At 33.8% G+C, this 57,671-nt stretch carries 54 protein-coding genes and 1 tRNA gene (1 of these 55 running past the window's edge); 51 read left to right on the top strand and 4 right to left on the bottom strand.

The window, feature by feature from the left end; all coding sequences use genetic code 11:
- The 26 genes from EDD60_RS04700 to EDD60_RS04570 form a co-directional block, all read left to right on the top strand.
- Nucleotides 1–528, top strand: partial view of a hypothetical protein gene (locus EDD60_RS04700; protein ID WP_132226257.1) — the 3' portion only. It extends 123 nt beyond the left edge of the window; 528 of the gene's 651 nt are visible here — the last part of the coding sequence; its start codon lies off the left edge, out of view; the stop codon is at nucleotides 526–528.
- Nucleotides 525–1,982, top strand: coding sequence for a phage tail spike protein (locus tag EDD60_RS04695; protein WP_132226256.1), 1,458 nt, complete (start codon nucleotides 525–527; stop codon nucleotides 1,980–1,982). The genes EDD60_RS04700 and EDD60_RS04695 overlap by 4 nt, the downstream gene beginning before the upstream one ends.
- Nucleotides 1,983–1,993: 11 nt before the next feature.
- On the top strand, nucleotides 1,994–3,808 hold the full coding sequence (locus tag EDD60_RS04690; RefSeq protein WP_132226255.1) for an autotransporter outer membrane beta-barrel domain-containing protein: 1,815 nt from the start codon (nucleotides 1,994–1,996) through the stop codon (nucleotides 3,806–3,808).
- A gap of 15 nt (nucleotides 3,809–3,823) precedes the next feature.
- Nucleotides 3,824–4,378, top strand: coding sequence for a hypothetical protein (locus tag EDD60_RS04685; RefSeq protein WP_132226254.1), 555 nt, complete (start codon nucleotides 3,824–3,826; stop codon nucleotides 4,376–4,378).
- Nucleotides 4,379–4,391: 13 nt separating this feature from the next.
- Complete coding sequence (locus EDD60_RS04680) at nucleotides 4,392–6,257, top strand: DUF859 family phage minor structural protein (RefSeq protein ID WP_132226253.1); 1,866 nt, start codon at nucleotides 4,392–4,394, stop codon at nucleotides 6,255–6,257.
- Nucleotides 6,258–6,328: 71 nt separating this feature from the next.
- Nucleotides 6,329–6,745 (top strand): phage holin family protein, encoded by a 417-nt coding sequence (locus EDD60_RS04675; protein ID WP_132226252.1) that lies wholly within the window; start codon nucleotides 6,329–6,331, stop codon nucleotides 6,743–6,745.
- A gap of 3 nt (nucleotides 6,746–6,748) precedes the next feature.
- Nucleotides 6,749–7,621: an N-acetylmuramoyl-L-alanine amidase gene (locus EDD60_RS16560; RefSeq protein ID WP_132226251.1), complete on the top strand. Its 873-nt coding sequence runs from the start codon at nucleotides 6,749–6,751 to the stop codon at nucleotides 7,619–7,621.
- Between the two features lie 228 nt (nucleotides 7,622–7,849).
- Nucleotides 7,850–8,044: a hypothetical protein gene (locus EDD60_RS04665; protein ID WP_165973123.1), complete on the top strand. Its 195-nt coding sequence runs from the start codon at nucleotides 7,850–7,852 to the stop codon at nucleotides 8,042–8,044.
- Nucleotides 8,041–8,409: an rRNA biogenesis protein rrp5 gene (locus tag EDD60_RS04660; protein WP_132226250.1), complete on the top strand. Its 369-nt coding sequence runs from the start codon at nucleotides 8,041–8,043 to the stop codon at nucleotides 8,407–8,409. The genes EDD60_RS04665 and EDD60_RS04660 overlap by 4 nt, the downstream gene beginning before the upstream one ends.
- On the top strand, nucleotides 8,402–9,532 hold the full coding sequence (locus EDD60_RS04655; RefSeq protein WP_132226249.1) for a DUF2800 domain-containing protein: 1,131 nt from the start codon (nucleotides 8,402–8,404) through the stop codon (nucleotides 9,530–9,532). Before EDD60_RS04660 ends, EDD60_RS04655 begins: the two co-directional genes overlap by 8 nt.
- 5 nt (nucleotides 9,533–9,537) lie before the next feature.
- A complete protein-coding gene (locus tag EDD60_RS04650) occupies nucleotides 9,538–10,086 on the top strand; it encodes a DUF2815 family protein (RefSeq protein WP_132226248.1) in 549 nt (182 codons plus the stop codon).
- A gap of 81 nt (nucleotides 10,087–10,167) precedes the next feature.
- Nucleotides 10,168–10,347 carry a hypothetical protein gene (locus EDD60_RS04645; RefSeq protein WP_132226247.1) on the top strand — a complete coding sequence of 60 codons (180 nt, stop codon included), beginning with the start codon at nucleotides 10,168–10,170 and terminating at the stop codon, nucleotides 10,345–10,347.
- Between the two features lie 63 nt (nucleotides 10,348–10,410).
- On the top strand, nucleotides 10,411–12,363 hold the full coding sequence (locus EDD60_RS04640) for a DNA polymerase (RefSeq protein WP_132226246.1): 1,953 nt from the start codon (nucleotides 10,411–10,413) through the stop codon (nucleotides 12,361–12,363).
- A 56-nt stretch (nucleotides 12,364–12,419) separates the two neighbouring features.
- Entirely contained in the window at nucleotides 12,420–12,638 is a 219-nt protein-coding gene (locus tag EDD60_RS04635) for an SHOCT domain-containing protein (protein WP_132226245.1), read from the top strand.
- A 60-nt stretch (nucleotides 12,639–12,698) separates the two neighbouring features.
- Nucleotides 12,699–14,261, top strand: a complete 1,563-nt coding sequence (locus tag EDD60_RS04630) for a recombinase family protein (RefSeq protein WP_132226244.1) — start codon at nucleotides 12,699–12,701, stop codon at nucleotides 14,259–14,261.
- Nucleotide 14,262: 1 nt separating this feature from the next.
- Nucleotides 14,263–14,676, top strand: coding sequence for a recombinase (locus EDD60_RS04625; RefSeq protein WP_132226243.1), 414 nt, complete (start codon nucleotides 14,263–14,265; stop codon nucleotides 14,674–14,676).
- 3 nt (nucleotides 14,677–14,679) lie between these two features.
- Nucleotides 14,680–16,254, top strand: a complete 1,575-nt coding sequence (locus EDD60_RS04620) for a recombinase family protein (protein WP_132226242.1) — start codon at nucleotides 14,680–14,682, stop codon at nucleotides 16,252–16,254.
- Between the two features lie 158 nt (nucleotides 16,255–16,412).
- Nucleotides 16,413–16,637, top strand: coding sequence for a helix-turn-helix domain-containing protein (locus EDD60_RS04610; RefSeq protein WP_132226241.1), 225 nt, complete (start codon nucleotides 16,413–16,415; stop codon nucleotides 16,635–16,637).
- 8 nt (nucleotides 16,638–16,645) lie between these two features.
- Complete coding sequence (locus EDD60_RS04605; RefSeq protein WP_132226240.1) at nucleotides 16,646–18,364, top strand: DUF262 domain-containing protein; 1,719 nt, start codon at nucleotides 16,646–16,648, stop codon at nucleotides 18,362–18,364.
- Between the two features lie 368 nt (nucleotides 18,365–18,732).
- A complete protein-coding gene (locus EDD60_RS04600; RefSeq protein ID WP_066449549.1) occupies nucleotides 18,733–19,746 on the top strand; it encodes a hypothetical protein in 1,014 nt (337 codons plus the stop codon).
- Between the two features lie 177 nt (nucleotides 19,747–19,923).
- Nucleotides 19,924–22,383 carry an HD domain-containing phosphohydrolase gene (locus EDD60_RS04595; RefSeq protein WP_066449551.1) on the top strand — a complete coding sequence of 820 codons (2,460 nt, stop codon included), beginning with the start codon at nucleotides 19,924–19,926 and terminating at the stop codon, nucleotides 22,381–22,383.
- 88 nt (nucleotides 22,384–22,471) lie between these two features.
- Complete coding sequence (locus tag EDD60_RS04590; protein WP_066449554.1) at nucleotides 22,472–23,323, top strand: undecaprenyl-diphosphate phosphatase; 852 nt, start codon at nucleotides 22,472–22,474, stop codon at nucleotides 23,321–23,323.
- A 209-nt stretch (nucleotides 23,324–23,532) separates the two neighbouring features.
- Nucleotides 23,533–24,036 (top strand): GNAT family N-acetyltransferase, encoded by a 504-nt coding sequence (locus tag EDD60_RS04585; protein ID WP_132226239.1) that lies wholly within the window; start codon nucleotides 23,533–23,535, stop codon nucleotides 24,034–24,036.
- On the top strand, nucleotides 24,017–25,777 hold the full coding sequence (locus tag EDD60_RS04580) for a MutS family DNA mismatch repair protein (protein ID WP_132226238.1): 1,761 nt from the start codon (nucleotides 24,017–24,019) through the stop codon (nucleotides 25,775–25,777). The genes EDD60_RS04585 and EDD60_RS04580 overlap by 20 nt, the downstream gene beginning before the upstream one ends.
- A 17-nt stretch (nucleotides 25,778–25,794) precedes the next feature.
- Entirely contained in the window at nucleotides 25,795–26,445 is a 651-nt protein-coding gene (trhA, locus tag EDD60_RS04575) for a PAQR family membrane homeostasis protein TrhA (RefSeq protein WP_066449565.1), read from the top strand.
- A 20-nt stretch (nucleotides 26,446–26,465) separates the two neighbouring features.
- A complete protein-coding gene (locus tag EDD60_RS04570) occupies nucleotides 26,466–27,698 on the top strand; it encodes a hypothetical protein (protein ID WP_066449568.1) in 1,233 nt (410 codons plus the stop codon).
- Between the two features lie 9 nt (nucleotides 27,699–27,707).
- Here the strand turns inward: EDD60_RS04570 and EDD60_RS04565 are convergent, their stop codons facing one another.
- The gene (locus EDD60_RS04565) at nucleotides 27,708–28,259 is read right to left on the bottom strand and encodes a DUF1836 domain-containing protein (protein ID WP_066449571.1); all 552 of its coding nucleotides are present in this window, start codon (nucleotides 28,257–28,259) and stop codon (nucleotides 27,708–27,710) included.
- Nucleotides 28,260–28,387: 128 nt separating this feature from the next.
- Here EDD60_RS04565 and trhA (EDD60_RS04560) point away from each other — a divergent pair, with 128 nt between their 5' ends.
- The 4 genes from trhA (EDD60_RS04560) (at nucleotide 28,388) to EDD60_RS04545 (ending at nucleotide 30,980) form a co-directional block, all read left to right on the top strand.
- Nucleotides 28,388–29,038 (top strand): PAQR family membrane homeostasis protein TrhA, encoded by a 651-nt coding sequence (trhA, locus tag EDD60_RS04560; protein WP_066449574.1) that lies wholly within the window; start codon nucleotides 28,388–28,390, stop codon nucleotides 29,036–29,038.
- Nucleotides 29,039–29,101: 63 nt separating this feature from the next.
- Nucleotides 29,102–29,617, top strand: a complete 516-nt coding sequence (gene lspA / locus EDD60_RS04555; RefSeq protein ID WP_195598774.1) for a signal peptidase II — start codon at nucleotides 29,102–29,104, stop codon at nucleotides 29,615–29,617.
- Nucleotides 29,590–30,504 carry an RluA family pseudouridine synthase gene (locus tag EDD60_RS04550; RefSeq protein ID WP_132226237.1) on the top strand — a complete coding sequence of 305 codons (915 nt, stop codon included), beginning with the start codon at nucleotides 29,590–29,592 and terminating at the stop codon, nucleotides 30,502–30,504. Before lspA ends, EDD60_RS04550 begins: the two co-directional genes overlap by 28 nt.
- An 11-nt stretch (nucleotides 30,505–30,515) precedes the next feature.
- The gene (locus EDD60_RS04545) at nucleotides 30,516–30,980 is read left to right on the top strand and encodes a deoxycytidylate deaminase (protein ID WP_066449580.1); all 465 of its coding nucleotides are present in this window, start codon (nucleotides 30,516–30,518) and stop codon (nucleotides 30,978–30,980) included.
- Nucleotides 30,981–31,070: 90 nt separating this feature from the next.
- On the opposite strand, the gene rnhC is transcribed toward EDD60_RS04545, so the two are convergent.
- The gene (gene rnhC / locus EDD60_RS04540) at nucleotides 31,071–31,979 is read right to left on the bottom strand and encodes a ribonuclease HIII (protein WP_066449582.1); all 909 of its coding nucleotides are present in this window, start codon (nucleotides 31,977–31,979) and stop codon (nucleotides 31,071–31,073) included.
- 97 nt (nucleotides 31,980–32,076) lie between these two features.
- Here rnhC and EDD60_RS04535 point away from each other — a divergent pair, with 97 nt between their 5' ends.
- The 8 genes from EDD60_RS04535 to EDD60_RS04500 all read left to right on the top strand — a co-directional run bounded on the left by EDD60_RS04535 (nucleotide 32,077) and on the right by EDD60_RS04500 (nucleotide 40,659).
- Entirely contained in the window at nucleotides 32,077–32,862 is a 786-nt protein-coding gene (locus EDD60_RS04535) for a CvpA family protein (protein WP_229105144.1), read from the top strand.
- Nucleotides 32,862–35,168, top strand: coding sequence for an endonuclease MutS2 (locus EDD60_RS04530; RefSeq protein WP_066449585.1), 2,307 nt, complete (start codon nucleotides 32,862–32,864; stop codon nucleotides 35,166–35,168). The genes EDD60_RS04535 and EDD60_RS04530 overlap by 1 nt, the downstream gene beginning before the upstream one ends.
- Nucleotides 35,168–36,928 carry an excinuclease ABC subunit UvrC gene (gene uvrC / locus EDD60_RS04525; protein WP_066449588.1) on the top strand — a complete coding sequence of 587 codons (1,761 nt, stop codon included), beginning with the start codon at nucleotides 35,168–35,170 and terminating at the stop codon, nucleotides 36,926–36,928. Before EDD60_RS04530 ends, uvrC begins: the two co-directional genes overlap by 1 nt.
- Nucleotides 36,929–36,973: 45 nt before the next feature.
- Nucleotides 36,974–37,177, top strand: a complete 204-nt coding sequence (locus EDD60_RS04520; RefSeq protein ID WP_066449590.1) for a helix-turn-helix domain-containing protein — start codon at nucleotides 36,974–36,976, stop codon at nucleotides 37,175–37,177.
- A gap of 63 nt (nucleotides 37,178–37,240) precedes the next feature.
- Complete coding sequence (locus EDD60_RS04515; protein ID WP_066449593.1) at nucleotides 37,241–38,383, top strand: M15 family metallopeptidase; 1,143 nt, start codon at nucleotides 37,241–37,243, stop codon at nucleotides 38,381–38,383.
- Between the two features lie 10 nt (nucleotides 38,384–38,393).
- On the top strand, nucleotides 38,394–39,185 hold the full coding sequence (gene murI / locus EDD60_RS04510; RefSeq protein WP_066449595.1) for a glutamate racemase: 792 nt from the start codon (nucleotides 38,394–38,396) through the stop codon (nucleotides 39,183–39,185).
- 75 nt (nucleotides 39,186–39,260) lie between these two features.
- Nucleotides 39,261–40,145, top strand: coding sequence for a GerMN domain-containing protein (locus EDD60_RS04505; protein WP_066449598.1), 885 nt, complete (start codon nucleotides 39,261–39,263; stop codon nucleotides 40,143–40,145).
- Nucleotides 40,146–40,191: 46 nt separating this feature from the next.
- The gene (locus tag EDD60_RS04500; protein WP_066449600.1) at nucleotides 40,192–40,659 is read left to right on the top strand and encodes a metallophosphoesterase family protein; all 468 of its coding nucleotides are present in this window, start codon (nucleotides 40,192–40,194) and stop codon (nucleotides 40,657–40,659) included.
- A gap of 14 nt (nucleotides 40,660–40,673) precedes the next feature.
- Here EDD60_RS04500 and EDD60_RS04495 read toward each other — a convergent pair whose 3' ends face one another.
- Nucleotides 40,674–43,274: a calcium-translocating P-type ATPase, PMCA-type gene (locus EDD60_RS04495; RefSeq protein ID WP_132226236.1), complete on the bottom strand. Its 2,601-nt coding sequence runs from the start codon at nucleotides 43,272–43,274 to the stop codon at nucleotides 40,674–40,676.
- 129 nt (nucleotides 43,275–43,403) lie between these two features.
- Here EDD60_RS04495 and EDD60_RS04490 point away from each other — a divergent pair, with 129 nt between their 5' ends.
- The 3 genes from EDD60_RS04490 to EDD60_RS04480 all read left to right on the top strand — a co-directional run bounded on the left by EDD60_RS04490 (nucleotide 43,404) and on the right by EDD60_RS04480 (nucleotide 44,289).
- On the top strand, nucleotides 43,404–43,616 hold the full coding sequence (locus EDD60_RS04490) for a hypothetical protein (protein WP_066449604.1): 213 nt from the start codon (nucleotides 43,404–43,406) through the stop codon (nucleotides 43,614–43,616).
- 115 nt (nucleotides 43,617–43,731) lie between these two features.
- A tRNA-Arg gene (locus tag EDD60_RS04485) sits at nucleotides 43,732–43,808 on the top strand.
- 115 nt (nucleotides 43,809–43,923) lie between these two features.
- Complete coding sequence (locus EDD60_RS04480) at nucleotides 43,924–44,289, top strand: diacylglycerol kinase family protein (RefSeq protein WP_066449606.1); 366 nt, start codon at nucleotides 43,924–43,926, stop codon at nucleotides 44,287–44,289.
- On the opposite strand, the gene EDD60_RS04475 is transcribed toward EDD60_RS04480, so the two are convergent.
- Nucleotides 44,237–44,794 (bottom strand): hypothetical protein, encoded by a 558-nt coding sequence (locus EDD60_RS04475; RefSeq protein ID WP_066449609.1) that lies wholly within the window; start codon nucleotides 44,792–44,794, stop codon nucleotides 44,237–44,239. The two genes, EDD60_RS04480 and EDD60_RS04475, sit on opposite strands and share 53 nt — an antisense overlap.
- 92 nt (nucleotides 44,795–44,886) lie before the next feature.
- Here EDD60_RS04475 and EDD60_RS04470 point away from each other — a divergent pair, with 92 nt between their 5' ends.
- From EDD60_RS04470 to EDD60_RS04425, 10 genes are all read left to right on the top strand, one after another.
- Nucleotides 44,887–45,195, top strand: a complete 309-nt coding sequence (locus EDD60_RS04470; protein ID WP_066449611.1) for a hypothetical protein — start codon at nucleotides 44,887–44,889, stop codon at nucleotides 45,193–45,195.
- 65 nt (nucleotides 45,196–45,260) lie between these two features.
- Entirely contained in the window at nucleotides 45,261–46,052 is a 792-nt protein-coding gene (locus tag EDD60_RS04465; RefSeq protein WP_243646637.1) for an NAD(P)-dependent oxidoreductase, read from the top strand.
- Nucleotides 46,045–46,623, top strand: coding sequence for a dipicolinate synthase subunit B (locus EDD60_RS04460; RefSeq protein ID WP_132226235.1), 579 nt, complete (start codon nucleotides 46,045–46,047; stop codon nucleotides 46,621–46,623). Before EDD60_RS04465 ends, EDD60_RS04460 begins: the two co-directional genes overlap by 8 nt.
- A 1-nt stretch (nucleotide 46,624) precedes the next feature.
- Entirely contained in the window at nucleotides 46,625–47,476 is an 852-nt protein-coding gene (gene dapA, locus EDD60_RS04455; RefSeq protein ID WP_066449618.1) for a 4-hydroxy-tetrahydrodipicolinate synthase, read from the top strand.
- Nucleotides 47,477–47,579: 103 nt separating this feature from the next.
- Nucleotides 47,580–49,274, top strand: coding sequence for a ribonuclease J (locus tag EDD60_RS04450; RefSeq protein ID WP_066449621.1), 1,695 nt, complete (start codon nucleotides 47,580–47,582; stop codon nucleotides 49,272–49,274).
- Between the two features lie 78 nt (nucleotides 49,275–49,352).
- A complete protein-coding gene (locus tag EDD60_RS04445; protein ID WP_066449623.1) occupies nucleotides 49,353–51,632 on the top strand; it encodes a DNA translocase FtsK in 2,280 nt (759 codons plus the stop codon).
- Nucleotides 51,633–51,746: 114 nt separating this feature from the next.
- Nucleotides 51,747–52,850, top strand: a complete 1,104-nt coding sequence (locus EDD60_RS04440; protein WP_066449625.1) for a BMP family lipoprotein — start codon at nucleotides 51,747–51,749, stop codon at nucleotides 52,848–52,850.
- A 189-nt stretch (nucleotides 52,851–53,039) separates the two neighbouring features.
- The gene (locus tag EDD60_RS04435; protein ID WP_066449631.1) at nucleotides 53,040–54,569 is read left to right on the top strand and encodes an ABC transporter ATP-binding protein; all 1,530 of its coding nucleotides are present in this window, start codon (nucleotides 53,040–53,042) and stop codon (nucleotides 54,567–54,569) included.
- A complete protein-coding gene (locus EDD60_RS04430; protein ID WP_066449633.1) occupies nucleotides 54,562–55,677 on the top strand; it encodes an ABC transporter permease in 1,116 nt (371 codons plus the stop codon). The genes EDD60_RS04435 and EDD60_RS04430 overlap by 8 nt, the downstream gene beginning before the upstream one ends.
- Nucleotides 55,677–56,639: an ABC transporter permease gene (locus tag EDD60_RS04425; RefSeq protein ID WP_066449634.1), complete on the top strand. Its 963-nt coding sequence runs from the start codon at nucleotides 55,677–55,679 to the stop codon at nucleotides 56,637–56,639. Before EDD60_RS04430 ends, EDD60_RS04425 begins: the two co-directional genes overlap by 1 nt.
- Nucleotides 56,640–57,671: the final 1,032 nt, after the last annotated feature.

Genomic DNA, 57,671 nt, shown 5'->3' with positions numbered 1-57,671 from the left:
CCAATAAGATTTACAGAGGCTCTTGGCTCGGTTTCATTCCAGCCCAGAGCCTTTACTATTTCTTTGTCTATGCTTGGTACAAGAGAAAGATTCAATGAACTTGTAAGGGAAACAAGTAATCAGTTTGCAGGCAGACTTGCAAAGGTTATTACAAGTGAAGAACCGGATTTATACTGTATCGGAACATTGGAAATTGAAACATCCTATGATCCTCTTGAAGGAAAGGGCGAACTTGTAATCAGCTGTTCCGATGCCGATTCCTACAGATATCATGTTGATGAAACGAACCTTGTTGTTTCAGGTAATAAAATAGTTATTCTCGCAAATGATTATATGCCTGTAGTTCCGGTAGTAGTAACGACCGCCGATACGACCTTAAGCTGGAAGATTGGCACGGATTCATTCCATAAGACTGTCAGTGCAGGTACTTGGGAGTTCCCTGAAATGGAACTTGCACACGGTAATAACTCCATCACAGTTAAGACAACAGGAACGGTTACCTTCCGATACAGGGAGGGTTGCCTATGAGTCTTTTTAGAATATTTATTGACGGGAATCTGTTTTATCATCCGAATCTTTCAAAGCTTGCTATTACAACAGCACAGATAAAAGAAGAGGCAGAAAACATAGACAGCCTTAAACTGTCTGCTCCATACAATCATCCGTATCTTGAAACAATCAAACCTATGGCATCAGTCATCATCTGCAAGAAAGGTGATGAAACTGTATTTGAAGGCAGAGCATTGGATAATGGCAGTGATTTCTACAACACACATACCTGGACTTGTGAGTCCTGTCTTGCTTATCTGAAAGACACCTTACAGCCACCATTTGAATATAAGGGGCCGTTACGAGGACTTTTGGAGCAGTTCATTTCGGTGCATAACAGTTCGGTTGAAGAGCAGAAGAAGTTTACTGTTGGCAATGTAACAGTAGCAGATGGAAATGATTATATTTCATATTCCAGCTCTGATTACTCCACTACACTTAATGCTATCAAGAACAAGCTGATTAATACGCACGGAGGATATCTGCAGGTCAGATACACCGATAGCGGTAAGTACCTGGATTATCTTTCGGACTTCAAAAGCAAATCCACACAGAGAGTCGAGTTTGGAAAGAACCTGACTGACGTGAAGATTACAAGAGATCATACGGAACGAGTTACTGTGTTAGTTCCTCTTGGTGCAAGAAAGACCGAAAAGGACGAGAACGGTAATGACAAGCAGACAAATGAACGAGTGGATATCACATCGGTTAATGGTGGAAAGAATTATATCTTTGACCAGAGTGCTGTGGATGAAATCGGCTGGATTTGGACTTCGGAAGTCTGGGACGATGTGACTGTTCCGGGTAATCTTCTTAAGAAGGCAAAGACAAGACTTGCTGATCTTGTAAAGGGTGTTACAAGCATACAACTGACGATTGTTGATGAATCTGATACGGGAGCAGATATCGGAGATATTCATGCAAGGATGTATGTCGAGTGCATCTCGAAACCTCATGGTATCAATGGAACTTATCTGTGTATGAGCAGGACAAGAGATTATCTCAATCCTTCCGGGAACACCATCACAATTGGTGCAAGTGGTGTCAGTCTTTCTGCTGCCACAGTCAAGCAGGATAAGAACATTACAGCACTTGAAGATGATATTCTTGGGCAGACTTCAAAGATAGAAATTATATCCGGCAAGGTTGATGATATCAATTCACAGAAGATGTATCGAACTGAACTTGTGGTTGATGGTGTCAGTATTTTCAAAGATAAGGGTCAGACAAGCACAATGCGATGCAGGGTGTTTTCCTGGGATAAGGAGATTACAGATACACTTGATGCATCACAGTTCGTCTGGCACAGGAAATCTTCCAACGAGGAGATGGATAAGGAATGGGATAAAAACCATATCGGTAAAAAACAAATTACGATTTCAACTGAGGATGTGAGTGATAACGCATCCTTTTATTGTGAAGTCATTTTATAGGAGGAGATTACATGGCTACGATTTTAACTTCAAGTCAGCAGACCTTTGTTGATATCACTGATCAGCGAAAACTGTCTGCATATATCACATCAAATCTTCCAAAGACGCAGAGTGAAAACCCTAATACACTGCCACATGAATATGCTCCAAGCTGGACAAGTACAAACCTTGTGCTTACTCCGGTTATCTTTCTTGACCAGACAAGCATTTCGCTTTCTGCTACAGGAGTAACGATTTCATGGAAAAGAAAAGATGGTGTTTCTACAGAAACTAGTCTTGTGAGTGGTGAAAGTGTCAACAAGGGAATTCTTACAGTCAATGATAATAAGCTTGCAGACTCTGACTCAGGAATGATTACCTATATCTGCTATATCAGTTACTACGATTCTGAAACAAAGAATACGGTCAATATTTCAGCGGATATAACCTACACACTTGTAAAGAATGCTAGCAATGCCAAGCTTTGCTATGTGATATCGGATTCGTATGTATTTAAGTATGATACGACTTCTGCATTGGTGGGGCCAAACCAGGCAACCCTTACTGCACAGGTTCAGGGTGTTACAATCAGCAAATGGCAGTACAAGAACAGTTCTGGTGCTTGGACTGATTATCCAACCACATCAGATAATGCAAACATTGCAGGTGGTACTTTGGTTGTAAAGCCAACCCACTCTGTATTTAACAACAATGTGGCACAGATCAGAGTTACAACTTCGGACACAGATGTCTTTGATACGATTTCGATTTCAAAAATCTATGATGGTGCAAAGGGAGATAAAGGGTCAACGGGTTCAACTGGAAGTGGTGGACTTTCGGTCATTCTTGGAAATGAAACACAGACAATTGCCTGTACATCTGCCGGAAAGACATCGGCAGCATCAACTATTACGATTCCATTTGTCGGCTATGTTGGTATTACGCAGACGGCCTGTACCTGTGCTGTAGGAACTTTACCTACAGGAATTACCCTTAAATCAAATACAGTTGCAACGGCTACTGCAGGAGGCTCGGTTGTGTTATCAGTGGCAGCATCTTCTGACCTTGGAAATGCAACAACACTTACGGGAGATATCACACTTACATTTACGATTTCAGGCAAGACCGTTACAAAAGTTTTTACCTGGACAAAATCAAAGGCAGGAAGTAACGGCTCATCTGCTGTTGTCTTTTCTGTTTATGCACCTAATGGAACAATCGTGATGAATCAGTCAGGCAAGCTTACACTTGCTACATCTGCATTTGTAGGTGCAACAGCTATTACAAGCGCAACCTATCAGTGGGCAAAATATGTAAGTGGTACATGGACAAATATCAGTGGTGCAACAGCAGCAACACTTGAGGTATCAGGTTCTGATATCGTGAATATCCAGTCTTACAGATGTACGATGACTTATGCAAGCAAGAATTATGTTGATGTCATTACGGTCGAAGATAAATCAGATCCGTATGTTTCGGAGATGCTTTCCATCGGTGGATTTACAGTCAAGAACAATCTTGGTGGTCTTGTTCCCTACATCATTGTAAGAACAAATCAGCAGGAAGTTGATTCTCTTTTAGGCAATATCAGTGAAACAGCACCATCGAGTCCTAAGAGTGGTGACTTCTGGTATAAGGTAGACCATTCTGCCAAGACAGTGACTTTGATGAAATATAACGGAACAGCATGGGCAAATGCAACTGAAAAGCAGAGCCTTACCTATACCTGGTATGCACAGAACAAGGATGGCAAGGAAGTTACATTTTCAAAGACAGGAAAGGTTATCTATCTCTCGGCAGCAGATATTGATAGTTTGCTTACTTTACAGTGCGATGTTTCTAACTGATGGGAGGTGTTAATGATGGCACTTTTAACTTCGTGTCAGAATACGTTTCAGAGTGTTGTGGCTTATGAAGATGCTTTAGATGATATCTCAACTCTTAAGGTGCAGGTTCATGAATGCTATTCAGAAATCACAAAGACATCAAGCGAGATTTTAAGTACCGTTCACGATACCTACATTGAGAAATCAGAATTGGAATCCATACAGAAGGACTTTCAGTCAAGCATCACGCAGAATAGTAGTGAAATACGAATGGACTTCACTGCCGTGACGGATGAAATAAAAAATAACGTGGCAACCAATCAGGAACTGCTTGAAGAGTATATACGATTCAAGGGAGCCCTTATTGAACTTGGAAGGGTTGGTAATGCTTTTACTGCAGAACTATCCAATGAAGAACTTGCTTTCAAGGAAAACGGACAGAAGATTGCATATATTTCAAACAACAGTCTGGTTATCACAAATGCAGAAATAAGAAACAAGCTGTCCCTTGGAAATGCATCCAGGGGATGGTTTGATTTTATACCAAGATCATCAGGTAACCTTTCTATCGTATGGAGAGGTACAAGTTAAGGAGGAATAGCCTATGGCATCAAGCGGAAGTATTACCACAAATGAAAATCAAGGCCGTTCGGTTACTCTATCGTGGTCGATTTCAAGCCAAAGTATTGCTGATAATACTTCAACGTTATCATGGACACTAAAAGGTTCAGGCTCTGCATCAGGATGGGTAAAGGCCGGAGGATTTAAGGCGGTTATAAATGGTACAACAGTTTATTCCACCTCAACAGATTCTCGTATCTCTCTATATAACGGTACGGTAGTTGCATCAGGGACGATAAAGATTACGCATAATGCAGATGGTACTAAATCATTTGGTCTAAGCTGTGAAGCAGGTGTTTATACTTATGCTGTCAGCGTAACAGCTAGTGGAACGCATACACTTACAACAATTCCAAGAGCATCATCAATCAGTATGAGCACAGGCACTATGGGAAGTGCGTCAACTATTACTATTTCAAGGGCATCCAGTTCTTTTACTCATACACTTTCATATGCCTTTGGTTCTGCTACAGGAACGATTACAAGTAAGACTACCTCTACATCTGTATCATGGACGCCTTCATTAACCCTTGCACAGCAGATACCGAGTTCGACTTCTGGTACAGTGATAATTACCTGTGATACCTATAACGGAAGTACGAAGATTGGCTCAAAGAGTATTACGGCTACTCTAAAAGTTCCTGATTCAGTCAAACCTACTTTAACGAGTGTTACAGCAACAAGAGTTGATGGTGATGTACCATCTGATTGGGGTATTTATATTCAGGGAAAATCAAAGGCTACACTTAAGATAAATGGTGCAGCAGGAGCACAGGGTTCGACTATCAGTTCCTACAGTATTTCCGGTGGTGGTTTTTCATCTACGGCATCATCCTTTACAACGGGATTTTTAACTACTTCTGGAACGATTACTTTTACAGCAAAGGTTACTGATTCAAGAGGTCGAACATCAGATGAAAAGACAGTTTCTATTTCAGTTGTTGCTTACAGTTTGCCAGTAGTATCAAGTCACAGTTCGCAGAGATGCAACAGTTCCGGTACTGTTCAGGATGCAGGAACATATATTAAAGGTCTACTTTCGTTCAGATATTCATCATGCAGTAGCAAGAATACAGTAACAACAGCAACCTACTACAAGAAATCGTCTGCAACATCCTGGACGAATGCAAGTAAGACATTTACTTCGGGTACGGCCTTTACTTTTGGTGGTTCAATATCTACAGAGTCATCGTATGATATTAAATATACAATCACCGATGCTTTTGCAACGATTACAGTATTAGACACTGTGTCTACAGCATCAGTTCTTATGGACTTTAAAGCTGGTGGAAAAGGTATTGCCATTGGAAAGGTTTCTGAATATGACAATACTTTGGAATTATCAGATAAGTGGGATTTGAAGGTTTACGGAAAGCTACTAAAGGCTTATGTGGTTGATAGTATTTATCCTGTCGGAAGTATTTATATGAGTGTTAATTCTACTAGTCCGGCTACTTTATTTGGTGGCACATGGACACAGTTAAAGGATAGATTCCTTTTAGGTGCAGGAACTACTTACTCAAACGGTGCAACAGGAGGAGCTGCGACACATAAATTGACTGTAGCGGAGATGCCGAGCCATGCTCACGATACACCGTTTTTTAATAACATGACAAATAACGGTGAAATGAAAAGTGACTTTATTGGTGTATTTGGAAAAGGTATGACTGCGAGTGCAGCTATCAAAGAGATGGGTGCATCATCTACTATGGAAATGTGGTGGATTAATCAGACGAATACTGCTGAAGGAAATGAATGGAGTTATCTTACTTCATCAAAAGGTGGAAATACGGCTCATAACAATATGCCACCTTATTTAGTTGTTTATATGTGGAAACGAACAGCATAGCTTTGTTATTCAGTATCTCGAAAGAGGTGCTTTTTTTTATACCAATTTATAAGGAAACGGAGGTTTTTAACATGAAGGAATTCTGGAACGGAATACAGTTTGTATTCACTATGATTGGTGGCTGGCTTGGATACTTCCTTGGTGGCTGTGATGGACTTCTTATCGCATTGGTTCTCTTCGTAGTGATGGATTACATCACAGGAGTCATGTGTGCCATTGCAGATAAGACATTATCCAGCGAGGTTGGATTCAAAGGTATCTGCCGTAAGGTTTTAATTTTTATCCTTGTAGGCATAGGAAACATTCTGGATGTTCAGGTGATTGGTACGGGAAGTGTTCTTCGTACAGCGATCATCTTTTTTTATATCTCAAACGAAGGTGTATCCCTTCTTGAGAATGCAGGACATCTTGGATTGCCAATCCCGGCTAAATTAAAAATCGTATTACAACAGCTGCATGATCGTGCAGAAGATGATAAGGAGGAATAATCTATGGGTTACACAAATAGTTCAATGGTTTCATATACCAAATTAAGTCCTAACCATTCAGGACAGCGAACACATTCTATTGACCGTATCACACCTCACTGTGTTGTAGGTCAGTGCAGTGTAGAAACATTAGGTAATGTTTTCTACCCTACATCAAGACAGGCAAGCTGCCAGTATGGTATCGGAGTTGATGGCCGTGTTGGTATGTACTGTGAAGAAAAGAACCGTTCCTGGTGTTCTTCAAGTAATGCCAATGACCAGAGAGCAGTCACTATCGAATGTGCGAGTGATACATATTCTCCATATGCTATGAACAGCAAGGTCTACGATACTTTGATTAAGCTTTGTATCGACATCTGCAAGCGTAATGGAAAGAAGAAACTTATCTGGCTTGGTGATAAGGACAAGACCCTTAACTACACACCAAAGTCAGATGAGATGGTAATCACTGTACACAGATGGTTTGCCAATAAGTCATGTCCGGGTGACTGGCTTTATTCAAGACTTGGAGATTTGGCTGCAAAGGTTACAGCAGGACTTGGTGCATCAGACAATACACCTGCTCCACAGACACCTTCAAAGAAGGTTTACTATCGTGTGAGAAAGAGCTGGAACGATGCCAAGTCACAGAAAGGTGCATTTACTGTACTTGCCAATGCCAAGAAATGTGCTGATTCTAATAAGGGATATTATGTCTTTGACGAAAACGGAAAAACAATCTATCCGGTACAGAATGCTAAAAAGACTGTTGATGAACTTGCAAGAGAAGTCATCAATGGTAAATGGGGCAACGGAACAGAACGTAAGAACAGACTTACAAATGCTGGCTATGATTACTATGCCGTACAGAAAAGAGTAAATGAAATCTTATCTTAAAACGGAATAACTAACAAGGCTTTGACCTGCTTGCATTCTTTTTTGAATGTGGGCAGGTCTTTTTTTATTTTTACGTCCTTTTGACAGTTCGTTCAAGGCTACTAGATAGGAAGAGCAATTGAAAGAACGAAAGAAAAAAAGATTTTTTGAAAAACGTCCTTTTCCCTATCTTCCCAAGGCTAATAGATAGAGGGTAACAAAAAACTCTCGAAAATGGAGGTGTTAACGATGAAACACAATCTGCACATCAGTGTTTCTGACAAGCCACAGAGAAACGGTATGGTTTCCTGCAAAAGCATCACCTTAAGAGAACGATTTCTGCGGATGCTGTTTGGCAAAAAGCAGAAGATCACAATTCTTGTGCTGGGTGACTGTATCCAGGAACTTGCCATAACAAAGATTACGGAAGGAGGTAGACCATGAGCAAAGTAACCGTAGTACTTGATGCACTTATTGATGTTATTTCAAATGTTCGTGCTTTGGCTGACAGCTTGCAGGTATTTGCAGATGCATTGACAGAGATTAAAGCAATCGATGTTCAGGCAATTGAAGTAAAAGAAGAACCTGTAGCACAGATTCCTGAAAAGGAATCAAAGCCGAAGAAGGAAAAAGCCAAGACTTACACATTGGAAGATGTCAGAGGAGTTCTAGCCGAAAAGAGCCAAAACGGACTTACTGCAGAAGTAAAGGGTCTTATCACTAAGTATGGTGGTAGCAAGTTATCAGACATCGACCCTAGTCAGTATGCAGCAATTATCAAAGAGGCGGAGGTGCTTGGAGATGAGTAAACACGCATTCCTTTCACCTTCGAGTTCTCACAGATGGCTCAACTGTACACCTAGTGCAAGCCTTGAGTCAGAGTTCGAGAACAAAACAAGCCAAGCAGCAGAAGAAGGAACAGCTGCTCACGCATGGTGCGAACACAAGCTTAAGAAGGCTCTCCGCAGAAGAAGTAAAAGACCTGTTTCATCCTATGACAGTGATGAGATGCAGGAACACACAGATGCATATGTGGACTTTGTCTTAGAACAGCTTGACCTTGCAAAGCAGAACTGCAAGGACCCATTGGTGCTGATAGAGCAACACGTAGACTTCTCTGAATATGTCCCGGATGGTTATGGTACAGCAGACTGTGTGATTGTTTCGGACGATAAGCTTCACATCATTGATTTCAAGTACGGCATGGGAGTTCTGGTAGACGCAACAGATAATCCACAGATGAAATGCTATGCACTCGGTGCCCTTGCAATCTATGACAGCTTATATGACATCAAGGAAGTGTCAATGTCCATCTTCCAGCCACGCAGGGAGAATGTGAGTACCTGGACAATTTCGGTTGATGAATTGAAGACCTGGGCAGAAGAAGTATTAAAGCCAAAGGCTGAAATGGCCATGAATGGCGAAGGCGAATACTGTCCCGGCGAGTGGTGTACATTCTGCAGGGCAGCAGTCAGATGCAGAGCAAGAGCAGAAGAAAAGCTGAAGCTTGCACAGGAAGAATTCAAACTTCCTCCACTTCTTACAGATGGGGAAATCGAAGAAATCTTATCGGTCATTCCTGATCTTACAAAGTGGGCAAATGAGATTATGGCTTATGCTACCGAATCAGCTGTGAGCCACGGCAAGCAGTGGAACGGATTCAAGGTTGTTGAAGGACGCTCTGTCCGTAAGTACACGGACGAAGATGCAGTTGCCAAAGCAGCCAAGGAAGCAGGCTATAAGGATATTTACCGTCAGAGTCTTATTACTCTTACAGAGATGCAGAAACTGATGGGTAAAGCAACATTTGAAAAGGTACTGGGTGACCTTATCTACAAACCACCCGGAAAGCCGACTCTTGTACCGAACTCGGATAAGAGAGAGGCAATGAATATATCAGACGCTAAAAACGAATTTAAAATGGAGGATTAACGATTATGGCGAATGTAAGTAAAACAAAAGTTATCACAGGCAAGAACACAAGACTTTCTTATTTCCACGGATGGGAACCTACATCTATCAATGGTGGACCTGAAAGATACAGCGTATCTGTTCTTATTCCAAAGGACGACAAGGAAACAGTAAAGGCTATCAATGATGCAATTGATGCAGCTATTGAAGAAGGCATTGCAAAGTTCGGTGGCAAGAAACCTAACAAGGCAGCTATCAAGCTTCCTCTTCGTGATGGTGACACAGAGCGTGAGGACGAGGCTTATGCCGGACATTGGTTCATCAATGCCAACAGTAAGACAGCACCTCAGATTGTTGATAAGGCCGTAAAGCCTATCCTTGACCGTGATGAGGTCTACAGCGGTTGCTATGCAAGAGTATCTCTTAACTTCTATGCATTCAACTCCAACGGCAATAAGGGTATTGCCTGTGGCCTTGGAAACATTCAGAAGATCAGAGATGGAGAATCCCTTGGTGGTCGTAGCTCTGCAACTGATGACTTCAGCACAGAGGAAGATGACGATTTCTTATCTTAATCTGAACTGACCTTTTAACTTCCTGCAGGCGGTGTGAAACACCACCGTCTGCAACTATTACAAATATATGAGGTAAACGATATGAACGAATTATATGAATTAGCAAAGCAGATTGATGTGATTATCATTTTCTACTTCTTTATGGGAGCAGGAATCTACGGAATCGTAAGTACCATCATGAATGGTATCTGGCTTATCAAAGATTCCATCAAGAAGCATAAGGCAAAGAAAAAATCTGCTGAAGAAACAACTGAAGAATAAAAGTATGCAGGCGGTGGAGGAATATGCTCTGCCGTCTGTTTTACTTTGGAAGGAAGTGAGAATGTGAAATCAATCAGTATAGATATTGAGACCTTTTCAAGTGTGAGTCTGCAGAAGTCCGGGGTCTACCGTTATGCAGAGAGTGATGACTTCGAGATTCTGCTTTTCGGATATTCCGTTGATGGTGGTGAGGTCAAGGTTGTAGATCTGGCAATGGGAGAAAAGATACCAGACGATATTATTGATGCTCTTACAGACGATGAAGTTATCAAATGGGCTTTCAATGCACAGTTTGAAAGAGTCTGCTTATCCAGGTATCTGCGTGAGAATGGTGTATCTCTTAAGGGATATTGTCTTGATCCTGTGTCGTGGCATTGCACGATGGTATGGGCTGCAACTCTCGGTCTTCCATTATCCCTGGAAGGTGTGGGAGCCGTTCTTGGTCTTGAAAAGCAGAAGCTGTCAGAAGGTAAGAATCTCATCAAATACTTCTGTGTTCCATGTTCTCCTACAAAGGTCAATGGTGGCAGGACAAGAAATATGCCATATCACGATTTGGAGAAGTGGACACAGTTCAAGGCATACAACCTTCGAGATGTTGAAACGGAAATGGGTATCCAGCAGAAACTTTCAAGATTCCCTGTCAGCGAAACCATCTGGGATGAGTATCACTTAGACCAGGAAATCAATGACCGAGGAATCGGTGTGGATATGACCTTTGTGGAGAATGCAATAGCCTTTGATGAAAAAAGCAAAGCTGCACTTACAAAGCAGATGCAGGAACTTACCAGTCTTGAGAATCCGAACTCCGTACAGCAGATGAAGAACTGGCTTTCAAAGAATGGACTTGAAACAGACAGCCTTGGCAAGAAGGTGGTGGCAGAGATGATGAAAGATGCTCCTGAACATCTTGTTGATGTCTTATCTCTTCGTCAGCAGCTTGCCAAGAGCAGTGTGAAGAAGTATACGGCTATGGAAAATGCCGTGTGCGAGGATAACAGAGCAAGAGGAATGTTTCAATTTTACGGTGCCAACAGAACAGGCAGGTTTGCTGGAAGACTGGTGCAGCTCCAAAACCTGCCCCAGAACCATATGCCAGATCTTGCAGAGGCAAGAGGTCTTGTAAGAACTGGAAACTTTGATGCACTTGAACTTTTATACGATGATATCCCAGATACCCTGTCACAGCTTATCCGTACTGCCTTTGTGCCACAGGGTGATAACAAGTTCATCGTTGCTGACTTTTCTGCTATTGAAGCGAGGGTTCTTGCGTGGCTTGCTGGCGAAAGATGGAGAATCAAGGTGTTTGAAGAAGGTAAAGACATTTATTGCAGCAGTGCATCACAGATGTTTGGAGTACCTGTTGAAAAGCACGGCATCAACGGTCACTTAAGACAGAAAGGTAAGATTGCTGAATTGGCACTCGGTTATGGTGGTTCGGTCGGCGCATTGAAAGCTATGGGTGCTATTGAAATGGGTCTTACCGAAGAAGAGTTGCAGCCACTTGTGTATGCCTGGCGAAATTCTAATTCTGCAATCACAATGTTGTGGTGGGATATTGATAACTGTGTAAAGGAAACCGTCAAGAAAAGAATCGCAACTCAGACCCACGGTATCCGTTTTGAGTATGAGAGTGGATTCCTTTTTATCGTTCTTCCGTCCGGCAGAAGGCTTGCGTATGTAAAACCTAAGATGGGTGTGAATCAGTTCGGTGGCGAGTCCGTTACCTATGAAGGTGTAGGCGGAACTAAGAAGTGGGAAAGGCTCGAAAGCTATGGTCCAAAGTTCTGTGAGAACATTACGCAGGCTATCGCAAGAGATGTTCTGATGTATGCCATGCAGACATTAAGGTGCTGCAGAATCGTTGCTCATGTGCATGATGAGGTCATCATTGAGTGCAGAAAGGATATGTCCCTTGATGCCGTATGTGAGCAGATGGGAAGAACACCACCTTGGGCAGAAGGACTTCTTCTTCGTGCCGATGGCTATGAATGTCAGTTTTATAAGAAAGATTAATGGAAAACGTCCTTTTTTACCTCCTGCCAAGGCTACCTGGTAGGAGGTGCTTTTTTATGCAGATTACAAAGTTAGAAGAAGGTGCCGTAGCACCAAAACCGGACACAAAGATGTTCACACAGGAAGAACTGCAGCAGGAATTCGACTTCATTCTTGCTGAAAAGATAGTCCGTAAGATGGCAGAAAAGGGTCTTATTTCTGATGATGAATTGCACAAAATCTCGGAGAAAAATCGACTTATTTTCTCTCCGTATTTAAGCGAGATTTATCAGTAATTGACTTGATATATATCGGTATTTACGGGAATATGTCCATGCGAAAGCGAGGTGATTGATGTGAAGAATGTAACGAAAATAAACCAGGTAGACCTTTCGATTTTTAAGAAGTTGAGAGTTGCTGCATACTGCCGAGTATCTACCGACAGCAATGAACAGGAACTCAGCCTGGATACGCAAAAGAACCACTATGAAAGTTACATCAAAGCGAATAGCGAATGGGAGTACGCAGGCATTTACTACGATGACGGTATCAGCGGTACAAAGACAACAAAGCGTGATGGCTTGTTAAGACTTGTTGACGACTGCGAAAAGGGTCTTATCGATCTTGTTATTACAAAGTCCATCAGCAGATTCAGCAGAAACACTACCGACTGCCTGGCTCTTGTAAGGAAACTTTTGAACTACGATGTTTACATCATTTTTGAAAAAGAGAATATTCATACAGGCTCAATGGAGAGCGAACTGATGCTTGCAATCTTGGCCAGTATGGCAGAGAGCGAGTCACGTTCCATTTCCGAGAACGAAAAGTGGAGCATTAAGAAAAGATTCCAGAACGGCACTTATGTGATTTCCTACCCACCTTATGGTTATGCTAATGTTGATGGTGAGATGGTAATTGTGCCTGAACAGGCAGAAGTTGTAAAAAAGATTTTTGCTGGCTGCCTTGCCGGAAAGAGTACACACATCATTGCAAAGGAACTGAATGAAAAATGTGTTCCTACCAAGAAAGGTGGCAAGTGGACAGGTGGCACAATCAACGGCATCCTTACAAACGAAAAGTACATAGGAGATGCACTTTTCCAGAAGACCATCACAGATGCAGCCTTCAAGAGAAAAAGAAACTATGGCGAAGAAGAACAGTACTACTGTGAAGACCACCATGAGGCAATCATTGACCGAGACACCTTTGAGAAGGCTAAGGAAGCAATAAGGCAACGAGGTCTTGAGAAAGGAAATTGTTGTGAGGATACATCAAAATATCAGAACCGATATGTGATGTCCGGCAAAATCAAATGCGGAGAGTGTGGCAGGTCTTTCAAGCGAAGATACCATTACACTTCACACGGGAGAAGCTACAATGCATGGTGCTGCGGTGGGCATTTGGAAGATTCAAAGTCCTGCTCTATGAAGTACATCCGTGATGATGATATGAAGAGAGTTTTCCTTACGATGCTTAACAAGTTGCGTTTTGGAAGTGACCTGGTGCTGAAACCGCTTCTTATAGCCATCACAACAGGCAATTCAAAAAAGAACATCCATAGTATGGAAGAAATCAAAAAAGAGATAGCTGCCAATGAAGAACAGCGAAAGCAGCTGAACACACTTCTCACGAAAGGATATCTTGAAAGACCAGTATTTGCCGAGGCACATAATAAGCTGGTTACGGAATACGAACACTTGATAGCAAAGCGAGATATGTTATACAGAATGGACGATGCCGGATATACGATAGAGCAAAAATTAAAAGAACTGGTGGACTTTCTTAACGGAGCAGAGCCGTTTACCGAATGGGACGATTCCTTGTTTGAAAGGTTTGTGGAAAAGGTAAAGGTGCTGTCCAGGGATGAAGTTGAGTTTGAATTAAAATTCGGCTTAAGGCTGAAGGAAAGGATAGATTGATATGGCACACATACCACTTGGGTACAAAATAGTTGAAGGTTGTGCTGTAGTCGATGAACCGACTGTCGAGCAGATCAAGGCAACCTACAGATACTACTTTGAAGGCAAATCACTGGTTGATGCTGCCAAGGAAGCAGGCTTTAAAATGAACCATGCAACGGTCAAGAGAATGCTTTCCAATAAGAAGTATCTGGGGACTGACTATTACCCGCAGATTATTGATGAAGAAACCATAGAAAGGTTTCTGAAAGAACTGACACGAAGGGCAGGCAACCTTGGAAGGCTTGACAGAAAGTGCAAGGAGAGAAATATTACGATACCTACATCATTTCAATTCAAGCCTGCAGAACTTACCTTTGCCGATCCCTTTGAGCAGGCAGAATACATTTACAGTTTGATAGAGAGCGAGGAATAACACATGGCAGGAGCAAAGAACATAACAGTTATCCCGGCAAGAAAGCGTGTAGGTAATACAGCCACTGCTGATAACAAGCCAAAATTAAAAGTCGCAGCGTACTGCCGAGTAAGTACAGACAGCGAGGAACAGGCTACAAGCTATGATGCACAGGTTGAGCATTACACAGAATTCATAAGGAAGAACCCTGAATGGGAGTTTGCCGGGATATATGCTGATGACGGTATCAGCGGTACAAACACCAAAAAGCGTGAAGAATTTAATCGAATGATTGAAGATACGATGGCAGGCAAAATCGACATGATTATCACAAAATCGATCAGCCGATTTGCAAGAAACACCCTCGACTGCCTTAAGTACATAAGACAGCTGAAGGAAAAGAACGTGCCAGTATTCTTTGAAAAGGAAAACATCAATACGATGGATTCCAAGGGTGAGGTACTGCTTACCATTATGGCCTCCCTTGCACAGCAGGAATCAGAATCCCTTTCCAAGAATGTTAAGATGGGACTTCAGTTCCGATACCAGAACGGAGAAGTTCAGGTAAATCATAACTGGTTCTTGGGATACACAAAGGACGAGAACGGACACCTCATCATTGATGAAGACCAGGCAATCATTGTAAGACGAATCTTTCGAGAGTATCTGCAAGGAGCAAGCCTTAAGACCATAGCGGACGGACTTATGGCAGATGGCATTCCTACAGCAACCGGGAACAAGAAGTGGCGTGGGGACGGCATCAGAAAGATACTTACCAACGAGAAGTACATGGGTGATGCCCTTTTGCAGAAGACCTACACGGTTGATGTTCTTACAAAAAAGCGAGTATCCAACAACGGCATTGTTCCACAGTATTATGTTGAGAACAACCACGAGGCAATTATTCCAAGACAGCTGTTCATGCAGGTGCAGGAAGAACTCTTTCGCAGGGCACACCTTAAAACAGAAGGTGGAAAGACCAAGAGAGTCTACAGTAGCAAGTATGCGTTATCGAGCATTGTCTACTGTGGTAAATGTGGAGATCTTTTTAGAAGAGTGGCTTGGAAGGCTAGGGGTGCATCCTACAACAAATGGAGATGCGCCAGCCGAATTGAAAAGGGTCCAAAAGAAGGATGCGATGCCGATGCCATCAGTGAAGTTGAACTTCAGAATGCAGCGGTAAGAGCCATCAATAAGACCCTTGGCGGACGAGAACAGTTCCTGGTACAGTTGCAGCACAATATCGAAGATGTACTGAATGGGGACTCTACTGCAACACTTGAGTACATTGACCAAAGGATGGCAGAACTTCAGGAAAAGCTTGTAATGTGCGTGAACAAGAATGCCGAGTACGATGTGATTGCAAATGAGATTGATGCCTTAAGGGAAAAGAAGGCAGCGGTTGTTACCAGGGATGCTGAACAGGAAATGTTAAGAAAACGAATCGATGAGATGCGACAGTTCCTGCAGACGCAGACAAATCGAGTTACAGAGTATGATGAGCAGATGGTCAGAAGGCTTATTGAGAAGATTACGGTTTTTGATGACAAGCTTATATTTGAATTCAAATCTGGCATGACACTCGAACTTAAGAGATAGTTGAATATGGAATATGATACGGACACCTTGCAGCAATGCAGGGTGTTTTTGTCATTCATAGAAAATTTACAGAGCAGAACTGTGCCAGGATTGAAAATATCAACCAAATGGTTTATAATATAATAAGTTGAGGTGCGTTTTAGACATGGAGGATTATGATGAAGACATCCGATATGATTAAAGAATTATGTAATAAAAAGAATATAAGTCTTTCAGAACTTGCTAGACGAATAGGACAGACTCCGCAGAACTTTGGTAAGAAACTGAAAAGAGATACTGTAACTCTTGAGGAATTAAAGTTGATAGCTGATGTCATGGAAGTGACCTTTGAACAGTCATTTATCTTCCCAGATGGAGAACAGATAAAAACGAGTAATGAGTGAGGTACATCATGGCATACGAAAAGAAAAGTATAAGGGCAATAATAGATGATGTGAATAGTAGGAGAATTTATCTTCCGGCTATTCAGAGAAAATATGTGTGGGGAGATTCGCAGATAACCAGGCTGTTAGATTCAATTATGCTTGGGTATCCGATTGGTACATTCTTGTTCTGGAAAGTTAAAAAGACCATTGTTAACCAAAAAGAGTATTCAATGTATGAATTTATAAAGGACTACCATGATCGAGATATGTATAAAAATCCGGCTGCACCACAACCATTTCCAATTGGAAGTGGAGATGAAACCATCTGGGCAGTTTTAGATGGTCAGCAGAGATTGACTTCTTTGTACATAGCATTGCAAGGAAGTATGAGCAGAAAACTTCCGAATAAGAGATGGAAGAATGATGAGGCATTTCCAAAGAAGGAACTGTATTTTGATCTCCATAGTGAAAAAACCGATGATGAAGACATCTCTTATGAGTTCAAATTTTTAACAGCGAATGAGGATGCTAAAAATAAAGATGATAAGATTTGGTATTTAGTAAAAGATATTCTCAAGTATTCGGCTGAAGATTTGTTAACAGAAGTCATTATTCCAAATGGTTGGGCAACCGATAAAGTTGCAACAAAGAATATTTCTCTTTTGCATACAAGACTTGTTACGGATGAAATCATCAACTACTTTGAAGTAGAAAAAGATTCGATTGACAGCGTATTGGATATCTTCGTTAGAGTAAATTCAGGTGGAACCGTTCTTTCAAAGAGTGACTTGTTATTCTCGACTATTGTTTCTCATTGGGATAAGGCAAGAGATGAAATTGATAAGCTGCTATCTGAAATAAATAAAAAAGGCGAAGGATTTAAGTTTTCTAATGACTTTATTATGCGTACCTGTTTGTATCTTTTAGATATGTCCGTAGCATTAAAAGTAGAAACATTCAAAAAAGAAAGTGTACTAAAAATCAAAGAAAATTGGGATTCAATCCGAAAAGCCATCAAGGACACAGTTGATTTGTTAAATGAGTTCGGATTCAATTCAGAGAACATGATTTCTTATGTGGCTGTTTCTCCTATGGTTTACTACAGATACAAAGGTGGTAATTTCGATTCAAGCAGTAAAGCTGAATTGAGAAAATACATTGTAATCGCACAGGTTAGACAGATTTTTGGTACTGCATCAAACTCTGCACTTACAAGTATTCGTGAAGCATTGAAGGCAGCTCCCGCTAATTCATTTAGCATGACAAACCTTAATGCTGTCAGATTTACGGGTGACAGATCTCTTCGTTACACAGCTGAAGAGATTGATTCGATGTTTGATACCTATGAGATTGGTGCCTATACATTTATGTTGTTATCTCTTCTGTATCCAAATTTGAAGTATAGTCAGAAGGGATTCCATCAAGACCATATGCATCCACATACAGGATTTGAAGAAAGTAAAATTAAAGGTTTGGTATTGCCGGATGGAACAGTGATTGACGATGATACTAAAGAAGATTGGCGTAGAAGAAGAAATACATTAGCTAACCTTCAGTTACTAGAAGGTAGAGAGAATGAATCCAAGAATGCCACACCACTCGTTGATTGGCTGAAGGTTACTGAAAACAGTGAAAATGCTAAGTACCTTCCTGGTGATATTTCTTATGAACTATCTAACTTTGAAGAGTTTATGGAGAAGCGTCAAGAATTGATGAGTAAAGCATTGAAGGAGATTCTTTTATAATATTTGCCTATACGAGCAATAAGACAATTCAAAACTTGTATCGGTTCGACATACCCATTTTAAGGCGAAAATAGGTGTTCCACCATTCCCTTATACAGTGGGTACGAAATGCGTTACTCGTTGGAGAATCGAGCCATGTAGAAAGTATTATGCTTTTTGTTTCACAAGATATTAGATAGTCAAATTGATGTAAAAAAGAGGATAGTTAAAAGACATAATCTATGTAAAATGATATTGCCATGTCTTTTGTAACTTGGATTTCTCTTGTGTTTCAATCATGGGCTCAATTTTATATGAGTATGATTATTTTGTATATTAAGCAAGATATATTTTTAATATAATATGGAAGAATTAAGGAGATTTTAATTATGAAAGTACATTATTTTCAAAGATATCATGAAAAAGAAAATGTAGCTACAGCTAATACTATGCTACTTTTATCACGTTTATATTCATATTCATCAGATAAGTTTTTTAGATTTTTAAAATCAGAATATTTTTCTGAAGCATTTGAGCCAGAACTTGTATTTACATTGCAAGAAAAAAGTATTGATAGTATTCCAGATGCTACAATTACTCAAGAAGGATTTAAGATTGTTGTTGAGACTAAGCTAACTGATTGGTTTTATTCTAAGCAATTAATGAATCATCTTAAATCATTTGGTGATGAAAAACATAAGATAATGATTACTTTATCTTCTGAGTTAATGAATGATGATAAAAAGAAATATTTTGAAGAACAATTAAAAAACTACAATGAAACGCAAAAATATCCTGTTATTCATATCAACACTACATTTGAATGCTTAGCGAATGCAATTCAAGAAGTTGTGGATGATAGGGATTTTGAAATGCAGGAAGTTATCGATGATTATCTAAATTATTGTTATAATGATGGACTAATTGCTATATCTGATGCATGGAAATATTTACGTGTGCAGTTAGCAGGTATAACATTTGATTTTAATATAAAAAATGGATTATATTATGATAATGCAGAACGTGGATTTAGGGCCCATGATTATTTAGGACTTTATAAAAATAAAAGTGTTCGAGCAATTGGAAAAGTGTGTGCGATAATTACTGCTGTTGAAACAGAAGATGGTATAAAATATACTACAGAATCTGGTGAATTAACTGAGGAGAGAAAACAAAAGATTATCGAGGCTATGATTGACGGCGATACTTATGGATATAATCTAAGAACAATAGAACATAGATATTTCTTTGTGGAAAAATTCTATGAAACAGATTTTAAAAAAATAACACCTAAAGCACCAATGGGAACACGAGTTTTTGATTTGACTCAGATTCTCGGTACAGAAGAAATTCCTAAAGTAGATGAATTATCTGAAATTTTAAAAGATAAAAGTTGGAGTTAAATAAAAAATATTGATAAATTGGGATAAATCTTAATTTTATCAATATTTTTTTGCTTTTTTGATATTTTAGTATAAAAAATATTTTCTTTATTAAGACAATTTATATAAAAATTAGATTGTTAATTTTAGCAATTTTTGTTAAAATAAATACTGTATTTTGTTAGGAGGATTATTCAAATGACCCACTATGCTATTATTCCAATTATTGCTTTATTGTTATATTTATTAATGTTTTTATCACTAATCATGATTAAGAAAAATGAAACAATATATGCATTTATGGAAGTTTTACTAGCTATGATAGCATGGACAATGGGGTCTTTTTTTATGCGCTTAAATGTTTTCCCATTCGTAAATTTTTGGTTTTATTTTTCATTAGTAGGAATACTTTTGTTTTTACCAACATTATATAATTTTATTATTAAATATTTAAGAATTGAAAAACGAATAAATCAACAATTTTGGACATTACTAATGTTAGGAATTTGGGCAATTAATTGTTTTGTTCCAATTTTTATTGAAGCCCCACAATTAATTGATCAAGGATATGTTTATGATTTTTCATGGACAATAGTTTTCTTATTTTTTATTTTGTTATGTGTTTTGATAGATATGATTTATACGATTCATAAAGCTCAAAAGAAAGATTTAACAATTTATAAACAACTTATTCCAATCTTTTTAGGAGCCAATATCTTAATTTTAGGACATCTTTGTTTGTTATGTCCTTCTTTTAAAGGTTTTCCAATTGATGTTTTAAGTGGAATACCAATGGCGATTTGTTTATTTTATGCATTATATAAAAATCAATTATTTGAAATGAATTTATTGATTTCAAGAGTGAATTGTTATTATGTTGCAATGATTATTGTTATTTTGATTTATTATCGTATCTTTCCATATATAGATATAGTTATGAAAGAAAAGTATTTATTAAAACCATATCAAATAGCAATGATTTTGATTTTTGTTGTTGTTTTATCAATGGTTGTGGTTTGTATTATACTTGAATATTTATTAAATCTTGTTTTTGGAAAAAAAGAAGTCATTCAAAGTCAATGTATTCAAGAACTAGGTGAATTTTTAAGTCAGTTAAAAAGACATCAGGAAATTTTTGAAAAATTAGAAGATTGTTTAAAAAAAGGACTTCAAGTAGAGAATGTTTATTTGTTTTACATTCAAGATGATTTGTATAAGATTCAAAATAATGATAGTGATTTTACTTTTCAAATGGATGAAATATTACTTGCTTCCTTGTATCAAGAAAAATCTTGTTTGTTAGTAAAAGCATTACAAAAAAGTTTGAATTATCAAAAGATTGAACCTTTGTTAAGACAAAAAATAGAAGAAAAGAATATTGAATGTTTAGCTTTATTACAAAATGGAGATAAGATTTTAGGGTTGATTGCTTTACCACATAAATTATCAAAAGAAAGATATACCAAAATTGATCTTAATTTCTTAAAATCAGTAAGTTCTGTTACTTCCATAGCAATTGAAAATGCTATTCTTTATGAAGAAGCATATCAGGAAGCTAGAAAAGATTATTTAACAGGTGTAGCTAATCGTCGCTATCTTTATGAAGTTTTACAAAAATGTCAATATGAAAAAAGATTTGAATATGGTTCTTTTATCATGGTAAGCATTGATGATTTTAAACTCTATAATCAACTCTATGGAACTGCTGAAGGTAATCTAGCACTTGTTCAAATAGCTCATGCAATTAGGTCGTGTTTAGTTGATGAAGAAATGGTAGCTCGTTATACAGGTAAAGTTTTTGCGGTTATATTACCAGGAAAAGGTGGACATTATGCTTATCAAGTGGCTGAACAATTTTCTAAGAAAATTCTATTATTAAATGAACAAACTGGTCAAAATGCTATGAAGGCTTTAACTGTAAGTTGTGGAATTGCTTCTGGAAGTTGTACAAAAGATGGCTTTGAAGAAGTGATGCAACAAGCAGATGAAGCATTGTATTATGCAAAACAAGCTGGAAAAAATCAAATTAAAGTTTATAAAAAAGGACAAACTCCTTCACATTTAACCGATGTGAAAGGGGCAGCATCTTCTTATGTGTCAACCATTTATGCCTTAATGGCAGCGATTGATGCCAAAGATCATTATACTTTTAGTCATTCAGAAAACGTAGCTTATTATGCTCAAGAACTAGCTAAAGCTTATGGAATGGATGAAGAAGCGGTTAAAATTATCTATGAGGCTGGTTTATTACATGATATTGGAAAAATTGGTATTGATGAGAGTATTATCAATAAGCCTGGTAAGTTAACTGATCAGGAATATGAAACAATTAAAGGTCATGTGGAACTGGCAGTGGGAATTATTCGTCACTTGCCTTCACTTGATTATGTCATTCCAGCTGTTATTGGGCACCATGAACGTTATGATGGAAAAGGATATCCACGTCGTTTAAAAGGTGAGGGGATTCCTTTGATGGCACGTATTTTATGTATTGCTGATTCTTTTGATGCAATGGTATCTAAGCGTTCTTATAAGCAAGAAATGGATGTACAAACAGCTTTAAAAATTATTGATGAGGAAGCTGGATATCAATTTGATCCTCAATTGGCCCATATTTTTATTGAACTAGTGAAGAATCAACAAATAGAAGTGAGATAATCAAGGATTTTTTAAAAAGTTCTATACATAAAATGGAATTTGTTATATAGTAATACAAGTATTACAAAAATCAATCGGAGGTTAAAATATGATTGAAATATTAAAAGTTATTTTATTTGGAATAGTCGAAGGAATTACTGAATGGTTACCAATTAGTAGTACTGGACATATGATTTTATTAGATGAATTTATAAAATTAGATGTTAGTAGTGAATTTTATAGTATGTTTCAAGTTGTTATTCAATTGGGAGCTATTTTAGCAGTTGTTGTTTTGTTTTGGAATGATTTCTTTCCTTTTGGACGTAAAAATAATAAACAACCTATGACAACGACAGGCATCCTATCTTATGTAAAAATGGATAAGATTATTCTTTGGTTTAAGATTTTAGTTGCTTGTGTTCCAGCGGCTATTGTAGGTATTTTATTTGATGAACAATTAGAAGCATTGTTTTATAACTATCAAACAGTTGCCATTGCTTTAATTGTCTTTGGGATTGCCTTTATTATTATTGAAAATAGAAATAAAGGGAGTTATTCTAAAATCAATACTTTAACAGATATCACTTTTAATACAGCTTTCTTAATTGGAATCTTTCAATTAATAGCTGCTATCTTCCCTGGAACATCACGCTCTGGTGCAACAATTGTTGGGGCGTTACTTTTAGGGGTTTCAAGAACAGTTGCTGCTGAATTTACTTTCTTTTTAGCAATTCCAGTTATGTTTGGAGCATCTTTATTAAAGTTAGTAAAATTTGGTTTGGTCTTTACAGCTCAAGAAGCTATCTTATTGATTATTGGAATGATTGTGGCTTTTGTTGTTTCTATATTGGTTATTCAATTTTTAATGGGGTATATTAAAAAACATGACTTTAAAGTCTTTGGATGGTATCGTATTGTTTTAGGTATTTTAGTGTTAGCATATTTTATGTTTATTGGATAGACACGATGAAAATCGTGTTTTTCTTTTGTTTATTATATTTGAAATAAAGAGAAAATCATTTATAAATTGATAAAATTCTTTTTGTTTATGTTGTTATAATATAAAGAAAATAGCCTTACATAAGATGAAGTCTTATAAAGATTCTATCTTTTCTTATAAAAAACGTGTAAAATAAGAACATAGTCATAGAAACATAGAGGAGATATAAAATGTTAGAATATATAAGAATACAAGAAGTTGATCAACAACTTTATTTATTTTATTTACAACAAAAAGAATATTTTTTTCATATTGAAAAAAATGAATCATTAAGCTTTCAAGATGTAGTGGATGATATGTTACCACCACCAGGGTTTGAAAATCATGAACATTATTATTATAAAGTTTTTGAAAATCAACGTATGATAGGATATGTTGATTGTATGAAAGGTTATCGTTATAGTTGTATTCATGATGATCACTGTTTATGGATAGGTTTATTTTTAGTGAATGAAAGTGATCAAAGAAAACATTATGGACAACAAATCTTTTTGGATTTATTAGAAATGATTTCAGATATCTCTTTGATTCAACTTGGCTGTTTAAAGAATACTCCTAAAGGTTTAGCTTTTTGGAAACACCTTGGATTTTATGAAATTGATCATACTTGCCCACCAAAAAGAGAAATTATTGTTTTAGAAAGGAAGAAATCAAATGACAAAGGAACAGTTTGAAAAAGTATATCAACAAACCCAACAAGAATGTAAACATCATCATCAGCAATCTAATCAACTAGCAATTATTCGTTTCATTTGTATGTTTATTGCAATATTATCCTTATTGATTGCTTATTTTCAAACAATAACATGGCTTTATATCATGAGTCTTATGAGTTTGATTTTATTTGTTATTTTGGTAGTTATTCATAATCGAATTAAAAATGAATATCAACAATTAAAGGCAACAGAGAAAGTTTATCAAAAGCATCTTGATAGAATCGCAGGAAGATGGCGAGAGTTTCTTCATACTGGAGATGAGTATTTGGATGAAAAGGATTATAAGTCTTTAGATTTAGATGTTTTTTCAAAGAATTCTTTGTTTCAAATGATAAATATTGCTTTTAGTCAAAAAGGTCAAAAACGTTTGGCTGAATTACTTATCAAAGATAGTCAAAGAGATGAGATATTACAAAGACAGGCAGCAGTTAAAGAACTTGCTGAAAATGAAGATTTTGTTTTTCAATTAGAAACTTTAGGATATTTGATTCCAACAAAGAAAACAAAAACAATCGATCAATGGATTGCTCTTGTGCATCAACAAAAAGTATCAACTATAACACCTGCTATCTTTATTGTTTCTTTTTTAACAATTCTGGGTCTATTAGGTCTTTGTTTTCAAATTGGTACACCTTATTCTCAAGTTTTATTTGAAGTTGGAGTTGTTTTTCAATTAGGCTTTGTTATTTTAAATCTTAAAAAACATCAAGAATTATTTGCTCAAATAGAAGATTTATCTCAAGGTTTAGAAAGTTATGCACAATGTTATGCACATATTCACAATTGTGAATATCATTGTGAATATCTTCGTTATTTAAAAAATAAAATGTGTATTGAAGGGAAAGCAGTAGAAGGTATTTTAGAATTATCTAAACTTGCTCAACGGGTTATTTATCGTCATAATATTTTTGCTTTTCTTTTTCTTAATGGTTTAGGGTTGTTTGATTTTTATCTAAGAAATCAATATGCGAAATGGTTGAATGAATATGGGCAATTGGTTGCCTGTTGGTTTGATGGTTTAGCAGAAATTGAAGCATTAATGAGTTTAAGTGTATTAAAAATTGATGATTTTAAAGTAACTTTACCACAAATCACTGAAGAAAAAACACTTTCTTTTCAAGAATTATGTCATCCATTGATTGATCAAAAACAAGTTGTTGGTAATGATTTTTCAATGGAAAAACCATTGTGCATTATTACGGGATCTAATATGTCTGGAAAAACAACTTTTATGCGAACAATTGGTCTGAATTTAATTTTAGCTTATGCAGGGGGTTATGTGTTTGGTGAGTCATTACAATGTTCATGTCTGCATATAATGACGTCGATGCGGGTTAAAGATAATGTAGAAGAAGGCGTTTCTACTTTTTATGGAGAACTGCTACGAATTAAAGATATGATTCAGTATGCCAAGAAAAAAGAACCAATGCTTTGTTTAATTGATGAAATATTTAAAGGAACAAATTCATTGGATCGTATTGCTGGAGCAAAAGCAACAATTGAAAAATTATCTTTACCATATAGTTATACTTTTTTAACTACCCATGATTTAGAATTAAGTCGTATCCAACAAATGAATTATCATTTTGATGAATATTATCAAGATGGACAAATCTATTTTGATTATCAGATTAAAAAAGGGCCATCTAAGTCTACAAATGGTCAATTCTTATTAAAACAATTAGGAATTCTTGAATAGAGTAGGGGGAATAGAAAATGGAAGAAAAAACAATGCGTGATATGTTACATTTAACATTTGGCGAAGAAGTTTCAAATGCAATTAGTCATGGAGTCATGGCCTTAGCATGTTTATGTTTATTACCTTTTAGTGCTGTTTATTCTTATATAATTGGTGGTGTAACGCGAGCAATTGGTGTTTCTATTTTTGTGATTTGTTTATTTTTAATGTTTTTAATTTCAACAATTTATCATAGTATGGCTTATGAAACCCAACAAAAATATGTCTTTAGAAAACTTGATCATATTTGTATTTACTTAGCCATCGCAGGAAGTTATACACCTATTGCCTTATGCGTTGTAAAAGGCTGGTTAGGTATCTTGATTTTGGTTTTGGAATGGGGAGCTGTGATTGCTGGAATTCTGCTCAAGTCCATTTCTGAAAAATCATATCCTATCTTATCAACAACGATTTATTTAGTCATGGGATGGACTGCAGTTTTTTTCATTCCCGCTTTGTGGCATCATGCTTCTTTATTATTTCTTGCTTTGATTGTTGCTGGAGGAGTCATGTATTCAGCAGGTGTCTTTTTCTATTCAAAACATAAAAAATATTTTCATTTTGTTTGGCATCTATTTATCAATGTCGCTAGTATTTTACATTTTATTGCAATTGTCTTTTTTATGTAATTGGAAGGAAGGGACTTATTATGGATCTACAAGATATAACAAAAAAGATTGAAAAAATGTATCAACAAAGTCAAGAGGAAGAAAAACTGGTTAAAATTTGGAAAAAAGAAACAATCTGGATGTTGGTTGAGTATATCATTACCCATTTAGATGAATATCTTTCGCCAGCTTATGTAAGATATATGAAATCAGGAAATTTTTTATCGCCGGCTAATCCAAGCGAGATGACACCATATATCTCTAATGTTAAAAGGGGAAAGCTTTCAAAACAAAAAGACCATACGGAATATGGGTTTAATGATAAAAATCAAATCTTGTATAGTGGCATTCGTGATGAACAGGGAAAACTTAATATTCTTAATTATTATGTTACAATGAATGAAATCACTTATTGTCTTGGTGATTGGTATATAAAATCCTATCTATCTAGTGACTTTATTCAAAAATGGAGTCACGAAATTGAAGAATATAACTTAAAAAACATAGATATTTATGAAATTTATCGTAAGGATGAAAAAAATCGACCACTGTTTATTTTTAACTTTGTCTTGGGTGGAATACATATTGAAATTTATCAATGGATACATGATAATCTGGCTTTCATTACTAATAAATTTGATCAATGGATATTGATTAAAGATGGAAAGAATGTTTTAGGCTGTTTTTGTCTATGGCGTCAAAAACAACCCAATTACCTTTATTGTTATAATACAAAATCATGGATTGATTTAAATAATTATCAAACAACAAAAAGAAAAACAATTAAACATTCATCAATGAATATAACTTATGCTAATATTCTAAATGAAGATATGAATTCTACAGAATGTTTTGAAGTCAATATTGATAATGACATTTATTTTTGTCATTTAATTTATTTAAAGAATCAAACCCCATGGAGCTATCAAGAAGCTAAAGCTGTCTATCAAAATGAGATATTAAATTATCTTCATCAAATGATCAAACAGCTTGATTTTGATGTGAAAACAATCATGATTGAATATGTTGCATATGGTTGTAAAATGTTAAATCCATTGATTGGTTTTGATACTTTAAAAAAAGAACAGGTTGAAGATATGCAATATTATCAACAATATCAATTTCCTTTAAAAGATGAAGAAATCATGGATTTTTTAGGAGAATATGTTGTAAGAAAACAATATTATAATAGTACTACAAAAATGATGAAAAATATAAAAAAAGAAATTGAAAAACAATATGATATTTTGGTTATCTTAAAAGAAAAAGAATAGTTTTTATGACTATTCTTTTTCATCTGGATAAAATGTATCAAGTATTTTTTCAGCAAGCATTTTATATTGATTACTTAAAGCACAAATGAATAACAATAACATTGTTAATTGATCTGGATTATTTAAATCTAGATTTTTTTCTTCAATAAACTTTTGCATTGAACTTGTTACATAATGTGAAAGTTCTTTTTTTGTATTTAAAAATTCGTTATAAATGGGTTCGATTTTTTCAGTTTGATCGTGATAAGGTTGTAAGACTTTTTTTATTTCTTGAATGGATATTGTATTTTTAAGTGAATAAATCAATAACATCTGTAATATATGATCTTTAGAATATTTCTTTCCTTTGATAGGTTTTAACAGACCTTCTTTGGAATAATTATTAATCATTGTCTTGGTTAAAAGTTTATCATCATCATATCTTTTGTTATCTGCTAAATGGATATCAAATAAAGTCATGATTTGATCCATATATAAATCTAAAGCAGGAATATCTTCTGATTTTAAGTCACTCATTTGTTCTACGTCTTTCAATATTTCATTAAATGTTTCACTGTTCATAATGTCACCTCATTCATATCATACATGATTTTTTACAAAATAACAACATCTCGTTGACATTTGATAAAAAATAAATATAATAAATATATAAAGTAGTTATTAATACTACATAAAAAGGAGTTGGTAATATGAACAAGTTATTTGCAAAAGCAATGGACCCGATTAGTAGTGAAACCCATTTTATTGGAGCATGTTTATCATTGCTTGGATTATTGGTGATGATTGTCATTGGAATTAAGAATCAAACAGATTCAAGTTTAATGATTGCTGCGATTGTTTTTGGTATTTCATTAATTGCATTATATAGTGCAAGCAGTATTTATCATTTTTTTAAGGGAAGTCAAAAGATTAAGACTATTTTAAGAAAATTAGATCATTCCATGATATATATTTTAATTGTTGGTACTTATACACCAGTTGCAGTTTATTGTATGAGTATTCCCCATGTTTATTATTTTCTTGGAATTTTATGGAGTGTAGCCATTTTAGGAATTATTATTAAGATTTGTTGGTTAAATGCACCTCGAAGTATTGCGACAGCGATTTATTTGATTTTAGGTTGGGCAATTGTCTTTGATTTTCATTCGTTCCAGGGAATTCCGATGAATTGTTTAATGATGATTGCTGCAGGGGGAATTGCTTATTCTATTGGAGCTTTTATCTATATCTTTAAAAAGCCTAATATAAGTGAAGCATTTGGTTTTCATGAATTATTTCATATCTTTGTGATGTTAGGTTCATTGTTGCATTATTTTGCAATTATTCTCTTTATTTTATAAAAGCACACAATGTGCTTTTTTTCTTTGCAATGTGTAGGAAAGTTGTTATAATAGGAAAAGGTGATGAAAGTGAAAAAATTAGGTTTAACATACAAGAATTTATTCATGTATTTATTAACATTTATTGTGATTGTTGTGGGTGATCAAGTGACAAAGTTAATTGTTGATCATACTTTAGCATTAGGAGGAAGTTATTCAATTATTGATAATTTTTTCTATTTTACATATTCTCATAATGATGGTGGAGCTTGGGGTATTTTCTCAGGTAAAATGAATTTATTTTTTATTGTTTCTATCGTAGCTACGATTGGCATTGTTTATTTTTTCTTGCAATCTGAAACTTATCAAAAGATAACACGTTTTGGTTTGGTTCTGGTTTTTTGTGGAATGATTGGCAATTTAATTGATCGTGTTGTTTTTGGATATGTGAGAGATTTTATTGATTTTATTATTTTTGGTTATGATTTTCCTATTTTTAATGTTGCGGATATGGCTATTACAATAGGGATTTTCTTGGTTATTTTAGAAGTTGGAATAGAGGAGTATAAAGCATGGAAGATATCAAAATCACAGTTGTAGAAGAAGCAGGGCAAAGAATTGATAAAATATTAGTTAAAGCCTTAACTGACTTTTCTCGTACACAAATTCAAATGTTGATTCAAGATGGACATGTCTTGGTGAATGGTAAAGCGATAAAAGCAAGTTATAAGGTAGAAGTGAATGATGAAGTTATGGTTCATATTCCTGAACCTGAATCAACAGATATTTTAGCTGAAGATATTCCTTTAGATATTGTCTATGAAGATCAGGATGTCATTGTGGTTAATAAGCCAACAGGGATGATTGTTCATCCTTCAGCAGGTATTTACAAAGGGACATTGGTTAATGCTTTATTATATCATTGTCATGATTTATCAGGTATCAATGGTGTTATGCGTCCAGGAATTGTGCATCGTATTGATAAAGAAACAAGTGGATTATTGATGGTTGTTAAAAATGATATGGCACATGCTAGCTTAAGTGAACAATTACAGGAACATACTGTAACACGTCGTTATTTAGCATTAGTTCATGGTTTAATTCCACATGAGTTTGGACGTATTGAAGCACCAATTGGGCGAGATCCTAAAGATCGTCAAAAGATGACATGTACTGATAAGAATGCAAAAGATGCGATTACGAATTTTAAAGTACTTGAACGTTTTAAAGATATGACGCTGGTAGAATGTCGTTTAGAGACTGGAAGAACACATCAGATTCGTGTTCATATGCAATATATTGGTCATCCTGTTTATGGTGATCCACAATATGGATTAAAAAGAGATGATACAACTTATGGTCAATATTTACATGCCAAGATTTTAGGGTTTGTTCATCCTCGCACTGGTGAAGATATGTATTTTGAAAGTGAGTTGCCTGATTTCTTTAAAGCTAAATTAGATGAATTAAGAAATGAAATGAATTAGGAGGAATCGTTATGTCAAAAGTCATTAGTTGGGATCAATATTTTATGGGTGTTGCTAAGCTTTCCGCTTATCGTTCAAAAGATCCAAATACCCAAGTAGGGGCATGTATTGTGACACCAGAAAATAAAATTGTTGGTGTTGGGTATAATGGTTTACCTTGGGGTTGTGAAGATGATGAATTTCCTTGGGCAAATCGTGAAGGAGATATGTATGATACAAAATATCCTTATGTTGTTCATGCTGAATTGAATGCTATTTTAAATAGTATCCAAAATTTACATGGTTGTCGTATTTATGTTTCTTTATTCCCTTGTCATGAATGTGTGAAAGCAATTATTCAAAGTGGAATCAAAGAAATTGTATACGAAGATGATAAATATAGTAATACACCAAGTGATAAAGCAGCCAAACGTATGTTGGATGCAGCTAAAGTCAAGTATACTAAAATGGATGCTTTTGAAATTGATATCTTATAATAAAAACCACCTGATAGAATAGATCATTTGAAATTGTCTATCCTTTAAACAGGTGGTTTTTTATAAAAAAAGAATGGATCATAGCCATTCTTACTTATCGCTGATTAAAGCTTTTACTCTTTTTGTGTTTGTGAAATTTAACTTCGCGACTTTAGTTAACATTTTCTCACCATACTTCATTGCAATTTTTGCTGCAACAGCATCAACATTTGCACTTGTTCCTCGGCAAAGATTCATCTTTAAACTCTTTGTCATATTTGCATAATATTGCAAGTAAGCATAGCGTGATAAAATCTCAGCAGCAAGGACAGCCATATATTTCTCCTCAGCGTTTGTTTCAAACATTAAATCTTTGACAACAATCACTTCGTTTTTTAAGTAGTTGAAATATGTTTTTGGAGAAACAAATTGGTTGATCACCTTTACCTTTACATTTTGCTTTACTTTTTGCATGACGTTAACAGTTGCTTGGTTGTAGAGCTTTGCTTTGATGTTTGCTTGATTAAAGCCTTCTTGAACCATTTTGTTATAATGCGAATTGTCCAAAATCAATAAACTATAAATCAACCTATCCTTAATTAATTTTGCGCAATTCACAATATCTTGATTAGAGAGGGTAGAAATGTCATTTATTTTCAATTCTTTTAATAAACGAACGTCATCTTCAGAAACATAACAAGCGACGATACAAATTGGTCCCAAATAATCAGAAGAACCCGTTTCAGCACAACCAATATGATGATACGAAAAAACATCATCAATGGTAGATGTTATTTTTGCTAATTCCTTAGCAATTTTCTTTGACCAGTGTTTTGCTTCCTGAACAGCGTTTTGTCCACTAAATTCAATCGTCTTATCCACTCTCGCAACAATATCGCAACCAATCGCATGTGCTTTAAATATAAGGTTAGTGTCATCAACTGGAACCATTTGGCTATCATAATATTTTTTCATTTTCTCCAATGTACTGTCTTCTACTTTGAGTATAATTGGTTCCACGTTAATCACCTCTATATTATTTTAACATAATTTTGTCAATTTTGACAGAACAATTTTCAAATGTTATAATATTTGAGTTTATAAGGAGGTTTTTAAATTGAATTTTCAAATGATTGATATTATTTTTGTCATATTTTTATTTATAATGGCAATTATTGGATATATAAAAGGTTTTGTTACAAGACTTTATGACTTCTTAGGAATGATTGTTGTCTTATGTTTGTCTTATTTTTTAACAAAACCATTATCTTCAATTTTAACAATCTATCAATATGATCATCAAGATCAATTAGCATCAATGATTGGTGAATTGATTAATCAAATGATTATCTTTGTTATTTTATTGATAGGTTTAACAATTATTAAAAAATTATTAGGGTTAGCCATTAAACCTGTTTTAAAAGGCATAATGGAAACTTTCGCATTGACTTCATTTGTTGATAAAGTATTAGGGTTATTATTAAGTTTAATTGAAGGTATCGTGATTGGATATCTAGCTTTGGCTTTTATTGTCATTCCCTTTGTCGAAAATGGTAAAACTATGATTCAAGATTCAATACTTGCTCCACGAATTTTAAATATTGTTCCACAAGTGAGTGAATCAATGATGAATATGGGAAGTTTATTGGAATTTGACAATAAGGATGCTATGCAGCCTGAAAACTTAACAAAATTAATGTTAACAGCGATGGATATGGGATTAATTGATACAAATCAAGCACATCAAATTTTCTCAGAAAATATTCTTAATGAATTAAATCAGCATAACATCTCATTAACAACAAAACAAAAACAACAAATAGAAGACTTACTACAAGAATCTGGTTATACAAAACAACAGATTCAATCAATCTTATCAAATATTAATGTGAGTGGTGAATAATGAAAACAATATATGAAACATTAGAAATGAATGAAATTCAAAGACAAGTACAAACTTATTGTGCTTCTAGTTTAGGGAAAAAAAGAGTCAGTGAAATGGCGCTTTTTGATGATATCGATGATCTTAATGAAGCACTGGATAAAGTTGAAGAAGCAATGAAACTGATTAATCTACAAGGACGACTACCATTAGGTGGTTTGAGTGATATTTCTTTATTATTGGAAAAAGCAAATCGTGATGGAACTTTACAAGGTGATGAATTGTTAAAGGTTGCTCATCATTTAGAATGCTTACAAAGTGTTAAAAACTATTTTCAATCAAGTGAGTTGAAAACTCATTATTTACAAGAATTAGCGGATGGATTAGTAGACAATCCTCATTTATTACAAGAGATAGGGCGCTGTATTTTACCAGATGGGACAATGAGTGATCAAGCCAGTTCGACTTTAAGTCATTTAAGAAAACAAATGCGTCAAATTCAATCGCAAATTCGCCATAAAATGGATTCCTTGGTTAAAGAATCTAAAGATATGTTATCAATTGATCAAATCACAACGAAGAATGATCGTCTGGTTTTACCAGTAAAATCTGGTTATAAAGGACAGATTCAAGGATTGATTCATGCTCAAAGTGCAACTGGACAAACAACTTATATTGAACCGGAAGTGGTTGTTAGTATGAATAATCAATTGAGTTTATGTCAAGTTGCTGAACGTGAAGAAATTGAACGTATTTTATATGCTTTATCGCAAATGGTAAAAGGACATTATTATCATTTTCATTTTAACTTAGAAATTTTAGAAGAATTAGATTTTGTATTCGCTAAAGGACAATATGGGTATATTCATCAATGTTGTCGTCCACAAATGAGTTTACAAGATCAATTGATTTTAAAAGAAGGACGTCATCCTTTGATTGATGAAAAGAAAGTTGTTGCTAATACAGTGATTTTAAAAGATCATCGTATGTTATTGATTAGTGGAAGTAATACAGGTGGAAAAACTGTAACTTTAAAGATGACAGGTTTGCTTTCTTTTATGGCATTATGTGGGATGGCTATACCATGTCTAGAAGCAACAATTCCTTTGTTTGATCAAATTTATGTTGATTTAGGTGATGAACAATCGATTGAACAATCTTTATCTACTTTTTCAAGTCATATGATGAAAATTATTGATATTTTAAAATCAGCAACTCGTCATAGTTTAGTTATTTTAGATGAAATTGGTTCAGGGACTGATCCACAAGAGGGAGCGAGTTTGGCTGAAGCTATTTTATCACGTTTTATTGAAATGGGACCTTTTGTTTTGGCTTCTACCCATTATGGGAAGTTGAAAACTTTTGCTAAAGAACATCCTGAAATCTTAATGGCATCCGTTTCTTTTGATTTAGAAGCAATGCGTCCAACGTATCAATTGAAATTAGATAGTGTTGGTCAATCTTATGCGATTGAAATTGCTCAATTGTTAGGATTGGATGATGCGTTAGTTAATAAGGCTAAGATTTTAAAAGCCGAAGCGATGAGTGAACATGAAAAATTAATGGAAGCTTTAGAAAAGAAACAAGAACAATTGGATTTAAAAGAAGCTGAATTAAAACAATTGATGTTAACGAATCAAAAGTTAGAAAAACAATATCAACATCAGCTTCATCAATTAGAAATGCAAAAAGATCAATGGTTAAAAAAGGCCAAAGATGAAGCAAATCAATTATTAGAAGAAGCCAAAGAAAATATTGATATAATTGTTGAAACATTAAATGCATCTTCACTTAAACAACACGAAATCATTCAAGCAAAACATGATTTAGATGAAATGAAGTTTATTGAAAAGGCAGCTGTTCAAAAACAAGATCATGATTTACAAGTGGGTGATCATGTCTTGGTAAGTAAGATGAATCGTGAAGGAGATATTGTTGAAATTTTAAAAAATCATATGATTATGGTTTCTTTATCTGGTTTAAATGTAAAATTACATGAAGATGAAGTTGTCTTTATGCATCCAAAAACGAAAGTTAAGAAAGTGAAAAAAGCTAGTGTGAAAAAGACAACTGTTGCGAAAACGGGAACTTATGAAATTAATATTATTGGGAAACGTTATGAAGAAGCAATGGCTTTAACGGATAAATTCTTAGATGATGCATTGGTTTTAGGATATCCTCATGTCCGTATTGTTCATGGTATGGGAACGGGGGTATTGCGAAAAGGAGTAAGAAAGATGTTGGAAAAAAACAAGCATGTTGTTTCTTATCGTGATGGTGGACCTAATGAAGGCGGATTAGGTGCAACGTTGGTTTATTTTGAATAATGAATGATTTGATTAAAAACAAACTTTCTTTGTTGCCATCTTCGCCAGGATGTTATTTAATGAAAGACAAAGAAGGTACAATTATTTATGTTGGTAAAGCAAAGAAATTAAAAAATCGTGTTCATTCTTATTTTGTAGGAGTCCATAATTATAAAACAACAAAATTAGTGAGTGAAATTGTTGATTTTGAATATATTGTTACTGATAGTGAAAAAGAAGCTTTACTCCTAGAAATTAATTTAATTAAAGATTATGCACCTAAATATAACATCATGTTTATGGATAATACTTATTATCCTTATATTCAGATGACTAATGAAAGACATCCACGTTTAAAGATTGTCCGTAATGCCAAAGAAAAAAAAGCCAAGCATTTTGGGCCATTTCCTGATGCAACAGCAGCTAGAGAAACATATAAGCTTTTAGATCGTCTTTATCCACTTAGAAAATGTAATCACATTCCTAAAAAGCCATGTTTATATTATTCATTAAATCAATGTTTAGCACCATGTATTCAGGAAGTTGATGAAGATGTTTATACAGATATTAAAAAGTCCATTGTCAAATTATTGAATGGTGATATTAAAGATAAGGTGAATGAATTAACTGAAAAAATGAATAAAGCAAGTGAGGAATTAAACTTTGAACAAGCTAAGGAATATCGTGATTTGATTTCGCATATTCGCTATGTGACAGCAAAGCAACATGTTCAGTTTAATGATCAGGTTGATCGTGATATTTTAGGTTATTATGTTGATCATGGCTATTTGAGTATTCAATTGTTTTTCATGCGTAATGGAAAATTGTTATCGCGTGATTTGAATTTGGTTCCAATTAGTGAGAATGTACAAGATGATTTACAACAGTTTATTGTGAGTTTTTATCAAAGTAATACCTTACCAAAAGAAATTCTTTTACCACAAGATGTGGATGATGAATTATTAAAAGAAATTTTAGATTGTAAGATTTTAAAACCACAAAAAGGAAATAAACATTCATTGGTTCAAATGGCAATTGAAAATGCGAAAGAATCATTGGAAAAGAAATTCCAGTTGATGCAAAAAAATGAAGCTGCCACAATTGGGGCTATGAAGCAATTAGGAGAGTTATTAAATATTCCTACACCCCATGTCATTGAATTATTTGACAACTCTAATATTCAAGGAGCTTATGCAGTAGCGGGAATGGTATGCTTTAAAGATGGTGTACCTTCTAAGAAAGATTATCGTAAGTATAAAATAAAAACTGTAGAAGGTCCTGATGATTATGGCAGTATGCGAGAAGTCATTTATCGACGTTATTATCGAGTTTTAATGGAAGGATTAACACCACCTGATATGGTCATTGTCGACGGTGGTTTAGGACAAATTCATGTTGCTAAGGAAGTTATTGAATCACTTAATTTGCCTATTCAAATTTGTGGTTTAGCTAAGGATGATAAGCATTCTACGGCCATGTTATTGGATAGTGAGGGGAAAACCATCCCTATCCATCCTAAAAGTGAACTCTTTTTCTTGTTGACACGTATGCAAGATGAAGTTCATCGCTATGCCATTAGTTTTCATAAAAACGTTCGTTCAAAGTCACTCTTTGCTTCATTGTTAGATAATGTTGAAGGAATTGGACCAAAACGAAAAAAACAATTACTTAATCATTTTAAAAGTGTAAAGAAAATGAAAGAAGCATCTTTAGAGGAATTAAAAGAATTATTGCCAGAAAAGGTTGCTGAAGAACTTTTTGAATCTTTACACCTTGAGTAGCACGCATTCTTATTTTTCTCATATGTTATGTTAAGGAGGGTGATTATGCATTCCTTATTGACCAAAAGAGAAAAAGAGATATTTAGTTTGTTGACGTTGAATAAATCAACAAAACAGATTGCTAGTGAATTGTGTATTAGTGAAAAGACTGTTCGTAATCATATTTCTAATGTGATTCAAAAGCTTGGTGTGGAATCTCGTATACAAGCAGTTTTGGAATTGATTAAGATGAAGGAAATTGATTTGTAAATCAATTTCTTTTCTTTCCAAATAGATGAATATGTATTATAATGGTCAAGAAAGGGTGATGATATGAAATTAAAAACGTGGTATTTGTTTTTGGTGATTATCATATTATTTGGTTGCTCTTTTTATATTGTGAATTTGAAGTTTGATAAGTTTTATCGTGTTAATGGAATTAATAATGATAATCGTGTTTTAATTGAAAAGTATTTGGATGAAAAGGAACAAAGCTATTTGATTGATAATCAGATTTCAATTGATTTATTTATTGATTATATTGAGTATAATGATTTTCATTTAGAAAATTATCAATATTACAATGCCTTAAAAGCGACCAATCGTTATCGTCAAATCGAAAATATATTAGAAACTGGAAATAGTTTAGCAACGCGTTTAGGCTATTTATTTAATAATCAATCTTTTCAAAAAGCTAAGCTTTTGATAGACCGAGATTTAGAATTGGCTTTTTTAAATGAAGAAAATTTTAATTTTGATTACATAGATATATATTCAACATTAGCACCATTATATGCGCAAAAAGATTATTCTTATATTCAAGATGGAGCTGAATATGTCTTACGTTTGAATCAAATGGGAATTCAAACAATTGATGATTTAAATGATACAATGAATATGTTAACAACGGCTTATAATCAAAAATCTTTACATCAATTATTAACGACGACTTTACCAGAGAATGTTCATATTGTTTATAATCCTTATGAATTATCAACATTAGTTGATAATATGCATTATATTGGTAATTATGAACCAAAAGGTTTATTGCTGGTCCAAGATATTCCAAGAATGAGATATGCAATGTATTTACAAAGTGATGCATATCATGCTTTATTAAAGATGTATCAAGATTTAAGTCAAAAGTTTAATGGCTTTTTATTAAAAGAAGCATATGTTTCTCATCAAGATTTATCAGCTAAGAAAGTGGGGTATGATGAATCTCAGTTGGGACTGACTATTACTGTAACCCAATCACAAACAACTTATAACAGTTTTAGTCAAACAGAAATGTCACAATGGTTAGAAGAACATGCATATGAATATGGTTTTATTTTACGATATCCACAAAGAAAAGCATCCATTACAAATCATACTTATGATGCTCATATTTATCGTTATGTAGGAAAATCATTGGCCAAATCTTTACATGATAGTCAGATGACATTAGAAGAATATCAATCACAAACAAGTTAGGAGATTTTATATGGTGAAACCAATTGGTATATTTGATTCAGGGGTAGGGGGATTAACTGTTCTTACCCATCTTAAAAACGAATTACCACATGAAGATATGATTTATATTGGTGATAATTTACATTGTCCTTATGGTGATAAAACAAAAGAACAATTGTTGTCATATACAAAAGAAATCTGTGATTTCTTTATTTCAAAAAATGTAAAAATGATTGTTTTGGCATGTAATACAACAAGTGCCAATGTCTTAGATGAATTACAGGCATTATATCCACAAGTTCCTATTGTGGGTGTAATCCATTCAACTGTCCATGACTTTTTAAGTCAACACCAAAGAAGTGTTTTAGTTATTGCAACTCAGGCAACAATTCAATCACATAAATATCAGGAAACAATTCATCATTATGATTCTTCAATTCAAGTTTATGAACTTGCCACACCACAGCTAGTTCCTCTTATTGAGTCTGGTGAATATAAAAAAGGGATAGCTGATGTGATTTCAAATTATTTATCATCTTATCAAGATAAAGTGGATTCTTTAATCTTAGGGTGTACTCATTATCCAATTATTCTTGATCAAGTGAAAGAAGTATTTTCTGATAAAGTCTATATTTCTAGTAGTGCCTCAATTAGTCATGAGGTCAGCTCATATTTACGTGTTCATGATTTATTGAATTTAAAGGAAAGTCAAGGAATTATTCAAATTTATACAACTGGGGAACCAAAAGAATTTTGTTATTCTTCAGAAGGATTTTTTGATTATCAAGGGTTACAAGTTCAACATCTATCATTTGAAAAATAAGGCATAGTTTTATAGCTATGTCTTTTTCTTGTTCTAATTTTTAAATAGAAACATATGTTATGTTGAGGTGGAAGTATGAAAAGAAGAATAGGTGTTATTTCCATATTAATCATATGTTTAACTTTTGTGTCTTATATTTATTTAAAAGATGAAAGTATTGAAGAAAATCAGGATGTTTATTTAAAGACAGTTGTTTTTAAGGATAGTGATAATGATTTGATTCCGATTACAGTGAATTTTCATAGTGAAGTTGAATTGGAACAGGATGTTAGAAATCGGATTGAATTGATGAAGTCTGATGAGTTTTTGAATTATGGATTGTATCCAGTATTGAGTCATGATTTACAAGTTGAATCAGTTGATTTAAAAGATAAGGTTTTAACAATTAATTTTAATGATCAACTTTATGCGAATAAGGATGCAATGGATATTATTGAAACATTGACATATACAATGACTGATTATGAAGATGTTGATGAATTAAAGTTACAGATTAATGGAAAAGATGTTTCGTATCTTCCTAATAGTACTATACCATTATCTTCACTTCATCATGATTTAGGATTGAATAATTTTGAAGAAACATCTTCATTGCTTCATGAAACAATACCAGTTATGGTTTATAATCAAAAAACCATTGAACAATTTTCATATTATGTTCCTACAACATTTAGAATTGATGAAAATGAATCATTAAAAAGTCAAGTTCAAACGATTTTAAGTTATGTTCAAAGTAAGATTCATTTATTGGATGCTCAAATGAAAGATGGGATTTTAACAATTGATTTGGATTCTAATATTTTATTAGATAATGAACGAATTGATCAAAGTTTAGAAGATTTAATTGTTTTATCTTTATCTTCATTAAAAAATGTTAAAGATGTAGAAATTAAAATCAATGGAGAAGATGTAAGAACAAAACAATCTTCACAAATTGAATATAATTATATCAAGATATAATAGCTTAAAATCAGTCTTTATGATATAATATCGACTGGTGATAGAAATGAAAAAAATTGTAGTGATGTCAGATAATCATGGACAACATGATATGCTTGAATATGTGAAAGAAAAAGAACCCCAGGCAGATTATTATGTACACTGTGGGGATAGTGAAGCTGCTTATAAAGAAATGTTAACGGGGTATATATGTGTTAAGGGAAACAATGACTGGTCATTGGATCTACCAATGGAAGCACGTTTTGAAGTGGAAGGAATACCTATTTTGATAACCCATGGACAATATTTTGGTTATTTTAATCGTGAATTAGCAATGAATGATCTTTTGACAAGAAATCAGTGTCGTGTGCTTTTATGTGGTCATACACATACGCCAATGTTTTTACAAGATGGCAATTATTACTATATTAATCCTGGTTCGACTTCTTTGCCTCGTGGGGGTAGCGAAAGAAGTTATGCAGTGGTTACAATTGATGGTGAAAAAATTAGTTGTGAATTTAAAAAAATCGAGTAAATGCTCGATTTTTTTTAATGCAGTATATGGAAAAATTTAAAAATCTCGATGATAAGAATAGGTGACATACTTAAACCTAATCCAATGAGGTAATAAGAAAAAGGCAGGAATGTTAAACCAAAGATTGTAGCAAGTGGTGGAATGAATAATACGATAGCCATTAATGCAAAGGAAACAAGAGCTGCTTTGTTAAGATAATGATTCGTAAAAACGCCTATTTTAAATAAAGACAAATGAGAACGCATATTATATGATTGAAAGACTTGTGATAATGATAGTACCATAAAACATAATGTTCTTCCAGCCGTTAATGAATGGAGAGTGGTTTGGGCAAACCAGAAGGCAAATAATGAAAGACCACCAAATAAGAATCCTTGCAAAATAATTCTTTCTCCTAAATGATGAGCGAATATACTTTCATCTTTAGGTCGAGGTGATTCATCCATGACATCATTTTCAATAGCTTCCATACCAAGTGCAATTGCTGGCATACCATCTGTGACAAGATTGACCCAGAGTAATTGCATAGAAAGCAGAGGTGCTTGTTTAAAGACAAGCATAGCAACAAAGACTAGCAAAACTTCACCAATGTTTGTTCCTAATAAATAACCAACAGTTTTTCTAATGTTCTGATAAATTCCACGTCCTTGTTTCACAGCAGCAACGATTGTGGCAAAATTATCATCCATTAAAGTTAAATCAGCAGCACCTTTGGCTACGTCAGTACCTGTAATTCCCATTGCACAACCAATATCACTGGCTTTTAAAGCAGGAGCGTCATTAACACCATCCCCAGTCATGGAAACAATGGCGTTTTGTTTTTGCCAGGCTTTAACAACACGAATTTTATCTTCAGGAGATACACGTGCATAAACTGAAATATTTTGAATGCGTTGTTGAAATTGTTCATCACTTAAAGTAGCTAATTCACTTCCAGTAATCGCTTCATCATTTTCTTGCATAATGCCCAATTCTTTAGCAATGGCACTCGCTGTTGTAATATGATCACCAGTAATCATAATGGGTTTGATACCAGCTTTTAAACATGTAGCAACAGCTTCTTTTGCTTCTTGACGAGGAGGATCAATCATCCCAACAAGTCCTAAGAAAGTTAAATCACATTCTAATGATTCGATAGTTGGATTATCAGGGAATGTATCTAATCTTTTATAAGCAACAGCAAGAACTCTTAATGCTTGTTGACTGAGCTGTTCGGTTATTGATAAGATTTCATCTTGTGATTCTATACATCTTTTAATAAGTTCATCACATGCGCCTTTTGTAATAACTAAATAATGGTCACCTTCTTTAACAATAACGCTCATCAGTTTTCTATTGGAATCAAATGGTAATTCGAAAAGACGAGGATATTGTTGATGAAGTTCATCTAATGAAATATGATTTTTGATTGTTGCTGCAATAATGCTGGTTTCCGTTGGATCTCCAATATGTTCTTCTTTTTCATTGTCAATAGTGACACTTCCATTAGAACATAGTGTCCCATATTTTAAAAGCTTTAAAACCAAAGGACTATTGTGATTGCTTATATCTTCTAAACCAAGCTTAGGAATATAGGCCTTAATAAGTGTCATTTTATTTTGGGTTAATGTTCCTGTCTTATCTGAACAAATGATACTAGTACTTCCTAAAGTTTCAACCGCAGGTAATTTTTTAACAATAGCATTTCTTTGGGCCATTTTACCTACCCCAATCGATAAGACAATTGTTACAATAACAGGCAATCCTTCAGGAATGGCTGAAACAGCTAAAGACACAGAAGTCATAAAGATTTCAATTATAGGCATTCCATACCATAGACCAATCGCAAAAATAACAATACAAATAGCAATCGCCATCATACCAAGTTTTCTACCCAGTTCAGCCAATTTTTCTTGAAGGGGTGTTTTATCATCTTCTTCATTATTTAATAAGTGTGCAATTTTACCCATTTCTGTTTGCATACCAATATCTGTTACAATTGCTTTGGCAGTTCCATAAGTGATGCTACATCCAGAATAAAGCATATTTTTACGATCACCAATCGTAGCATTTTCTTCAACGATTTCAGGGCTTTTATCAACAGGTACAGATTCACCAGTTAATGCTGACTCCTCTGATTTTAAACTTGATGAAGAAATGATTCTGGCATCAGCAGGAATAAAATCACCAGCTTCTAGTTGAATTAAGTCTCCAACAACAAGTTCTTTTGCATCAATGAGACTCTCTTGACCATCACGAATGACTCTTGCTTTAGGTGATGATAGCGACATTAAAGCGGCTAATGATTTTTCAGCTTTATTTTCTTGAAAGACGCCCATGATAGCATTAACAATAACAATAAATAAAATCAAAAGAGGCTCAAAAAAAGCAGAACTTTCTTTTTCTTGAAAGGCTAATCCAAAAGAAATTGCAGCAGCAATTAAAAGAATAATAATCATTGCATCTTTAAATTGATCGATAAACTTTTCTAAATTTGTTTTCTTTTTTGCTTCTTCAAGTTTATTTTCACCATCTTGTTTTTGTCTTTTTTCAACTTGAGAAGCATTTAAACCTGTTTCTAAATTTGTTTGTAATTGTTTTGATAAATCATCAATACTCATATGATAAGCTTTCATTCTACCAACTCCTTTATTTTATTATACAGCGAGAAAATGAAAAATGCTTCAAATATCAATTTTTTTAAAAATATGCTATAATAGAGATAGCGAAAGATGAGGGATAAAAAAAGAATTGGAGGCCTCAATATGGAAAGAATTGCAATAGGTTTTGTTACTGAACCATCTTTTTTAAATGTTACACCAATGGTTGAACAAAGTAATCAAAGTTATGAAGTTCAACAAATATTACCAATGACAAAATTTCCTTCTCCTCATTTTTCAAAACATTGCCCTTTATATTCTTATAAAGGAAAAACACATTTGTCTTATAAGTGGTTTAATAGTCATCTTACTTTATAAGGCATAGAAGGATAGAGTAATTTCTATCCTTTAAAATTTTTTTAAAAAAATTAACGAAAAGTCTTGCATCCTATTTGTGATTATGCTATTATATATGAGCAGTCGGGAACGAGATGTCTACGTAGCTCAGCTGGATAGAGCACACGCCTTCTAAGCGTGCGGTCGGGGGTTCGAATCCCTCCGTGGACGCCATCTAAAAGATAACTACTCTAAGGAGTAGTTTTTTTGTACAATTATATTGAAAAGGACATTTCTATTTTCTTGTCAATGTCCTTTTATGTTATAATGAATAGGGGAGTTGATTGCGATGAAAGATCCATTTTATAAAAGTTTAGGGTATGCAATAAATGGAATAAAAACATGTATTCAAAAAGAAAGAAATATAAAAATTCATTTGTTTGTGATGGGATGTGTCATTGTTTGTGGTTTTTTATTAAAGATTAGCATTATCCAATGGATGATTTGTTTGTTGTTATTTGCCCTTGTTATTGGTCTTGAACTAGTAAATACAGCAATTGAGGCAGTTGTGGATTTATGTAGTCCTACTTATCATCCTTTGGCTAAAATTGCCAAAGACACAGCAGCAGGCGCTGTTTTAGTGAGTGCTATTTTTGCGGCTATTATTGGCTTGATGATTTTTGTACCGAGATTTTTTGAAATTGTTTTTCAATGATAAACAGATAACTACTCATTAAAATCGCAAAAAGAATTTCAATATATCCGTTAACTCTTGTAAAAACGACCAACAAAATACCTAAAAAAGAAACCCCTGATTCAAAATACCAATGAATACGTTGGTAAATTTCAGGAAATTGATAAAGTAAATAACGATTATAAATAAATAATAAAATAATGAAAAATAAACTTGGTAGCATTGAACAATAGACATGAATTTTTGATGAAAGATCTTGTCCATTTGTTGTATAGATAAATAATGAACCAATCACCATAAGTAAACTCGATAAATAAATAGTTATTAAACAAAAAGGTTGATAATGTGTTAAGCATTGGAAAACCTTTTTTGTTTTATAACCAAATATCATTGCACAAAGAAAGGTATATATAATGACAAGTAAATGATATTGTGGCATTGTTGATACACCAGTAATATTTTCATACATTAAATCTGCACGACTGGCAATAAAAATTGTAAAAGAACAAATCAATAAATAAAGCATTTTCTCACCTCAAAAAAATTATATACTTTTTTACAAAAATAAAAAGAAAAAACGAAAAAAATCCGGTATATAGAAGTGAGGAGGTATTTTTTATGAAGTTGATTTTAGATGATTTAAGTTTTGAAAGAGGTAATTTAGAAAACACATGTCGAGATGTACAAGTTCATTTTTATATGGAACAGTTGTCACAAAGGGAGGTGAAATTTTATTTGTCAGTTTATGCTGGATATATTTCTGATGATGATTTTAGATACTATTTAAAAATTATATATTTAATGGAATTTGAAGAAGGACTTCCAAAAGATCGTCAGGAAATTGTTAATGATGGAATTTATTATGTTGTTCCACAACTTTCAACTTTATTACTAGCATTTGATTCAATTATTCAAGAAGGGTCATAAGACCTTTCTTTCCTTCACACTTTAGGTGTTTTGACATATTTTAGATTGAGGTGGGAAAATTGTTAGTGTTTATTAATCATGATGATATGCGTTCGTTAGAGCTGATGGAGGAGTTGATGAGAAGGGGATATTATGTCAGTGATCGTTTGAAAGATATGAAATATGCTGATGTGATTTATTTGGGAGCAAAGGGAATGGATCGAAAGAATCGTTTGATATTAGAACATGAAACGATTGTTGTAGATGAGGAGATTATCAAGCATTTAAAAGAGAATTGTTTAGTATTTACATTAATTCATAATGAATATCTTATTGAATTATCTAAAGAGTATCATTTTCAATATATTGCCTTGTTAGATCAAGAAAACTTTGTTGAAAAAAATAGTATTTTAACTGCTGAGGGATTAATGAGTTATTTGATTTCACATCGGCGAATGCCTTTGTATGATAGTCAAGTGATTGTTTTAGGTTATGGACATTGTGCCAAACCAATCATTGATGATCTGATAGGCTTAAAAGCAAATGTAAAAGTTGCAGTTAGAAAAAGAAAATATCAAAAAGAGATTGAAAAGAAGAATGCTCAATATATAGCTATTGATCAAGTTGATTTATCACAGTGTGATATTTTAATCAATACGATACCACATGTTGTTATTGAAAAAGAACAATTAGATCATATTAAAAAGAATCTTATGATTGTTGATATTGCTTCATATCCTTATGGAATTGATCATCATTATGCTTTATCAAAAGGGATAAATTGTCAAATATTGCCATCTATTCCTTGTAAATATGCTTATGGATATGCTGGAAAAATGATTGCGGATGAAATAGAAAGGAAGCTTGAAAATGCTTAAATTAGGATTTTGTATAACAGGGTCATTTTGTAGTATGGATGATATGTTGATGGTTTTAGAAAAACTTGTCAAACTTTATGATATTGAGGTCTTTTTAACTGAGCGTGTGAATACAATGGATACGAGGTTTCATAGCCGTGATGAACTCGTTGAAAAAATACAAGCGATTGTTCCTAAAAAGATTCATACAACAATTCAAGAAGCTGAAATTTATGGACCTATTAAAAAATTAGATATCGTATTGGTTTATCCTTGTGATGGAGCAACACTAGCTAAACTCAATTACGGAATTAATGATAATGCAGTGACAATGCTTGTTAAGTCGTCTTTAAGAAATCAGGTACCAATTGTTTTAGGGGTGTTCTCTAATGATGTGTTGACCCACAGTGGCAAGAATCTGATTGAATTAATGGGGAAGAAGAATTTTTACTTTGTTCCAATGTATCAAGATGAGTATATTAAAAAACCAAACAGTATGATTGCTTGCCATCAAAAAGTTATTCCAACATTAGAAGCGGCATTGAAACATCAACAATATCAACCTTTCATATTAGGATACAAGGAGGTATAAAATGAAAGAGATATTTACAGCTTTATTAACACCATTTAATCAAGATCAATCAATCGATTATCCAGGTCTTTATAGAGTGATGGATCATTTGATTGAAGAAGGGAATAAATCATTTTTGCTTTGTGGAACAACTGGTGAAACTTCAACATTAAAATTGGATGAAAGACGGATGCTTGTAGAAAATATATTGGAGAAATATCCAACTATTCGGGTGATTGTGGGAATTTGTTCTAATAGTACTTCTCAAGTTATTAGACATATTCAAATGTATAAAGATAATCCACGTATTTATGCTTTTTTAGTCATTGTTCCTTATTATATTAAACCAAGTCAAAGTGGTATTTTTAAACATTTTGATTTGATTGCTTCTTCAACTGATAAAAATATTATGATTTATAATATTCCTAGTCGCTGTGGAGTCGCGATAGATGTTTCAACGGTTATTCGTTTAGCTAATAAACATAAAAATATTATTGGTATGAAGCAATGTGGACCATTGGATGAAATTCATATTCTTAAGGAAAATTTACCACAATTTAAAGTTTATATTGGCGATGATCATTTATTGTTAGAAGGATTAAAACAACATGCTGATGGAATTATTTCAGTAACCAGTCATCTTGATTATCCTTTAATTGAAGAAATTTGTAAAAATGAAAATATTTTTGATGATCGTTATTTAAAATTAATTAGTGAGTATGTTTTTATTGAGCCTTCTCCTGCGCCTATCAAGTATATCTTAAGTCAACTTGGGTATATTCAAAATATATTAAGGTGTCCATTAACTCCGATTAGTGAAGAATCTGAGGTTAAACTTGCGCCATTAATTGAAAAATATAAGAAAACAATTTGAACGATGAATAAGTTTATGATATGATTATCATACTTTTGAAAAAGCTATACACAAAAGAAAAACACATGTATAATATATGTAACAAAAGAGAAAGGGTGGAAAGATGAAAAACGATATCATTAGGTTTATACCTATGGGTGGACAAGCAGAAATGGGTAAAAGCATGTACTGCTTTGAAATCAACGAAAAAATATTTATAATAGACTCAGGTTTCCGTTTTCCTGATTCAGATAAGCTAGGTGTTGATGTGATTATTCCTAGCTTTACATACTTAGAAGAAAGACTAGATCAAATTGTGGCGATTATTATTACACATGGTCATGATGATGCAATGGCAGCATTGCCTTATTTATTACAAAGTGTCAATGTGCCTATCTATGCACCAAATTTAACAGCGGATTTAATTGAACAAATGATGGAACGTTTCCAACGTCATAATCGAGTAAAGATTGCTTATGATTTAAGACGTGTGAAACGTAATGCTTCACTTGATATAGCAGGAGTTCCAGTTGAGTTTTTCCCAGTGACACATTCTATTCCAGGAAGTGTAGGGGTTGCTTTATGGACTGATCAAGGTTATCTTGTTTATAGTGGAGAGTTCATTATTGATTTTGGAGCACCTGATGGATTTAGATGCGATATTCAAAAGATGATGGAGATTGGTAAAAAAGGTGTTTTGGCTTTATTGGTTGAATCATCAAGCGCAAAACATGAAGGTTATACATCACCTAATCATAAATTAACAAATCGAATTGATCATATTTTTGAAGATAGTAATGAAAGAATTATTATTTCTAGTTATGCTCAAAATGTTTTTAGAACAAAGGAAATTATCGAATTAACTAAAAAATATAAACGACAAATTGTTTTCTATGGGCGTGATAAATATGATAATACAAATAGTTTGTTGCGTATTGGGAAAAAATCAAAAGAACCGATTATTGATGTCCCTGATAGTTTATTAGGTCAAAAAGAAAATATTGGGAAACCACAATATGATAGCAATTATGTTATTTTATTGAGTGGAAGTCCACGCCGTATCTATCATGATATTTGTGATATTATTGATGGTGGCGATGATTTGCTAAAATTAAGAAAAGGTGATACTTTCATTGTGGCTTCACCAGTTTTACCTGGAACTGAAAAGATTGCTAATAAGGCACATAATGGTTTGTATAAAACTGATGCACATGTTTATTTATTGAAAAATAAAGATTTATTTTCAATGCATGCATCTGAAGAAGATATAAAAGTTATTATTCAAATCTTTAATCCAAAGTATTATATTCCAATGAAAGGGGAATACCAACATTTTATCTTTAATCAGCATATTGCTGAAGAAATGGGGATTCCAAGTGAAAATATTATTATTTTGGACAATGGAGAACGTATTACTTTTGAAAAAGGTGAACTAGTGAAGGCTAGAGATCTTTATGAAATAGAAGATGTGATGATTGATGGTATTGGAATTGGTGATGTTGGCGAAAAGGTTATTGATGATCGTATTCAATTAGCTAATGATGGAGTTGTTATTGTTGGATTGACAATTTCTCGAGAAACAAAGGAAATTATTGCCCAGACAGATTGTCAAACAAGAGGATTTGTTTATTTGAAAGATTCTGAATATGTTATTAAGCATGTGATTGAAATCTGTGAAAATGTTGTTGGTAAATTGAAAGAAGATCCAGATATGGAAATTGCTGAAATTAGATCAATGATGAAAGATCAGTCAATGAAGTATATTGTGAAAGAAACAGGAAAAAAACCAGTTTTTATAGGTGTTGTTGTAGAAATCTAAGCAAGAGAAAATCTTGCTTTTTCTTTTCAAGAGAGGAATATTTTGGTATAATGAGGAAAGCGAAAGAAGGTGAAAGTCATGGCTAAATCAAAACGTTCTAAAAAGTCTAAGAATCAAGTTATTGAAGAAACGTTAAGACTTAGAATTATTGTTTTGTTGGTTATTTTTGTTGTGATTATTGCCGCATTGAAATTAGGCTTTATAGGAGCTATGCTTCATCAATGTTTTGCCTTTTTAGTTGGTAATTTATATGGAGTTGTTTATTTGGTGATGATGATTGTTTGTCTTTATGTATTATATAAGGCAAAACTTCCTCATTTTACTGGACCTGAAGCGCTTGGTCTTTATTTGATATTTTTAAGTGTTTTAACGATTGCTTCTATTCCTTCTGATCCAAATATCAAAGGAATGGGAGTTATGAATACATATATCCAAAGTCATGCTTTTAATAAAGGTGGAATGATTGGGGTTTTCTTTTATGGTATATTAAGTAGTTTATTTGATAATTTAGGGACATTGATTTTATCTATCATTGTTTTATTGATTGGAAGTGCATTGCTTTTTAGTAAGCTTTATATTGAACATCAGAAGGCTCAAAAGAAAAAGAAGAAATCTGTTAAGAAAGTTAAAGAGGTTGCTGAGGAGCCACCAGTTCAAACAATTATTTTAAAAAAGAAATCTCATTTCTTTGATTTTCTTTCTAAGGATGAAGAAATTCCGTTGTTTCCTGATGAAGTTTTTGAAGATGAACCAAAAGATGTACCGCTTGATTCTGAAATAACAAGTGCTTTTGAATTTGATGATCAAAAAATGAAACTAGATATTAAAGAAATGAGTCCAGTTAAAGAAGAAACGAGTGAGGTTGAAGAAAAAGTTCAAAAACCAATTATTCATACATCATCATCTTATCAATTGCCACCACTTTCTTTATTATCAACGAAATCAACAAATAATGCAGCTAAAGAAAGAAGCACCGCAAATAAAAATGCCTCAAGATTAACAACTGTTTTAAAACAATTTGGTGTCAATGCTACTATTGAAAATGCTTTTATTGGTCCAACAATTACCAAATATGAATTAAAATTAGAAACGGGAACAAGAGTTAATAAAATTTTACAATTACAAGATGATATTAAATTGGCGCTTGCAACAGCTGATATTCGTATTGAAGCACCTATTCCAGGAAAACCCTATGTTGGTATTGAAGTACCTAACCAATCATCTTCAATGGTTGCTTTTAAAGATGTATTTAAGACTTTATCTAACAATAAAAAGTTAGCAAGCAATAAATTAGTTGTGGCTTTAGGAAAAGATGTTTCGGGTCAACCTATTTATGCTGAATTAGATAAAATGCCCCATCTATTAATTGCTGGAGCAACGGGTTCAGGAAAATCTGTTTGTGTCAATACCATTATTTCATCAATTTTAATGCGAGCAAAGCCGGATGAAGTGAAATTGATTTTGGTGGATCCTAAGAAAGTTGAGTTGTCAATTTATAATGGTATCCCACATTTATTAGCACCGGTTGTTACTGACCCTAAAAAAGCCGCTGCGGTTTTAAGAGAAGTTGTTGTTGAGATGGAAAGACGTTATGATGTTTTTGCAAGTGTAAATGCAAGAAATATTAAAAGTTATAATGAGTTTGCTAAGGAATATAATGCTGATAAGGATGAATCAGAACAAAAAGAGATTTTATCATATCATGTTATTATTTTAGATGAAGTTGCGGATTTAATGATGGTCGCAAGTAAAGAAGTTGAAGATTGTATTATGCGTATTTCACAAATGGCACGTGCAGCAGGGATTCACTTAATTGTTGCAACCCAACGTCCTTCAACTGATATTATTACAGGTGTTATTAAGGCCAATATTCCTTCACGTATTGCTTTTGCAGTTTCTTCAAGCATTGATTCCCGTACTATTTTAGATACTTCAGGAGCTGAAAAGTTGCTTGGGAAAGGGGATATGTTATTTTCTCCAATGGGGGCTTCTTCACCAGTACGTGTCCAAGGATGTTTTGTTTCAGATGAAGAAGTTGCATCAATTGTGCATTATGTTTCTTCACAACAAGAAGCAATTTATGAAGATCGTTATGTCAATGCTAAGGCAATTTCCTCTGGTTCATCTTCGAATGGTGATAGCTATGATGATGAAGATGAAGAATATGAAATGTGTCGCGAATTTGTTATTCAAGCGCAAAAAGCCAGTACTTCATTATTACAAAGAAAATTTAGAATTGGTTATAATAAAGCTGCGCGTATTATTGATCGATTAGAAGAAGAAGGGGTTATTGGTCCACAATTGGGGAGCAAACCTCGTGAAGTTTTTATTCGTCAATATCATGAAGAAGATTTATAGAATAAGAGTGATTCAGATAATTCAAAAAAATGTCGAGTTATATGCAATCACTCTTTTCATTTTGTAAAAATAATGGTAGAATATGTGTAGAATTTCAAAGGAGGAAAACTGAATATGAAAAAAGTATTTGCGTCGCTTTTAGCATTATCTTTAATGTTAGTTGGATGCGGTGGCGGTAAAGGTGGAGAAAAAGAAGAAGCAAAAGATAAAACACCAGTTATCGCGCTTGTAACTGATCAAGGTACAATCAGTGACAAATCATTTAACCAATCTGCATGGGAAGCTGTAGAAAAGTATGGTGATGAAAAGAAGATAGGTTATAAGTATTATAAACCTGCAACTTTTGATACTGCTGGATATACTGCTCAAATTGAAAATGCAGTTGACAATGGTGCCAAAGTTATTGTATGTCCTGGATTTAAATTTTCTGAAACAATTGCAAATATCCAAGAAAAATACAAAGATGTTAAATTTATCTTGATTGATGCAACACCTGCAAAAGGTGACAATGCTGTTGAACCAACAGAAAATGTTTATTGTGCATTATACAAAGAAACTCAACCTGGTTATTTAGCTGGTTATGCAGCTGTTAAAGAAGGTTATACAAAATTAGGATTTATGGGTGGTATTGCTTTACCTGCAGTTATTAACTATGGATATGGTTATTTACAAGGAGCTAATGATGCTGCTAAAGAATTAAATGTAAAAGTTGAAGTAAAATATGCTTATACAGGTACATTTAATGAATCTCCAGATATTAAATCTAAATCTGCTGGATGGTATAATTCTGGAACTGAAGTTATTTTCTCTTGTGGTGGACAAATCTGTAACTCAGTATTCGCTGCTGCTGATGAAACTAAGAAATTATCAATCGGTGTCGATAGTGATCAAAAAGATGCTAGCAAGACTGTTTTAACTTCTGCTATGAAAGGTGTTAACAAAACAGTTTATGATCAAATTAAAGCTGCATTTGATAAGAGCTTCAAAGGTGGAATCTACACACTAGATGCTGCTGGTGATTATGTTGGATTATCTCCTGATTTCTCAAGATTTAAAAAATTCACTAAAGAAGATTATGATAAAGTATTCAAGACTGTTAAAGATGGTAGTGTAAAGATTATTTCTAACGCTGATGTTGATAAAAAAGCTAATGGCGATCCAAATACAAAAGTATTAAAGGATGCTTTAAGTAATGTAACAGTTACATATGAAAAATAAGATGAAGTAGGCAAATGCCTACTTTTTCTATTTTTGAATGGAATGATGGATTTTGTTTATACTTAATAAGATGAAATATGATAAATCTTGTCAAATTCATATCAATTTGTTAAATAAATGTCAAATCAGATGAATAAAATTATTTTCCAAGTGAGAAATTTATAGTATAATGAAGCAGAGGTGAGTATATTGGAATATGCAATTGAAATGCTTAATATCACAAAAGAATTTCCTGGTATTAAGGCGAATGACCAGATTACTCTACAGGTGAGACAAGGTGAAATCCATGCATTATTAGGTGAAAATGGTGCTGGTAAATCGACACTGATGAGTATTCTTTTCGGGTTATATCAACCTGATGAAGGAATGATTAAAATCAATGGCAAAGAAGTTCAAATCAATGATCCTAATGATGCGAATAAATATGCGATTGGTATGGTGCACCAACACTTTAAATTGGTTCATAACTTTACAGTTTTGGAAAATATTATTTTGGGTGTAGAAGATACATCTATGGGCTTTATTAAGACTGCTGATGCGCGTAAGAAAGTTGTCGCATTATCAGAAAAGTATCATTTAAATGTTGATCCAGATGCTTATATTGAAGATATTACAGTTGGTATGCAACAACGTGTTGAAATTTTAAAAATGTTATTTAGAGATAATGACATTTTAATTTTTGATGAACCAACTGCGGTTTTAACTCCACAAGAAATTGATGAACTTATGCATATTATGAAAGGTTTAGTTAAAGAAGGAAAATCAATTATTTTCATTACGCATAAGTTGAATGAAATTAAAGCAGTTGCTGACCGTTGTACAATTTTGCGTAAAGGAAAATACATTGATACAGTTGATGTTGCAAGTGTTTCAAAAGAAGAATTATCAGAAAAGATGGTTGGAAGAAAAGTTAATTTTAATGTTGAAAAAGGTGAAGCTCATGTTGGTGAAACTGTTTTAAAAGTAGAGAATTTAACTTATCATCCTAAGAGTGGACATAAAGAAGTTTTGAAAAACATTTCTTTTGAAGTCAAAAGAGGTGAAATTGTTTGTATTGCGGGAATTGATGGGAATGGACAAAGTGAACTTGTTTATGCTTTAACAGGAATGGTTCCAACTACGAGTGGACATGTTTATTTAAATAATGAAGATATTACAAAGATGTCAATTCGTCATCGTAGTGATCATGGAATGGCTCATATTCCTGAAGACCGTCATAAACATGGTTTGGTTTTGGATTATTCTTTAGCAGAAAATTTAATTTTAAAGAGTTATTATAAACCTCGTTTTGAAAAGAATGGATTTATTCGTTTTGATGAAATGAATAAATATGCTGATTATTTGATTGATAAGTTTGATGTGCGTTCTGGTGAAGGTAGAAAATCAATTGCTAGAGGGATGTCAGGAGGAAATCAACAAAAGGCAATTATCGCCAGAGAAGTGGATAGTGATTCTGATTTATTGATTGCTGTTCAACCAACACGTGGATTGGATGTTGGAGCAATTGAGTTTATACATTCACAACTTGTTGCTCATCGTGATGAAAATAAGGCAGTCTTACTTGTTTCATTAGAATTAGATGAGGTTATGAATGTAAGTGATAGAATTTTAGTAATGTATGAAGGTGAAATTGTTGCTAATCTTGATCCAAAAACAATCGATGTGAAGGAATTAGGTCTTTATATGGCTGGTTCAAAGAGAGGTGAGGGATATGAATAGTTTTAAGAATAAAGTTGTGTCTTTATTTAAGAAAGAGGGAAGTAAATCTGTCATTTCTTCTTTGGTTGCTATTGGAATGGGGCTAATTTTTGGATTGATTATTATTTTGATTGCCAATCCTGGTGATGCATTATCTGGTTTTAAACTTTTATTAACTGGTGGTTTTTATAAAGGTGCTAAAAGTTTAGGACAAGTTTTCTATTTAGCTGTTCCTATCATGATGACAGGACTTTCTGTAGCTTTTGCTTTTAAATGTGGTGAGTTTAACATTGGGACACCCGGACAATATATTGTTGGAGCTTTTACTGCTGTTTTTGTAGCTTTGAAGTGTACTTTTATTCCTGATTCTATTTTATGGATTTTCTGTATTTTAGCGGCAGGATTAGCTGGGGCTTTATGGGCTGTTATTCCAGGTGTTTTAAAAGCATTTAAAAATGTTAATGTGGTTATTTCATGTATTATGTGTAACTATATTGGTATGTTATTGGTGATTGAAGGAATTAAAGCAACAATTTATAATCCAACTGGTGCTGAATCTTATGCTGTACCTGCATCTAAAGCGATTCCAACTTTTGGATTAGATGTTCTTTTCCCAGAATCACATATTAATTTTGGGATTGTTATTGCAATTGGATTATGTGTTTTGGCTTATATTATTATGAACAAGACAACTTTTGGTTATGAATTAAAAGCTTGTGGTTATAATTCTGATGCTGCTAAATATGCAGGGATGAATGAGAAAAAATGTATTATTTTATCAATGGCAATTGCTGGATTCTTTGCTGGTGTAGGGGGAGCTATTGCTTATATGTCAGGAACTGGAAAGACTTTACCAATTTCTGAGGTCTTACCTAATGAAGGATTTAATGGGATTCCAGTTGCTTTGTTAGGATTTAATAATCCAATTGGGGTTGTTTTTGCGGCATTATTTATTGGATATATTAATGTTGGTGGAAATTATATGCAATCATTAAATATTGCAATTGAAGTTATTGATATTATTGTGGCAGCAATTATTTACTTTAGTTCATTTACTTTGTTGATTAAGATGTTCTTAAATAAACGTAAAAGTAAAAAAGTAAAAATTGAGGAAGGAGGGCATGAATAATGAGTATTATTTATTTCTTGTTTGCCCAAACTTTATTATTTGCTATCCCTTTGATGGTTGTTGCATTAGGTGGGATGTTTTCAGAACGAAGTGGTGTTATTAATATTGCTTTGGAAGGGATTATGATTTTAGGTGGGTTTGCTGGTGTTTTCTTTATTAATTTTATGCAAGCAAATCAAATTTTAAGTGGACAAGTTTTATTAATTGTAGCGCTTCTTGTAGCTGGGCTTATTGGTGGATTGTTTTCATTATTACATGCTTTTGCTTCAATTCATTTAAAAGCAGATCAAACAATCAGTGGGACAGCGTTAAACTTATTTGCTCCTGCTTTAGGATTGTTTATTGCTAAGACTGTTCAAGATGGTGTGCAAAGTGTTATGTTTGAAAATCAATTTAGAATTGCTGAAGTTCCTTTGTTATCAAAGATTCCAGTGATTGGTGATTTGTTCTTTAATAATTGTTATTTAACAACTTTTATTGGAATTGGTCTTTTAATTGTTTCTTATATTTTCTTAATGAAAACAAGAACTGGTTTGCGTTTAAGATCATGTGGCGAAAATCCACAAGCATCTGATGCAGCTGGGATTAGTGTTTATAAAATGCGTTATTTAGGAGTTGTTATTTCAGGTGTATTAGCTGGAATGGGTGGATTGATTTATATTTTACCAATCAGTACAGAATTCAACTGTAATGTGGCTGGATATGGATTCTTAGCTTTAGCTGTATTGATTTTTGGTAACTGGAAACCTTGGCGGATTGCTGGTGCAGCTTTCTTCTTTGGTGCAACAAAGACGATTGCTTATACATATAACTCTGTTCCATTTTTAGCAGCGTTATCATTACCAGCTACAACTTATAAATTAATTCCTTATGTTGCAACTTTGATTTTATTAGCCTTTACTTCAAAAAATTCTGCTGCACCACGTGCAGAAGGAGAACCTTTTGATAAAGGAAAACGATAAATGAATTGATAACTCTGTGTCAAGAGTGAAGAATTAAAAGAGTAGCTATCACGTAGTGATAACTACTCTTTTTGAGCTTTATTGTATTTGAATATATAACTATAATCTAAGTGCATGAATATTCTTTTTTGTAAGTTTTTAAAGTATCTGAATCCGTGAGCTTTTTTTGGTTCTTTATATTATTATTCATTTTTTAGATGAAATTGGCACTATGCGGAATAGTGATTCAATTAACAAAAATAACGAGTGAAAATCTAGAAAATAAAATTGTTCTTGGTGTATCAATAAGCAAGGAGAAAAATGCTATATCACAATCGCTATAAATAATTGTTGACGAGCTTAAAAGTATGTATAAAAGGCATTTCATTTTAATGAAAACAGGAAATCATTCATAATAAAACTTTTTAAAACTGTAACAAGTGATATTAGTTTAAGTATGCTAAGGATAATTAGATAATTGGCAGTAAGTCATTGGAAAGGCCGACTAATGTTATAACTATAACTAATTAGTGAAATATTAAATATATGACAGTAAAGATATGTCTATCTATGTTTCTCTAATATAGAATCATAATTTATTTCTGTTAATATATTTTTAATACTTATGCTAAAAAAATGAAGGATGTCAGTTGTGCCAAAAATGTAAACATAATCTGTAAAAAGTTATAAAATATATAATGTGTATAATCATAAGAGAAGATGAAATGTTATGAAGAAACTATATATGAATTTTTTTATAAGTTATTTCTTTTATGGTAATATTCATCAAGGATACATACATTTTCTGTATTTGAAACGTATTAACAACAATGGACAGATAATAAAGAGGGAAAATATGGATTTAAGTAAAAAAATTAACAGAATTAATATGAAGAAAATATACAGAAAAACAAATAAAAAATAATGTATTTGTTGATTTATTGACAAAATAATATATTCCCATCTTTGACAATTTATAAGCAATAAAAGTCCTGAACCCAATGTGTATAAACGGTTTCAGGACTTTTTGGTTCTGTAACGAATATGCGTAAA

This window comes from Longibaculum muris, assembly GCF_004343035.1.
In the GTDB taxonomy this organism is placed as follows: Bacteria; Bacillota_I; Bacilli_A; order Erysipelotrichales; family Coprobacillaceae; genus Longibaculum; species Longibaculum muris.
Note: the sequence above shows the minus strand (reverse complement) of the source record. Positions and strands in the feature narration are given on the sequence as shown.

Bases quoted from the DNA above. Each gene is read 5' to 3' on its own strand.
- EDD60_RS04530 (WP_066449585.1), top strand. From the start codon at position 32,862: ATGAAAACAATATATGAAACATTAGAAATGAATGAAATTCAAAGACAA.
- EDD60_RS04505 (WP_066449598.1), top strand. From the start codon at position 39,261: ATGAAAAGAAGAATAGGTGTTATTTCCATATTAATCATATGTTTAACT.
- EDD60_RS04665 (WP_165973123.1), top strand. From the start codon at position 7,850: ATGAAACACAATCTGCACATCAGTGTTTCTGACAAGCCACAGAGAAAC.
- EDD60_RS04550 (WP_132226237.1), top strand. From the start codon at position 29,590: ATGGAAGATATCAAAATCACAGTTGTAGAAGAAGCAGGGCAAAGAATT.
- EDD60_RS04445 (WP_066449623.1), top strand. From the start codon at position 49,353: ATGGCTAAATCAAAACGTTCTAAAAAGTCTAAGAATCAAGTTATTGAA.
- EDD60_RS04470 (WP_066449611.1), top strand. From the start codon at position 44,887: ATGAAGTTGATTTTAGATGATTTAAGTTTTGAAAGAGGTAATTTAGAA.
- lspA (WP_195598774.1), top strand. From the start codon at position 29,102: ATGAAAGTGAAAAAATTAGGTTTAACATACAAGAATTTATTCATGTAT.
- EDD60_RS04690 (WP_132226255.1), top strand. From the start codon at position 1,994: ATGGCTACGATTTTAACTTCAAGTCAGCAGACCTTTGTTGATATCACT.
- EDD60_RS04500 (WP_066449600.1), top strand. From the start codon at position 40,192: ATGAAAAAAATTGTAGTGATGTCAGATAATCATGGACAACATGATATG.
- uvrC (WP_066449588.1), top strand. From the start codon at position 35,168: ATGAATGATTTGATTAAAAACAAACTTTCTTTGTTGCCATCTTCGCCA.
- EDD60_RS16560 (WP_132226251.1), top strand. From the start codon at position 6,749: ATGGGTTACACAAATAGTTCAATGGTTTCATATACCAAATTAAGTCCT.
- EDD60_RS04585 (WP_132226239.1), top strand. From the start codon at position 23,533: ATGTTAGAATATATAAGAATACAAGAAGTTGATCAACAACTTTATTTA.
- dapA (WP_066449618.1), top strand. From the start codon at position 46,625: ATGAAAGAGATATTTACAGCTTTATTAACACCATTTAATCAAGATCAA.
- EDD60_RS04515 (WP_066449593.1), top strand. From the start codon at position 37,241: ATGAAATTAAAAACGTGGTATTTGTTTTTGGTGATTATCATATTATTT.
- EDD60_RS04655 (WP_132226249.1), top strand. From the start codon at position 8,402: ATGAGTAAACACGCATTCCTTTCACCTTCGAGTTCTCACAGATGGCTC.
- EDD60_RS04490 (WP_066449604.1), top strand. From the start codon at position 43,404: ATGGAAAGAATTGCAATAGGTTTTGTTACTGAACCATCTTTTTTAAAT.
- EDD60_RS04590 (WP_066449554.1), top strand. From the start codon at position 22,472: ATGATTGAAATATTAAAAGTTATTTTATTTGGAATAGTCGAAGGAATT.
- EDD60_RS04495 (WP_132226236.1), bottom strand. From the start codon at position 43,274: ATGAAAGCTTATCATATGAGTATTGATGATTTATCAAAACAATTACAA.
- EDD60_RS04595 (WP_066449551.1), top strand. From the start codon at position 19,924: ATGACCCACTATGCTATTATTCCAATTATTGCTTTATTGTTATATTTA.
- EDD60_RS04605 (WP_132226240.1), top strand. From the start codon at position 16,646: ATGGCATACGAAAAGAAAAGTATAAGGGCAATAATAGATGATGTGAAT.
- EDD60_RS04440 (WP_066449625.1), top strand. From the start codon at position 51,747: ATGAAAAAAGTATTTGCGTCGCTTTTAGCATTATCTTTAATGTTAGTT.
- EDD60_RS04685 (WP_132226254.1), top strand. From the start codon at position 3,824: ATGGCACTTTTAACTTCGTGTCAGAATACGTTTCAGAGTGTTGTGGCT.
- EDD60_RS04635 (WP_132226245.1), top strand. From the start codon at position 12,420: ATGCAGATTACAAAGTTAGAAGAAGGTGCCGTAGCACCAAAACCGGAC.
- EDD60_RS04580 (WP_132226238.1), top strand. From the start codon at position 24,017: ATGACAAAGGAACAGTTTGAAAAAGTATATCAACAAACCCAACAAGAA.
- EDD60_RS04480 (WP_066449606.1), top strand. From the start codon at position 43,924: ATGAAAGATCCATTTTATAAAAGTTTAGGGTATGCAATAAATGGAATA.
- EDD60_RS04695 (WP_132226256.1), top strand. From the start codon at position 525: ATGAGTCTTTTTAGAATATTTATTGACGGGAATCTGTTTTATCATCCG.
- EDD60_RS04520 (WP_066449590.1), top strand. From the start codon at position 36,974: ATGCATTCCTTATTGACCAAAAGAGAAAAAGAGATATTTAGTTTGTTG.
- EDD60_RS04645 (WP_132226247.1), top strand. From the start codon at position 10,168: ATGAACGAATTATATGAATTAGCAAAGCAGATTGATGTGATTATCATT.
- murI (WP_066449595.1), top strand. From the start codon at position 38,394: ATGGTGAAACCAATTGGTATATTTGATTCAGGGGTAGGGGGATTAACT.
- trhA (WP_066449574.1), top strand. From the start codon at position 28,388: ATGAACAAGTTATTTGCAAAAGCAATGGACCCGATTAGTAGTGAAACC.
- EDD60_RS04475 (WP_066449609.1), bottom strand. From the start codon at position 44,794: ATGCTTTATTTATTGATTTGTTCTTTTACAATTTTTATTGCCAGTCGT.
- EDD60_RS04565 (WP_066449571.1), bottom strand. From the start codon at position 28,259: ATGAACAGTGAAACATTTAATGAAATATTGAAAGACGTAGAACAAATG.
- EDD60_RS04680 (WP_132226253.1), top strand. From the start codon at position 4,392: ATGGCATCAAGCGGAAGTATTACCACAAATGAAAATCAAGGCCGTTCG.
- EDD60_RS04675 (WP_132226252.1), top strand. From the start codon at position 6,329: ATGAAGGAATTCTGGAACGGAATACAGTTTGTATTCACTATGATTGGT.
- EDD60_RS04650 (WP_132226248.1), top strand. From the start codon at position 9,538: ATGGCGAATGTAAGTAAAACAAAAGTTATCACAGGCAAGAACACAAGA.
- EDD60_RS04570 (WP_066449568.1), top strand. From the start codon at position 26,466: ATGGATCTACAAGATATAACAAAAAAGATTGAAAAAATGTATCAACAA.
- EDD60_RS04610 (WP_132226241.1), top strand. From the start codon at position 16,413: ATGAAGACATCCGATATGATTAAAGAATTATGTAATAAAAAGAATATA.
- EDD60_RS04545 (WP_066449580.1), top strand. From the start codon at position 30,516: ATGTCAAAAGTCATTAGTTGGGATCAATATTTTATGGGTGTTGCTAAG.
- trhA (WP_066449565.1), top strand. From the start codon at position 25,795: ATGGAAGAAAAAACAATGCGTGATATGTTACATTTAACATTTGGCGAA.
- EDD60_RS04625 (WP_132226243.1), top strand. From the start codon at position 14,263: ATGGCACACATACCACTTGGGTACAAAATAGTTGAAGGTTGTGCTGTA.
- EDD60_RS04620 (WP_132226242.1), top strand. From the start codon at position 14,680: ATGGCAGGAGCAAAGAACATAACAGTTATCCCGGCAAGAAAGCGTGTA.
- EDD60_RS04425 (WP_066449634.1), top strand. From the start codon at position 55,677: ATGAGTATTATTTATTTCTTGTTTGCCCAAACTTTATTATTTGCTATC.
- EDD60_RS04600 (WP_066449549.1), top strand. From the start codon at position 18,733: ATGAAAGTACATTATTTTCAAAGATATCATGAAAAAGAAAATGTAGCT.
- EDD60_RS04460 (WP_132226235.1), top strand. From the start codon at position 46,045: ATGCTTAAATTAGGATTTTGTATAACAGGGTCATTTTGTAGTATGGAT.
- EDD60_RS04450 (WP_066449621.1), top strand. From the start codon at position 47,580: ATGAAAAACGATATCATTAGGTTTATACCTATGGGTGGACAAGCAGAA.
- EDD60_RS04430 (WP_066449633.1), top strand. From the start codon at position 54,562: ATGAATAGTTTTAAGAATAAAGTTGTGTCTTTATTTAAGAAAGAGGGA.
- EDD60_RS04660 (WP_132226250.1), top strand. From the start codon at position 8,041: ATGAGCAAAGTAACCGTAGTACTTGATGCACTTATTGATGTTATTTCA.